Source organism: Kitasatospora sp. NPDC056184 (assembly GCF_042268405.1).
GTDB lineage: Bacteria > Actinomycetota > Actinomycetes > Streptomycetales > Streptomycetaceae > Kitasatospora.
Genome location: NZ_JBHJUI010000008.1, coordinates 188,748 through 245,404, shown reverse-complemented (window position 1 = coordinate 245,404; position 56,657 = coordinate 188,748). Strand labels below are relative to the sequence as shown.

Sequence of the window (56,657 nt, the reverse complement as noted above, 5' to 3'; positions counted from 1 at the left end):
CGCACGCTTGGAAAGCGTGTTGGGGGCAACCCCTCACGAGTTCGAATCTCGTATCCTCCGCCAGCAGAAGGCCCGGACCGTTCTCACGGTCCGGGCCTTCGTCGTTCCCTGCTCCGGGTGCCGTGTCAGAGGGACGCGGCAGAATGACGAGGACAACAGCCGTCCCGAGCCCGGACGAGGCAAGCGGGGAACGTCCGGGGGCAGCATGCCGAAGATTCCAAAGGGCCGGCGCGTGGGCCAGGCCGCTGTGAACGCGGTGCGCGCGCTCCTTGAGGAGCACGATCACATCGTCCAGGAGATCTCCGGGCAGAACGACTTCGGCGAGGACCTCTACGTCACCTTCGTCAAGGACGAGCACGTGACGAGCGACGTGATCAGGGTGCAGGTCAAGGGTGGGGAGAAGTGGCGTCGGGCCAACGGCTACGCGGTACCCGTCGGTCACCACGGCAGTACCTGGGCAGACGGGAACATCCCGGTCTACTGCGTGGTGTACGACCCGAGCAGCAAGCGGCTGTTCTGGGCGAACGCAACACAGCAGCTCCGGCGGTCCGGCCCGTTCAACCGTCCGAAGGTCATCGGGGTCAGTCCCAACGCGGTGCTGACCGACTCGACGATGGGGTCGTTCGTCGCTCAAGCCCGTCGCTACGTCGGGCGCTACCGGGGCAGGCAGGCCGTTCTCACTCACCTGGGAGAGATGTCCGGAGTCGAATTCAACTCGACGGACCACGTCCTGCACTTCGTCAATGGTGACGACGAAGACCTCATCTTCTGGAGGCGCCCCGGCGCCGATGCCGCCACTCTTCTGCACAGCGCGCTCGGCTGGGAGCCGTATCTCGTCAGTCTGGCTTCCCTGATGCGGTCCGAGATGCCGCCTCCGGACCTCGGGACCGACGACGAGACCGTGGATCGTCTCTGGCACGACCCCGACCTGTCGACCGCCGAGGACCTGGACCTGGGTCGGCCGGAGATCATGTGGGTGGCCTCCTGCTTCATGTCCACCCGGCAGGTAGACGACGCGTCGGAGGATCTCTACGACCCGGACGAATGCGACGGATGCCCGGAGTGCACGGGCGAGGAATCCGCCGAGCACGGCAAGATTGCAGCGGACGTACTCCACGAGTACGTCATCGACCGTGTCCTCACCCGGATCGAAGCCGAGCCGGACCTCCTTTCCCTCTCCATATCGGCTATGCGCGAGGACGGCCGGATCGACCCGAAGACCGTGGCGGAACTCGGTCCCCTCGAAGCCGATCCACACATCGTCCGGCAGGTGATGAAGCTGACCCGCACCACTGCGGGAAATCTCGCACCGGAGGCGTTCCGACTGGCGGTGCTCTACCTGATCCACCGCATCTACATCGGCGGCCCCTCGCTGCCCCTCGACCAGCAGGTCCGAATCGACTGGCGCATTCCCGAGCCCGGACCGGAAGCCTTCGCCGCAGGTTGACGGCCGGCTCCACGGAGAACACACCCGTCCCCGGGAAGGGCCCGTCACCTGAGCGAGGAGACGCCCGTTGTAAGAGCGTGAACCCTTACGCCGTGACGCACCCCTTCCCGGCTCACCAGGAGCCGACGAGCATGCCACTCCTGTGTTCCGGATTCCGAATCCAGACGACGCTCCTGCACCGACTGGGCACCGACCAGTGGGACGCCCGTGTACCAGCCGTCCAACTCGTCGGTCTCGCCGAAGCGCTCGACTCGGCAGAGCGGTTGGGCACCAGGCGCGAGTTCCTCGCGGATTCGGCCCAGAACCGGGAAATGGAGAAGGTCCTGCGCGAACGGCCGGAGGCCTTCGGTGTCACGGGCCGGATGGTTCTCGGCGCCGACAACGTCTTCTGGGTTCCGGACGGGACCCGGAGCAGCGGCACCCTCGACCTTCTCGGACCTGAGTGCATCGACGGGTACCAGCGGATGGCCCTGGTCTCCCGTCTCGCCGCAGAGCTGTCCGTCGAGCACCTGGACCGGGCGGTGGTGGACGTCCGTATCGTCACCGGGTCGACCCGTGAACTCGCCCGGAGCGAGTACGACCGTGCTCACCTCTACTGCAACCCGACCGAACCGCAGGACCTCCTCGTCCGTCACCCCGTCATGCTCAGGCTCATCAAGCAGTTCAGTGACGACCAGTGCAATTTCAGGCTCCGCCGCGGCTACCAGCGCGGCCCACGCCGGGAGGGGTACTCCATCGGCGAGGCAACGACGGCACTCGCGCTGTTCTCGCACGAAGCCGACCCCGACCTCGCCCATCGCACCCTTGAGAACGAGGGCCGGCAGGAGATCTGGCGGTACCCGTCCAGCCAGGCGTTCCGCACGCTGTTCAACGACCACACGCAAGCGACCGGCGTCCGCATCGCCATCACGTTCCGACGGGCGATCCTCGGCGTCCTGGAAGAGATGCTCCGGACCCGGTCGGCCCATCACTGGCACCTGTTGGAGGACGCCCCCGACCTGATGGTCTGGGCGGTTGCCCGCCAGTTGCCGTTCGATCGACTGCACTGCGACCAGCACGACCCCGCGGCACCGCCGTGGGAGAAGATCCTAGACACCGAGGTACCCGCGCTGACGCGGCGAACCGCCGAGCGGCTCGTCCGCGCGTACGAGAAGCTGCGGTCGAACGGCGTCCACAAGAGGGCCGAGGTGCGCGAACTCCCCTACTGGCACAAGCTGCTCAAAGCCGCAGGCATGAGTCCCCGGTGCGAAGGCTCCCCGTCGGCGCCACGGCACCTCTGATCTCCGTGGTGGATACGGCCTGGTTGCGGAGGGCACGTTGATCTGGCGCAAGCTCGTGCCCGCCACAATCTCCCGAATCCAGGTGACGCACTGCCAGTCCAAGTGCAGACTCCACGCGTTCAAGGATCCTCACTGGCCACAAGGTACGAAGCGCCCCAGGGAGGCAGGCGAGCAGCAGCCAGGGTTCACTCGATCGGGTTATATCTGAGCGACGAGAATCAAACGGGCAAGCGCCACCCTCATGATCTCCCTGAGACCTTGTCCGACTCAGGAGGGAGCGCCATGTCCGATGCCTTCACTGTCATTACTGATCAAATTCTTCTCAGGTGCGGAGAGGCGCCCATATGTGCACACGTGGGCGATGTTCGATTTTGCACACTGAAGAAACATCCGACCTACCAGGAACTGCGCAACAAGGTTCGCCTGGGACGCTCAAAATCAACAGCAAGTCTACGCCTATGGGAATCAGTGGTAACCCTGGCCCGAGAAGGGGAGCCGCAGCATCGGGAGAAATGGCTGATGATCGCATTGGATCTATTGACCCCATATTTCAAGGGTTGGTCAAAAGAGCTGGCCCGAAATTGGAATTATGAAGTTTCCGACATCAGGTCTGCGATGATAGAAGGCCTCCTGATGGCATGGTCATCCGCGAATGGCGGAATACCGCCCAAGAAACTGCAAGAAATCATGATGAGTAACGCCTTTGCAAGCGCACGAAACCTGGTAAACTCGGGCTCATCGGAAACATGCACGGACAGTGTGGATATTTTCATTCCAGAGGGCGACCGCGAGAGCATTTCCACGCTGCGACCATCCTCAATTATCGACGTCGGCACAGTGCGGGATCCGGACGCCAACGAGAGAATTCGCGGCGAGCGAATCGGGTCACTTTTGCAGCGCATGGGTGCGATGGACCACGCAACTTGCCTCCACCGCAGGCTTCGGGACGGGCGACGCGACGGAACACCCGCCCCACCTATTACCCCGTCACAGGTCGGGCGATCCTGGGTCGACGGGAAGAATCTTTACTATCGGATTTCCGATCTTCTACCGCAGCACATAGGCTTCACCATGGCAGCCAGCGTACTCGGCCTCTCGGAAGCGCAGGCGTCAAGGAAAGCCAGGGATGGGTCCCTCTCCTTTCGGATCCTCTGGGCCGGTAACACCAGGGTGGTTTCGGTAAACTCACTCATGCACGCGGCAGGGATCCAGGACTCAATTGTCCACCCGGACGACGTAGAGAATGGCGCTTCTCACATTCGCGACAAATAGAAATCCAACACACCCACCACCGCTTGATTGCGATGCCCGTTGAGATCACGATCCAGTTCCCCTACAGATGATCTATTCTAGCGCCCAGCCCTGCCGCGGCTCTTTCGCCCCACCCGTTCCGAGCAGTCAACTTGGAAAGAGACAGGCAGTCCGGAAGGTTCACGCCCGCGGACCGAGGGCAGGCTCTGCCACGGTCCACTCGGGAGGAGAGTGCGTGAACAGGAACCCAGATCTCATCCGTCACGAGGACGGCATTGTCTGGACTGAGGGCATCGGCAACCTCGACTACGTGCGCGAATATCTGGAGGTGGCGGCTGGCACCCGTCGCGGCCCTGTCCGTTGGAACGGGCATGGCCGGCGGGTGGGGTACTCGGTGCTCAAGCCGGACGCGCCGGCAGGCGAAGCGCCTTTTCGGTTCGCCCGTCGTGTCTTCTGGATCAAGGAGCATGACCGGTCAGAGCAGCCAGACGGCGTGTACAAGGACTGCGCCCCATCCGAAGGCGTAGACCCCCGCACCGTCGCTGCCGGAGTGTGGGGTGAACTAACCGAGCGCGCTTGGGGAGGACCGCTGCCAACCGCCAGCACGCGATCGGCCGCCACCTCCAAGTCCGGACCTCAACAGAACTTGATTAAGGTCGGCGAGTCACTGACGAGCGGCACTGCGTTCATCGGGGTGGCGCCCACCAAGCAAGGTCTCGTCGACATCTACATCGACTGCGCAAGCGGGAGCCAGCTCGGCGACGGCCGCCATGTGATCTCGGAGCTACTCCCGCCCGACCAGGCGTGCGAGCTCCTGACCACGATCATCAAAACGACCCCCTGGCTCCAGGAAGCCCTTGCACTCTCAGTAGTCGATGGGTGGCTCGCGGGCGACTTTCCGAAGTAGGCCCCCTCGGCCACCATGGGCTGCCCCAGCCGGGTCGGCTGGTCTCAGTTTTGGTCTCATTCACCCCAGTCCAGCCGGGTCCGGCCACCGTCCGGTGGTTCGTTCTGCGGCAGGTCAGGACAGGTGTGAACCCCGGCGGACGGGGTTCGAGAGAATTGGAAAGCGTGTTGGGGGCAACCCCTCACGAGTTCGAATCTCGTATCCTCCGCCAGCAGAAGGCCCGGACCGTTCTCACGGTCCGGGCCTTCGTCGTTCACAGTCTCAACGCCCCGGCTCGGGAGCCTTCGGGTTTCCGCCGTCCGCGCCCTTGGCCACCTGCCAGATGAGTCCGCCCACGCGCTTGGCCACATCCTTGAGGATGCCGCCTGCCGCGTGCTGGTAGCGCGCAGCCATCGCCGGGACGTCCCGGACCTTGGCATCGGCGCGCAACCGCTTCCGCGTGTCGTAGTCGGCGCTCAGCACAACGGCCACCCGAACGAAGTGGAGCTGCCCTTGCCCAGGGGTTGCGAGGGCAACGCGGACGATCCTCAGGCCAAGATCCTCAGCGACCAGCAACGCAGCCCGACCCAAGCCCGCCGGACAGTGCGGTGAACGCTGGCACGGTACTGAAAGCCCCAGACCGTGACCCCCGACCGCCGGTACGGTAGCAATCCGTAGCGACTTCAACACGGCATGGGGGCCAACGTGAGGGGCAGCGGCATCACGTTCGGCAAGTTCATCGCGCTCCGTCGCGCCGAGATGGAGTGGACCCAGCTCCGCCTCGCTTCTGAACTCGACCGCAGCGAGGTCTGGATGTCGCTGGTCGAACGGGACTTGCAGCAGGTGAAAGACCTGACCCTGCTCCGGCGCCTCGCGCAGGTACTGCGCTGCGAACTCAACGAGCTGATGGCCTTACCGCAACCGGCCTCCGGGCGGCCAAGGTCCCGCCCTCGCAAGTCCACCTCCGTTACGCTGACGAGCAGTTCCGCTGCCGAGGAGGACGATGTGCGACGCCGCCCGTTCCTGACCCTGGCGGCTGCCGCCCTGTTCACCCCGGTCGCAGGCCAGCAGGCCGCGCGCGCCGAGACGACCTCACCGCTGGCCGGTCTGGAGGACCTGCTGCTCTACGGGACGGGACGGGTTCCGGCGCCCCGCAGCGAGCCGACCCACGAGTCTGTCACCTCTTCTCTCCTGACGTCTCGTCGCGAGTTCAAGGCAGCACAGTACGACGCGCTCGCCGAGGCCCTGCCGAGCCGGATCGCCGCCGCCCAAATGGTCGGTAGCACCGAGGAGCGGGCCCTGAACGTCGCCCAGCTCTACAACCTCGCGGTCCGGCTGTGCATCAAGATCGGCGACAACAACCTGGTGGCCATCACCGCCGACCGCGCGCTCACCGCCGCCCGGGACGGCGGCGACCCGCTGGTGGTCGCCGAGGCACAGCGAATGGTGTCCAGCGCCTGGCGCCGGCAGGGCAGCCTGGCCCGAGCAACCGACATCGTGGTCGTCGCCGCCGAGGACCTCCTCGTCGACACCACGGTGCCCGAGTCCGCCCGACTGGCCGCCCGTGGTGATCTGTACGCCACCGCGGCCTACACCGCCGCGAAGACCGGAGACCGCGCCTACGCGCACTCGCTGATCCGGGAGGCCACCGACAGCGCCGTAGCCGCCAGCCGGGCCTCCGACCTGATGGACGGCGTCCAGGGCATCGCCCTGCACGAGTTGTCGGTGCACTACGAGCTCGGCGACGCCGGTCGGGCGATCGAACTGGCCTCCACGATCGATCCCAGCACGCTGCCAACCGCCGAACGTCAAGCGCGCTTCTTCACCGACGTGGCCCGCGCGTTCGACCAGTGGGGCAAGCCCGAACAGTGCTACCGGGCTCTGTTGGCCGCCGAGAAGGCGGCCCCGCAGGAAGTCCGCCGGGGCGCCGTCCGCGACCTCGCCAGCACCCTGCTGCGGCACGACCGCAAGCTACCCGGAGTCCGGGACTTCGCCACCCGAGCGGGCGTTCAGATCATCTGACCCGTAGCCGGACTACGGCCCGTAGTCCGGCTACGGATCCGGCCTTTCGCCCGGCAGTTCACTGGGGAGTGTCCGCCCCTCCCCGCTGCTGGAGGCCCTCTCATGCCAACGCCCAGCACGTCCCCGCCGACCACCAGCCGGCGCCACACCGCCCCGGCGGACCGCGACCGGCTCGGCACCTTCCTCACCGCCTCCTGGGCCGCCCTGCACCTGCCCGTGCTCACTCTCCTCGGCCTGGCTGTTCACAACCACCCGGCCGAGGCCAGCCCCCAGAGCGCGGCGACCGCGCCCGATGCATCTGCTTCCTGAGGCCCTCAGGAGCCGTCGCGACGACCCCGCCCTCCTTCTTCCACTCGCTCGCCCGAGAGGAGATCCAGCCATGCATCGGCTGACCGACGCGCCCGCGCTGCACACCGAGTTGGAGCGCATCGACTACCGCACCACCCCCGCGTACTACTTCGACATCGAGCACGTCACCGACCCGGTCGTGCTGGAACTGCTGAACTGCTGCCCCACCGTGTTCGGCCTCAAGAAGGCCATCACCAACCTGCTGGCCGGCACCCTGGACATCCCGCTGCCGGACGCGACCGGGACCATCGAGCCCGGCGCCACCGTTCGGGGCCACGTGATCGTGGCGCCCGGAGCCGTCATCGCAGAAGGCGCGTACGTCACCGGCCCGGTGCTGGTCTGCCCCGGCGCGGTGATCGAGGCCGGCGCCCGGGTGCGCGACAACACCGTCGTCGGCCCTGGCTGCCGCATCGGCTTCGGTGCCGAGGTCACCCGCTCCTTGCTGACCGGCGGGGTCTTCATGAAGCACACCAGTTTCGTCGGGGACTCCGTGCTCGGCCTCGGCGTCAACATCGGCGCTTTCGTGTCCACCACCGGCCTGCGGGTCACCTCCGGGCCGGTCACCGAACCGGCCACCGAAGAGGTCTGCGCCCACCTCGACGGCCGGCGAATCGCCACCGGCCAGACGAAGTTCGGCGCGGTGATCGGCGACGGCGTGATCGTTCCCGCCGGCACCGTGCTCCAGCCCGCCACCCTGATCGGCGCGCACACCCTGCTCTACCCCAAGACCCAGGTCGGGGGCTTCTTCCCGGCCGGAAGCCAGGGAAGGTGACCATGCCCACCACCGACACCACCACGACGGCCGACCAGCGGGCCGTACGGGTCACCGGAGGCTGCCGCCTGGCCGGCACCGCCACCGTCCAGGGCAGCAAGAACATCGCCCTGCACCTGTACGCCGCCGCGATCCTCGCCGACGACCCGCTCACCCTGACCGGTGCGCCCGAGATCCTGGACACCCTGGTCGTCGCCGACATCCTGCACCGCACCGGCACCCGTACCACCGTGACCGGAGACGAGTTCGCCACCCGGCCGGCCGACTCCTATTTCCCCGTCATCCCGGACGACCTCGGACGGCGCATCCGCACCACCGCAGTGATGGGCGGAGCCCTGCTGGCCCGCACCGGCAAGGTCACCTTCCCCACCCCCGGCGGCGACGCCTTCTGCGCCCGCTACATCGACCGGCACCTGGCCGCGATGGAAGCCGCCGGGGCCGAGGTCGAGGTGAACCGGGGCCGGGTGCGGGCCCGCCTCACTGGCAAGCGCTTGCCGTTCGTCACCGACGCCGAGACCCGCTCGTGGGGGCCGAGCCTCGGTGCGACGGTCACCGCGATACTGCTGGCCGCCCGCACCCCGGGCACCTCCGCGATCCTCAACCCCAGCGTGGAGCCCGAGGTCACCCACACCGCCGCCCTGCTCTCGCAGGCCGGTGTCGGCATCGAGTGGCGGGGCAGGACGGCGCTGAACGTCACCGGCACCGACCGCATCGGGGGCGGGGTGTTCACCGTGCCGCCGGACCGGCTGGAGGCCGCCACCCTCGCGCTGGCCGCCGCCATCACCGGCGGCACCGTCCACCTGGACGGCTTCCCGCCGGCCGCATTCCCGGACGGGCTGGTGTCGGTGTTCGCCGACGCCGGAATCCAGCTCGACCCGCTGGACGGCGGCACGGCTGTCAGCACCCCGGCCGGGCCTCGGCCGGTGCAGATGGCCACCGGCCCGCACCCGGGCTTTCCGACCGACGTGCAGCCGCAGCTGACCGCCTTCCTCACCCAGGCCGAGGGCACCTCCCGCATCGACGAGCGGATCTACACCCAGCGCGACACCCACTTGCCGGCCCTGGCCGCGTTCGGCGCCGCCGTCAACGCGACCGGCTCGGTGATCACCATCCGGGGCCGGTCCGCGCTCACCGGCGCCGACGTGGCCGGGGAGGACATCCGGGCGGTGACCGCTCTCGTGATCGCCGCCCTGGCCGCCGAGGGCACCTCTACGATCCGAGGGATGTATCACCTGCGGCGCGGATACGGCAGCCTGCTGCCGAAGTTGGCCGCGCTCGGTGCCGACCTGACGATCGACCAGGAGTAGCCGTGACCAACACCGTGCCGTGGAACCCGAACGCGCTCGCCGATCTGCGCGAGTGCCTGGACCTGATGACCGCTGACGGCACCGTGCCCGGCGGGATCATCGCCCACGGCACCTTCGACACCGAGCCCGGCTACCTGGCCTCCGGCGTCGTCGCCCCCGAGTGCGGCGACGCCCGGCCGGGGCCGGACACGGTGTACGACGTGGCCTCGCTGACCAAGGTCCTGGCCACCTGGCCGCTGGTCGGCACCTCCCTCATGGACGGCTTCACCCTGGACACCCCGATCCGCGAACTGCTGACCGGCATCCCGGCCGAGGCGCCCGGAGGCAAGGTGACGGTTCGCCAGGTGCTGGCCCACACCTCCGGCCTGCGGGCCGACACCCGCCTCGACCAGTACCGCAACCGCACCGAACCGCTGGCCGAACTGATCTGCGGCGAGGACCTGATCGCCGAACCCGGAGCCGGACACCGCTACATCAACCGCGGTTTCATCCTCCTCGGCCTGGCCCTGGCCCACTACCGCTGCCAGCGCCTGGACGAACTCGCGACCGAGCTCTGGCAGCACCTCGATATGACCAGCACGACCTACGGACCGGTACCCCGCTCCACCCAGGTCGCCCCGACCGAGCAGCGGCTGACCGGCGGGCCCCGACTGTGGGGGATGCCGCACGACGACAACGCCGCCCTCCTCGGCGGAGTCGCCGGCCACGCCGGGGTGTTCACCACCCCGGCCGACCTCTCCGCCTTCGCCACCCACCTGCTGGCCTCGCACGCCACCGATGGGCCCCTGGGCCGCTGGCTTGCCCACAGCATGCAGCCGCAGGCCGAGATCGAGCCGGGCCTCGACCGTGGCCTGGCCTGGATCCTCGCCGACGAGGGCCGGATCGCTTACCACCACGGCTTCACCGGCACGAGCCTGTACCTCGCCCCGGCCACCGGCCGCTACCTGGCCATCTGCACCAACGCCGTCTACCACCACCAGGACAACCGCACCCGCCTCGCCCCGCTGCGGGCCCTCGCCCTGAAGGCGATCACCGACGAACCCTAGGAGGGCCACCCGTGCCCAGCACCACGCTCGCGTCCCTCACCACCCTGCGCCTCGGCGGCCCGGCCGGCGACCTCTTGCAGGTCGCCGACCCCGACGACTGGTTCGAACTGGTCCGTACGATCGGCGACCGGCAGGAGGACGCGCCCCTCACCCTCGGCCACGGCAGCAATGTCATCGCCTCCGACACCGGCCACGAGGGCACCGTCGCCGTGATGAACACCCGGGGCATCACCGTGAAGCGGGTGGACGACGACACGGTGGCCGCGAACGTCCAGGCCGGCCACCCGCTCGCCGACCTCGTCCAGTGGGCCGCAGCCGAACACCTCGCCGGGATCGAGTGCCTGGCCGGCATACCCGGCACTGTCGGCGCCGCCCCCGTCCAGAACGCCGGAGCCTACGGCCAGCAGGTCTCCGACACCCTCGACCACCTCACCGCCTGGGACTGGGACATGGGCCGCCTACGGACCCTGCCCGCCCAGGCATGCCGCCTCCGCCACCGCGACAGCCGCTTCAAGAACGACCCCGGCCGCTGGACCATCCTCACCGCGACGTTCCACCTCACCCGCTCGCCGGCTGCCCCGATCACCTACCAGCCGCTCGCCGACGAACTCGGCGTCCACGTCGACGCCCGACCGCCCGTGGCCGAGGTGGCCACCGCCGTCCTCGCCAACCGTCACCGCCGCGGACTCCTCCTCGACCCCCACGGACCCGACGCCCGCCAGGCCGGATCGGTCTTCCTCAACCCACCCGTCACCGCCGCGCAGGCAGCCCGCTGGTCGGCTGCCAGCTGCCCGGTCCACACCGACAGCGACGGGCAACAGCGGGCCAGCGCCGGTTGGCTGCTGGAGCACACCGGCTTCCGCCCCGGCTACAAGATCGCAGACGGCATCCGCTGCTCGGAACGCCGTACCCTCACCCTCACCGCCCACGACGGAGCGACCGCAACGGGCTTTGCCCAGGCCCTCACCGAACTCTCGGCGCAGGTCGAGATCGCAACCGGGATCAAGCTCCGGCCCGAGCCGACGTTGGTCGGCGCCTGGGCATAAAGAGTCCCGCGGGAGCCAAGGCCTCCATGACCACCAAGACCGTACCCCTCCGCACCGCCAACAGCAGCCACGACGACGGGCGCCGGCACGTCGCCCGGGGCACCGACGACCCACCGTTGCATGCCCGCTTCCGCGCCACCGCCAACAACCCGCAACAGACCAAGGAGATCAGGTGATCGAGGTGCGGCCCAGCCAGCAGATGCAGTCCCTCGGCGTCGTCCAACAGGGCACCCCTATCCTCAACCGCCCCGCCGAGCCCTTCGACCTCCCTGCCGAACGCGCCGCCGCCCAGGCCGTGATCGACGAGCTGTTCACCGCCGTCGACCGCATCGGCCGCGTCCACTCCTTCGCCAAGGGCATGGGCCTCGCTGCCCCACAGATCGGCATCCCCCGCGCCGCCGCGCTCGTCCTCCCCCCGACCACCGGCGCCGAGCCGATCATCCTGCTCAACCCGCAGATCACCGCCGTCTCCAACGAGACCGACGAACAATACGAGGGCTGCCTCAGCTTCTTCGACGTCCGCGGCATGGTCCCCCGCCCCCGCCGCTTGGACGTCGCCGCCACCGCCCTCGACGGCACCATCACCACCGTGACCTACGAGTTCGGCCTTGCCCGCCTCATCGCCCACGAGATCGACCACCTCGATGGCATGCTCTACACCGACCGCATGACCGCCGGCGTCGCCCCCATCCCGGTCGAGCAGTACCGACAGACCGGGCGAGCATGGGCCTACGAGCGGTAGCGGACCACGGCAACCTTCACCGTCGGGATCGCGGCTACTGACCTCGGCGCTTCAAGGTGATGGCGGTGGGAGGTCGACCCCTGGAGCCCGACCGCACCAGCTCGCTGCCCCGGGATGCGAGCCAGCACTCGCCCTAGCCACTCGGTCAGCCGTGTCCCGCACGGACCAGTACGAGGCAAAGAAGGCCCGCGCAGCGGCAGTGCAGTGGAGAAGCCAGGAGCCCTCCGCCGAATCGTCCTGAGCAAAGCGCCGCAAAGCCAGCGGGCCACGGGTACCGGGTGGCAGGTAAGCCTCGTTGGGCAGCGCACTCATGCGACAAGCATCGTTCGAGCACCGCCCCTCGGCCTGCGGGGCGATAGCCCAGCATCAGCAGCCCCGGGTTCTCCACCACACAACGGTGAATAGTTTGCCGAATAATTGACAGGCGATAGTTAAGTCCGTCAGGATCATCTCGTGACCGAACCCCTCAGCGCCTTAGAGGCCGAACTGATCCTGTCGCCGCACCTAGAGAAGATCGGCGGCAGCATCGACCTCGGCTGGCAGCAGTGGCTCAGCCTGCTAAAGCAGGACAGCGAGCTCGGCGTCATGATCAGCAACCGCACGCGGGCCAATCTCGTGTACGACTTCATCCGCTACCAAGCGGTGAAGTCGTTCGACAACTGCGAAGACGTGCAGGTCAGCGACAATCGAGGCTTCCTGATCGTCACGTTCAACAACAAGATCATCCTGCGATTCAAGAAGTTCAAGGATCGCAAGCTCCGGACCAGCGGGATCCCTACCCAGCAGCGACGCGAGTACGCCAGCCAGGTGCTGCCGGGACTGGAAGCCCTCACCCACCTCGTTGCCGGCTACTTGGTCGATGAGGCAGGCCTGGACCTGGACCGGGTCGCCATCACCTGCAGCGTGGACGACGACCAGCTATGGGTTCTTGACCTCAATCTCGGGCTGGGTGATGTTGGCATGTCCACCCCCGTATCGCCGCTGCCCACTGGGCCACAGCAGGATACGATCGTGCGGCCCAAACGGCGCGAAGCCCCAGATCAGACCGGCACAGAAGAGAGGTAACTCCTCATGAACCCGCGCCTTCTGCAACTCGCGCGGGAGTCTCGTGGCTTGTCCCAGTCGAAGCTGGCAGGGCTCGCCGGCATCTCGCAGGCGGCCCTGTCCAAAGCGGAGAACGGCGTTGGAACGCTGACTCCCGAAAGGATGCAGGCGGTGGCCGACACCCTCGGCTATCCCACCGATCTTCTGAGCTGGCCTGACGAGCCAGTTGGACTGGGACCGTCCGGCTTCTACCACCGCAAGCAGTCTGGCCTCGGCAAGACAGCACTGCAACGCATCGAGGCCGAGGTCAACCTGCTGCTTATGCAACTGCGTCGACTCGAAGCAAGTGTGGACATCGAGCCGATCTATCGCCTACCTGTTTTGGACGCCGACGAGCACTCCCCCGAGGAGGCAGCAGCCAAGCTTCGTGCGAGTTGGCTCATCCCTGACGGCCCAGTCCACGACGTGATCCGGACCGTCGAACGGGCTGGGATCGTCGTCGTCCGCCGGGACCTGGAGTCACCCAAGATCTCCGGCCTGAGCGTCAGACCACCAAACAGCCTGCCAGTGATCATTCTGAACATTGGGATGCCCCCTGCTCGCGAGCGGTTCACCGTGCTTCACGAGCTGGGCCACCTGGTGATGCACCAGCTTCCGAGCAATGACGGCGAGCGGGAAGCCGACGTGTTCGCGTCCGAGTTCCTCATGCCCGGTCGTCTCGTCGGACCACACCTGTCCGGCCTCAACATCCAGAAAATGGTCCAGCTGAAGCAGCACTGGAAGGCTTCGATGGCAGCCGTGCTTCAGGCAGCCAAGCGCCTGGAACGCATCGATGAGAGTCGCTACAAAAGCCTCCAGGTTCAACTCTCCCAGCATGGCTACCGTAGGAACGAACCTGCAGAGCCCGAACGGGAGGAACCGGGCATCCTCGACAGCATCCTGGAGACACACCGTTCCGACCACGGGTACTCCGACAGGGAGCTTGCGAAGGTCGTCGGACTTCAGGTCCGCGAGTTCAGGTCTGAATACGGCAGCGCGCTCGCTCTGCATGCCGTCTGAACCCCGCCGTTGCGAGTGCGTTGAAGGGCCCCGACGGAAACTGGTCGGGGCCCCCTCGCTAGGGATCACCGTAAATTGCCCGACGCGGTCGAGACCGCACGAACCGCGAAGATCAGCTGGCTAACAACCCTCGCACATGGTTAGCCAGCCAGCCTGGGGACAATCACTGTTGCCAGGGTGAGTGTTGCGGCAAAAGCCGTAGCCGCACGGGCGATCGCGGCAGGATAGGTGGCGTCATCGCGGCGGGCCAGGTAACCAGCCGCGGCTCCAGCCAACGTGGCAACCACCAGGATCACGGCGCAGACGAGCAGAATCACAGCGGTGTGCATTGACACGCGTCCTCCTTCGAGGCAAAGGCGTTGTTGTGAGGACAATGCTTTCCAAGTTGGTGTTCGCCGTGGTACGCGTGGACGAAGATGAACACAGGCGAACACGCGCGCTGCGCAGGCGAGATGGTTGGTGAAGCGTGAGTACGGGGAAGTTCCAGGATCCAGGAGCAGCCCTTACCGAGCTGCGGGCCCGACTCGATGCGGCCCGGGTCGAATTAGGACTGAACAAGACTCAGGTCGCGCGTCGGGCACGTCTGGGCCGTACTGTCGTCAGTGGAGCCTTCAGCAGCTCGGCACCCGTTCCCACAGCGCAGACGGTGGGAACGCTGGCCAGGGCTCTGGGGCTCGATGTCCGCTCCCTGCTCGACCTGCGTGATGCGGCCGTCGAGCTGACCACGCTGCCTACCGCAGATACTGATGCTGCACAGACGGATACGGTCGGTCGCCCCATTGCCGACTGGGACCCCCACGATCTGGAGGTCCACCCTGCTGTTGATGCCCCACCCCTTCCCGGCCAACGTAATGGAGCCACCAGGTATTTGAGGCCAGGAGCATCAGCTCTCCCGGGCTACGTCCGCCGGCCGCATGACGTCGACCTGGCCCAGATTGTGTCGATGGCCGCTGGCGGAAGTAGCCAGATGGTTGTTCTGGTGAGTTCCTCGTCTACGGGCAAGACCCGTGCGTGCTGGGAAGCCGTCCAGCCGCTTGCCTCTCTGGGGTGGCGGCTGTGGCATCCGATCGACCCAACTCGTCCAGAAGCTGCCCTGGCTGACCTCGAACGAGTTCCACCACACACTGTGGTATGGCTGAATGAATCCCAGCACTACCTCGGTGCGGGCCAAGGGCTGGGAGAGCGCATCGCCGCTGCCTTGCGAACCTTGATCTCCGGCCCTGAGCGTTCGCCGGTACTGATTCTAGGAACCCTTTGGCCTGAATACGTCCGTGACTACATGGCCCTTCCCGAGCCCGGCCAGCGCGACGCGTATTCCCAGGTGAGGGCTCTTCTGGCGGACCGTCGACTTGAACTACCGGAGCACTTCGACACGGCCGCCATCGCCGCGACAGAACTGATGGCAGCATCCGGCGACCGACAACTCAGTCATGCCCTCGACCACGCCAGGGACGGTCGCCTTGCGCAGTTCCTGGCCGGCGCCCCCGAGTTGCTACATCGATACCGCGCCGCGTCGCCAGCGGTCCGGGCCATCCTGCAAGTAGCCATCGATGCTCGTCGCTTTGCGGCCGGACCTCACTTGCCCATGACCTTCCTGGCCCATGCGGCTGAGGACTACCTGACCGACGACGAGTACGACTCATTGGAAGATTCGTGGTTCGACCGTGCCATAGCGGAAGCTGGTTCAACCGTCCACGGAAACTTTGCCCCCCTGCGACGTGTCCGTCACCGCCCCGCCCGGCGTGCTTCTACCGTTCAGCCGGCAGTTGATTCTGCGCCGACGTCTTACCGGTTGGCCGACTACCTTGAGCAGCACGGGCGACACGAACGCCAGGCGTTGTGTCCTCCGGGCTCCTTCTGGGAAGCCGCCTACATCCACCTCACGCATCCCGACGATCTCGCCCGTCTCGCTGACGCGGCAGACCAACGCCTTCGTTGGTCGTGGGCAGACGCGCTCTACCGTCGGGCAGCAGACGCTGGGGACATCAGCGCGCTGGTCAAACTCTACGAGATGCGGACACTGACTGGAGATCACGATGAGGCTTTGGCCTGTCTGCTGAAGGCATCACAGGCCGGCAGCACCGACGCCATGTGCCGACTTGGGTCCATTCGGCAAGCCGAGGGAGATCACAAGGCGGCCGAGGTCTTCTACCAGCAGGCGGTTGACGCTGGCGAGACTCACGCGCTCCTCATGCTTGCGGAGCTGCGAGAAGCTGCCGGGGCCCTTCAGGAAGCCGAAGCCCTCTATCGCGTAGCCAACGATGCGGGTCACGGCCACGCCCTGGAGAAACTGGCCGTAATGATGGAGGCGGCAGGAGAACATGGCGCTGCCGAGCAACTTGCCATGGAGGCGGCAGCAGCAAGCAACACCAGGGTGCTCCGTCAGCTTGCCGTCGCACGAGAGGAGGCCGGGTACTGTGAGAGTGCCGAGGCGCTCGCACGCCGGGCAGCTGATATCGGTGACGATCTCGCCCTTCTGGCACTGGCAGACGCCCGACGAGAAAGCGGAGATCCTGACGGCGCCAAAGCGCTTGCCTACGAGGACGCTTTGGCCGGTAATAGCGTCGCCCTCTCCCATCTCGCGGCAACGCGGCTACATGAGGGGGACGACGAAGGAGCAGAGCGGCTGTATGAACAACTTCTACTCACCACGAGAGGCCACGTCACCGCTCTGACGGGACTTGCAAAGCTGCGCGAAAGGTCAGGCGACCGAGCGGAGGCCGAAGCCCTGGCGTGGGAGGCTGCGGAATACGGCGACACCTACACCCTCTTGGAACTCGCTCATATCCGAGAGGAAGCCGGTGACTTCAAGGGCTCCGAAGCGCTGCACCGACAGTGCGTTGACGCAGGACACGACTACGCAATAGTCCCTCTCATCGAGCTGCTTGAGAGGCTAGGGAGACACGAAGAAGCCGACAAACTGGCGGCCGAGGCCGCCGACGCAGGGGATTGGTATGCCTTGGTCCATCTGTCTGAGCTACGAGAAGAAGCCGCGCCCGACATTCCCGTGCCCGTCCTACGACACGGACTCGAACCTGATGGAACACTGAGCAGCGACGCTCCAGCAGCGGACTGACAGCGGGAATCCGCCTTACCCTCCAGCGGTCGCCGAATCGGATCCTTATCCTAATGGCTCGCGATCTTCGGCCCCAGTCCTGACAGCGTACCTACACTTCGCACAACTCGCCCCGAGCACAAGGCAGTGCATCCCGTCACAGGATGCAGCCCTGAGTGGTTGCAGTTCTGGTTGCATTCACCCCCGTTCAGCGCCGTTCAGAGTCGGGCCAACGAGTCACATTGCCGCAGTTCAGGAGCCATGCGGACCTCTCCGGACAGTCGGACGAACATTTGGAAAGCGTGTTGGGGGCAACCCCTCACGAGTTCGAATCTCGTATCCTCCGCCGGCAGAAGGCCCGGACCGTTCCGACGGTCCGGGCCTTCGTCATGCCCGTGGTCTCAGTTCTGCTCCCATTCGGTCCGACCGGTTCTCACCGCGCGGACATCGACGGCTTCACGGAGTCGGTGTGGCGGAGAGCAGGCCGGTGGCGCGGTCCGTGGTGAGGACGCCGAGGATGTAGCCGCCCTCGTCGACGACCGGCAGACCGCCAGATGCTTGATCCGCATCGCGAGCGCGGCCAGGGCCAGGGCCGTGGTCGGTCAGGCGAACGGGCCGCGCTGCGCGAGATGGCACGGATCGCGGTCCGCTCCGTGCACCAGGAGCGGGCCAGGAACGGGTGGATTCCGGTGCGGGTCGCCCACAACCCGACCCCGGGCGCGTGCCGGCACCGCCCGCGCGCCGTCCCCGCTCCGTGTCGACGCGACGGAGCGGCGGGACGTCCGTCGCTCGTCCGGACAGGCGGCCACACCGGAGTCGGCCGATGATGGGTCCGAGGGGCGGGGCGCGCGCGACGTTCGACCGAGGCTGCGTATGGCTGTATGGCATGTCCGGGACTTCACACCGGACGACCTCGAAGCGGTGGTCCGGCTCGACGCGGAGAGCGCCGCCACGGACCGCGCCGCCGTCTTCCGCCTCTCCGACGTGGTCGCCGCGTTGCAGGCGCGTGATCCGGGCGTCGTCGTGGTTGCCGACGGACGTCTCGTGGGCGCGGCGGTGGGCCGGGTCGACGGGGACCGGGCATGGGTGCTGCGCATCGCCCTGCACCCCGGCTGGCGGAACCTGGGCATCGGCAGCGCCCTGCTGTCCGCACTGGAGCGCCGTCTGCGGGACGCCGGTGCCAGGATGGTCGCAGCGCTGCTGCCCGAGGAGGAAACCGGCGCCACCGCGCTGGCCGACTCCGGATTCCGCGCCCACCACGGGCTCACGTACTTCGAGAAGTCGGAGGTCGTCAGCCCTCAGGGGCCGACGGTCCTGGCGGTGCTGGGCGCGGTCATGCCCGAAGCCGGCCTCTGGGAACGGCTCACGGGCATGACCGACGAGAAACGGCTCATCGAACGGCGGTTGGTGCTGCCCCTGGCGAACCCCGAGCTGGCGGACGCCCACGGGGTGGAACCGCCCCGCGCGGTCGTGCTGTTCGGTCCGCCGGGCACGGGCAAGAGCACGTTCGCCAAGGCCGTGGCGGGTCGGCTCGGCTGGCCGTTCATCGAGCTGTTCCCCTCCCGGCTCGCGTCCCAGGACGGGCTGGCCACCGAACTCGGCCGCCGCTTCGAGGAGGTGACACAGCTCGACCACGTGCTGCTCTTCATCGATGAGGTCGAGGAGGTCGCCGGTACGCGCAACCCCGCCGCCCCAGCGTCGGTCGGCGTGGTCAACGAACTCCTCAAGTCGATCGTGCGGTTCCGTGAGCGCGACGGCCGGCTCCTCGTCTGCGCCACCAACTCGGTGGCCGACCTGGACCCGGCGTTCCTGCGCCACGGCCGGTTCGACTACGTCCTGCCGGTCGGGCCGCCCGATGTCACGGCCCGTGACGCGCTGTGGGCCGGCTACACGGCGAAGACGGGCACCACGGCCGACACCGCCGTCCTCGCCGAAGCCAGCGAGGGCTTCACCCCCGCCGACATCCGGCAGGTCGCCATGGCGGTCGCCCAGAGCACCTTCGAACGCACCCTCGACACGGGGAAGCGGACCCAACCCGGTACCGAGGACTACCTGAACGCCATCCACCGCACGCGTCCGACCGTTTCCGAGGAGATGGCCCGGGAACTGGCCGACCAGGCGGTCCGCTACGGGCGCGTCTGAGCAGCCGGCCTCGCCCGTTCCACCGCGCCCGCCCGAAGGATCCAGGCGGAAGACCCAACCACCACGGCCGTACCGGGTCCGGGCCGGATCCGCAGTAGGCTGGACATCACCGAAGGCACTTCGCATGCCGGCACCGGGTACTGGCGTCGTCTCCGGCGAACGGCAATGCCGGGCCCGGCCTCGCGGGCCGGGTCCAGGGACAGGTCCCGGATCATGACCACGACCCTCGATCGTGCGACGACGCCCGCCGCCCCGGATTCCACGGCACGGCTCTCCCTCACGCCCGGTGGCGTGCGGCCCGGCCGCCTGGACGGAGCGTGGTGGCCCCGCTCGCGCGATCTTCTCCTCGAACTCCCCGCCCTGGCCGCCGAAATCGACGAGCGGTGGGGCCGGATGACCCGGATCACCCTGAACCCCGCGCAGTGGCCCGCCATCCCCCGTCGGATCCCGGTCGCCGGGCACACCGTCCACGCGGGCTGGTTCACGACCGAGCAGGACCAGCACACGATCGCGGTGTTCTCGTACGCTCCTCCTCGGCTGAACCTGCTGGTCGTCCCGCCGGAGACGGATGCCGTCGGTGCCGCCCGGCTGATGGCCGAAGCCGCCGACCCCGCGAACACCACGACCGCGAGCGGCCTGCTCGCCGTGGAGACGGGCGGCGACGTACACCGGCCGAGGTCCGGTTCCGACTTCCTGCCGTCGGCCGTCACCCCCTCCGACGGCGCCGGTGAGGCGGACAGACGGGCGGATGTCGCCCGCACCCGAGCCGCCTCATGGCCGGTGCCCGCGTAGTCGGAGGGACGGGCGACGCGCTCTCCGGCCGCGGGGCCGGGTGTGTCACTCGCGGGACCACTCGGCCTCGGCGTGCGGCCGGCCGGCGACATCGGCGCCCTCCCAGAGGCGGATCCTGATCGCCCGTGGGCCGGGCGCGGGCCGGGAGAGCGTGCGCACGAACACGTCCCGCAGGTGGTTGGCCGCCCGCTGGGGCGGCCCGTCGTACTCCAGCGGATCCCGCATCGGAGCGCCGTCCCGCCGGGACCAGCGGCCGTCGTCGTCCTGCGTCTCCAGAATCCATCGGTAGTGCCACATCCTGGCCTCCCGTGCCGACGTTCCCTCCCCCGGACAGCGACGGTACGGCCGGGACGGACCGCCGTCGGTGCCGTCAGTACTCGGCGCCGCTTCGCAGGTAGTTGCCCACGACCTGGAGCCACGCCCCGGGGCCGAAGCAGACCTCGATCCGGTACGGCGTGTCCTCGAAGACCCGCAGGACGCGCAGCGCACCGCTCGGGTGCAGGTCGTACTCGAAGGTGACGCCATCCGCACTGTCCTCGTACTGCAGGTCCAGCGGCCCCTTCGACGGCTCCGCCGGCGCCCGGGCGTCGGCCGAGAGTTTCACGTAGACGGACATCTCTCCGCCCCGCCTTTCCTGTCTGCCCAGGGAGCCCGGGGCCCCGACCGGGCCGAGTCCCGGGATCGCGGCACCGGTTCCGTCCGACATGGCTCGCCGGCTGTCCGGCTGTCCGCAGGTACGAGTACGGGCACGGGCCGCCGAGCGAGGGCCGGCCTCCGGGGAACGGCGGGATCGGGCCGGGCCGCTCCGACATCCCCACGGTACTCCGCCCCTCCCGGGCCGACCTGGTGAGTGACAAGAGCCCTGGTCGGGGCCGGTGCGTCAGCGCCACTCGATCAGGAAGAGGGTGGCGTCGTCGCTCGTGCGACCGCCCCGCTTCTCCTTCAGGACGTGGGAGAGCGCTCGCACCACGGCCCGCACCCCGGTCTGCGAGCGCTCGACGCGGTCGACCCAGTCGATGAGCTGCTCCTCCCCGAACTGCTCCCCACCGGGCGCGCGCTCCTCGACCAGGCCGTCGGTGAAGCACAGGACGCGGTCACCGTGCCGCAGCGCCCGCTCGCTGATCACCGGCTCCTCACCGCCGAACCCGACCGGCAGGGTCGTGGCGCTCTCCAGCCGCTCGACGACGACATGGTCGCGGATCAGCAGCGGCTGGGGATGGCCGGCGTTGACCCACTGCAGGTGGCCGGTCCCGGTGTCCAGGCGCATCATCTGCGCGGTGACGAAGTGGTCGGGGCCGAACTGCTCGGCGATGGCCCGGTCCATGAACGCGTAGATCTCGGCCAGTCCGGTGTCGGCACGCCGGGCATGCCGGTACGCGCCGATGGCCACGGTCGCCATGGTCGCGGCGTCCAGCCCGTGACCCATCGCGTCGATCGTGGCCACGTGCAGGAGGCCGTCGTTGAGCGCGTAGTCGAAGCTGTCGCCGGCCACCTGGTAGGCGGGTTCGAGGATGCCGGCCACGGCGACCTGCGGAACGGACATCGACAGTGGCGGCAGCAGCGACCACTGGATCTCAGCGGCCACGCTCATCGGTTCGAGGCGCCGGGCCTGGAAGATCCGGTCGGTGTAGCCGCTCTTGGTGATCAGCAGATCGGCGACCAGAGCGGCGAGGCGCCGCAAGAACCGCCGGTCCTCGTCGTCGACGGCATCCAGCGTGAGGGCCAGTACCCCCGCCTCGTCGCCACCGTCCAGCAACGGCAGGTGCACCCGCACCCCGCCGGTCTGCGGTTCCTCGACGGGAACACCTCGCAGGAAGGCCGCCCCCGCCGGGGAACCGTCGATCGGCACCGGCTCCCCCGCGGCCAACCCCCGCCCGGGCAGCGGCACCAACACCAGCTGGCCGTAGTCCTGCAGCAGGAGCACCGGGTCACGGCCGCCGAGCTCGCGCACGGCGTCGGCGACCAGCGGGGCGATCAGTTGGGGCGGGAGCTCGTGGGCCCGATCGAGCAGCGCCCCCAACAGGCGTTCGCCGCGCCCCTCCGACCGGTCCGGCCCCGCTGCGCCGGCCGGCTGCTCACCGCTCATCCTCGCTCACCGCCGTCCTCCTCCGGTCGCGGCACCCGGCACCGGCTCGATCGGTCCCGCCCCCCTTGCGGAGTCCACCGCGGGGCGGGTCCTTCCATTACGCCCGACGGCAGTGCATCGCGCCCCCGGTAGCCCGTCGGCACGACCACCGGGCCGGGCGGGGCCGGGCCCGCTCTGGTTGCAGTTCTGGTTGCGTTCACCTCCGTCCATTGCCGTTCAGGACCTCGGTGGCCGGACGCTCCGCCGCAGGCCAGGACACCTGCGGCCCCTTCCGGACAGTCGGACGAACAGTTGGAGAGCGTGTTGGGGGCAACCCCTCACGAGTTCGAGTCTCGTATCCTCCGCCGGCAGAAGGCCCGGACCGCATCATGCGGCCCGGGCCTTCGTCGTTCACCTGCGCCCATCCGGCGGCCGCAGTACGCGGCCGAGTTCACGCCAGGCGCGAACGACCTCGGCGGCCCGCTCCAGCAGCACCTGCGCTCGCCCGAGCAGGACACCCGCGAGCGTGACAGCCCAGACCGCGAGGACGCTCCACTCGACAACGGCTCTCCACACTTCCGGCCTCCGCACAGAGGCAACGGGACCCCGCACACCCATCCTCCGGGCGCGCACAGCCAAAGTCTGTACCACCAGAGGGACAACTCATCGAACAAATATTCGCCCGGCTCGGCGCGCATTCCGGTTGACTTCGGAACGTATTCCGAAGTAGCGTCGCCCCATGTCCACTCTCACTGTGTCGTTCTCCGATCTGTCGAAGAACTCCAAGCGCGTCGCGGACACCGTCGAGCAAGCCCAGCGCGTTCACGTCACGCGCCGCGACGGCGAGGACCTGTACCTCACCACCGAGCGGCACGACCGTCAGCGCGAAGAAACCGCAGATGTCACCGCGCGCCTGTTCGCCGCGCTGATCACCAGCGACGAGGGGGCCCGGGCCGTACTCCTGGCGCTCCCCGAGGTGTTCCCCTGGACTCGGCATCTGTCGGCCGACGAGGTCCGGGAGTTCGTCGTCGACCTCGTGGACGCCACTCGCGACGCGGTGGAGTTGGATGTCCACGCCAACCTGCACCGCGTGATCGTCGAGTGGCGCGCCACCGCCCGGATCCTGGCGGATCCCGGGCTCGCCTCGCAGCTCACCGAACCGCTTCCCGGCGAGGACCACGGCGAGGTGCTCACGCCATGAGCCCCAAGCGCGGCGACGATGTCCCGCCACCACCGATCGGCGACGAGTGGCGCCTGCGATTCGCCACCAGTGAAGCAGCCAAGGGATGGGGCGATCTCTGCACAGAGGCTCCGGGGAACACCCGCCGATGCTTCGAAGCGCTCCGTACCGACCCGCTGTCCCTGACCGACCCGGATCGGCAGCATCGCCTGCGGGGCCGCTTGGCAACCCGCAGCCTCGGAGGGCACGAGCTGCCCCAGTGGGAGTACGAGGTGACTGCCGGCGGACGCGTTCGATACCTCGTCGACGAACCGGACCGGACCGTCCATCTCGTCTACGCCTCCCCCCGACACCCCAAGGACACCGACAGCTGACGAAGACTCGGGACCAAGCGCTTCGGGCCGCCACTGAGACCGTCGAGGCGGGCCGACTCATCGGACTGCTGCCAGGCAGACACCTGGTTGCAGTTTTGGTTGCATTCACCTCCGTCCGGGGCCGTTCGGAGCCAGGCCGCGGAGCATCTCCGCCGCAGGCCAGGATGGCTACGGACCTCCCCGGACAGCTGGACGAACATGTGGAAAGCGTGATGGGGGCAACCCCTCACGAGTTCGAATCTCGTATCCTCCGCCGGCAGAAGGCCCGGACCGCATCATGCGGCCCGGGCCTTCCTCGTCTCCTGGTTGCGATTGCCGTGTCCTGCGGCCTTGGACGAAGCCGAGCACGGCAAGACCAGGCCGCCGCTCGTCGGCCCCGCGCTCGTACCGGCCGGGATCGAGGACCGATCCGGGTGGCGTCCGGATCGGCCGAAGCCTCGGCTCAGCCGGTCCGCCTGCTCGGCCGGACCTGGCGTGCCAGCCATTCCGTGATCACCCGGTTCGTTTCCTCGGGCTTCTCCTGCTGGATCCAGTGGCCGCAGTCCAGGCTGACCACTTCCGCGTTGGGGACGAACTCGGCCAGGTTCTCGGCCCTCGCGACCAGGTCACGGTCTCCGTAGATCATGAGGGTGGGCTGGTGGATGATCGGGTCCGCGTCCGCCAGCAGGTGCCAGTTGCGGTCGAGGTTCCTGTACCAGTTGATGGTGCCGGTGAACCCGGAGGTCTCGAAGGCGGAGACGAGGACGGCCAGTTCGCCGTCACTCATGACGGGCTCTCCGCGTGGTGCTTCCGCCCTGGCGAGATCGATCAGCGCCATGCCCGGCCGGGGCTCCGCGGGGGGCTCGTTCTTCCGGTACAGGTTGCGGAGGAACTGGAAGGCGTTGTCGTCGAAGACGGCGTCCGCGACGCCCGGCTGCCGGTTGAAGTGGACGAAGTAGAAGTCGCCGCCGAGCACGGCTTCCATGGACTCGATCCAGGGCTTCTCACCGCGCTCCTGGTACGGCAGGCTCAGGTTGATCACCTTGTTCACGCGGTCGGGGTGCAGGAGGGCCAGGCCCCAGACGACGAACGCGCCCCAGTCATGGCCGACGAAGACGGCGTCTTCGTAGCCGTAGTGGTCGAGGAGCGCGACGAGGTCGCCCGACAGGTGTGCGATGTCGTAGTCCGTCACTTCGACCGGGCGGGACGAGCGGCCGTAACCCCGCTGGTTCGGGGCGATGACGTGGTAGCCGGCTGCGGCGAGGGCGGGCATCTGGTGACGCCAGGAGAAGGCGTGCTCCGGCCACCCGTGGCAGAGCACGATGGGCTTTCCCGCGTTCTCTCGGCCCGTTTCGAAGACTTCGAGTTCCACACCGTTGACCGGAATGAGAGTGGGTTCGGGGAAATCGCTTGAGGTCATGCCGCCATCCTGTCGCCCGAAACCGGTCACCTCATGACCGGTTTGTGTGAGAGGTTTTTCGGCGTGCGAACCGACCGGCTGGTGGCCGTCCTCCTGTTGCTGCAACGGCGCGAGCAGGTGACGGCGGCGGAGGTCGCCCGGGAGCTGGAGGTCTCCGAGCGCACCGCCCGCCGCGACCTCGACGCCCTGGCCGTGGCCGGGGTGCCCGTGTACTCCACGCAAGGACGAGGCGGGGGCTGGCGCCTGGTGGGCGGCGCCCGCACCGACCTGTCGGGGTTGACCGCAGGTGAGGCCCGCGCCCTGTTCCTGGTCGCCGGCCCGGCCTCGGCCGCGACACCGGCGGTGAAAACGGCTCTGCGCAAACTCGTCCACGCCCTGCCGGAGCCGTTCCGCGTGCAGGCCGAAGCGGCAGCGGCGTCACTGGTGACGGACCCGCGGCCATGGGGGGCGAACCGGGCCGAGCACCCACCGCCCCGCTTCCTCGACGCACTCCAGGACGCGGTGATCCGCGGCGTCCAGGTGCGGCTCGGCTACGTCGACGGCAGAGGCACCGAAACGAGGAGGACCGTCCACCCGCTGGGCATCGTCGCCAAAGGCCCGGCCTGGTACCTCGTCGCCCAGACCGAGACCGGCCGACGGACCTTCCGGATCGACCGCGTGGCGTCCGCCGACCCGACCGACGATCCGGTGGACCGGCCCGAGGACTTCGACCTCGCCGGGAGCTGGCGCGAGATGGCCGACGAGGTCGAACGCAGGCGGACGCCCCTGGAGATCCAGGCCCTCTGCACGCCCCGCGGCATCGGCATACTCCGGATCGGACTCGGCGATCGACTCGACGTGGGAGGCACCGCGACCGACGGCCGCGTCGAGGTCGTCATCCGCGGCCGCGACGAGTACACCCTCGCCGGTGAGCTCGCCGGGCTCGTCGAATGGCTCGAGGTGACCGGCCCTCCGAACGTGCGGGCCCACCTGGCCTCGATCGGCAACGCGCTCGTCGAACGCTACCGCTGAGCCCGGATCCACCGAGCTGATTCGAGGGCTGATCACTTCTGGGGCTCGGCCGGGCCGATCGGCTGGAGGACGTGGGGTGTCCGCCGGCCTGCCCAGCTCTTCCGGATCTGCTCCGGTCGGTCCCTGACAGGCAGCGTGGTCTCAGTTCTGGTCTCCTTCACCACTGTCCGGCCTGGTTCAGACCTGCCCCGTGGTGTGCTTCGCCACAGGCCGGGACAAGGGCCGACCCCGGTGAACGGTACTGAGGAGAATGGGAAAGCGCGTTGGGGGCAACCACTCACGAGTTCGAATCCCGTATCCTCCGCCTCCGCCTGCCAGGGCAATCAAAGGCCGGGACCGCTCAGCGGCCCGGGAACTCGTCGCTCCCGCTCCGTTGACACGTCATCCTTGTGCTCCCGGCTGGTTCCGGCGGGCCACGGATGTCCTTCTGTGTAGTGAGGTGCCCCATCAGTACGAAGAGCGGATCGACGCTGGCCACATGGTTGCGTGGTCTGGACGCGGCTGAGTTGGAGCGGGTCCTGACGGCCCGCCCGGACGCCGTGTCGGCTCCGGAGCCGCGATCGGTCGGTGAACTGGCGGACCGGCTCCAGCGTCCGGCGTCGGTGGCGTTGGCCCTGCCCCGGCTCGCGCTGCCGTGTCTTCAGGTGGCGGAGGCCGTCGCCGCGCTGCCGGCCGCGTCACGGGAGGATCTGGAAGGTCTCCTCGACGCGACCCACGGTGACCGCGCCCACGGATTGGACGCCGTCCTGGAGGCGCTGGCCGATCGTGCCCTGGTGTGGCCGGCCGGCAACGGGCTGCTGCACATGGCGGCGCCGCTGCGGACAGCGTGGGGCTCGCCTTTGGGGCTCGACGCACCGCTCGTGCGACTGCTCGCAGGCTCGAACTCCGACGAACTGGGCCGCATGTTGGCGAAGATCGACGTCAAACCTGCCGCCAACAGGAAGGAGATGCGGCTGGCGGCGCTGGTCGACCATCACAGCGATCCGGCCCGGGTCGCCGCGCTGGTGGCCAAGGCGCCCGCAGCCACCCGGAGACTCCTTGAGCGGCGGGCACGTGAGACGCCGGAGCGACCGGACTTCATCGTGTTCGGGACTCCGGCCGACTCCGGGCCCGGCGAAAAATGGGCGCTGGAGCGGGGGCTGCTGATCCGGGACCGCCACCGGTACGGGCCGGCCCGCATGCCCGCGGAGGTGGCTCTCGCACTGCGCGGCTCCAGCTGGCACGCCCCTTTCACGCCCGCCCCGCCCGGTGTGCGGTCGGTGCCCACCACCGTCTCGGACATCGACCGGGAGGCCGCAGCCGCCTCGATGGCGTTCGCCGCCCATGCGGTGTCCGTCCTCGGAGTGTGCGACGTCGCTCCCCCGGCTCGGCTGAAGGCCGGCGGGGTCGGCGCCCGTGAGCTGTCCCGGATCGGCAAGGCGGCACGGTGCGACGAGATCGTGGTGCGTCTGGTGCTGGAGGCGGCGGGCGCGGCCGGGCTGCTGACCCGCAACGGCGACCGGGTCACGGCGACCGCCAGCTACGACACCTGGGCCGCGGAAGAACCGGCCGACCAGCTCGCCGTGCTCCTCCGGGCCTGGTGGACACTGCCGCTGACCCCCGGCGGGAGCCGCGACGAGGATGGGAAGGCTCTGCCGGCACTCACCGGGGCACCGGCCTGCGGAGGCTGCCTTCAGGCTCGGCACGGGCTGCTCACGGCTGCGGCGCGACTCCCGGCCGGCGAAGGCGCGGCGAACCCGGCGGAACTGGGGGCGCTCCTCGGCTGGCTCCGCCCGCTCGCCGACGAACTCCCCCAGGACACCACGCCGTTCGCCACCCTGATCCGCGAAGCGGAACTGCTCGGCGCACTCGCCCGCGGGGCCGTGTCCCCTATCGGGGCCGCCCTGCTGGCCGATGACGCCGAAGCCCTGACCGATGCCTGTCGACGGCTACTGCCCGCCGCCAGCGGGACCGCCCGGTTCGGCAGCGATCTCACCGCCGTGGTCGCCGGTGCACCGGCTGCGCACCTCCTCGCGCTGCTGGACTCCGTCGCGGACCGGGAGAGCGCCGGGACGGCGTCCGTCTGGCGGTTCAGCCCGGCCAGTGTCCGCCGCGCCCTCGATGCCGGCCGGACCCCCGACACCTTGACGGCCGATCTGGCTGACGTGGCCGTCGAACCACTCCCCCAGCCGCTCTCGTACCTGATCCACGACACCGCGCGCGGCCACGGCCGGGTGCGCGTCGTCCCCGCCGCCTGCGTGATCCACGGCGAGGAGCCCGCCCTCCTCGCCGAGCTGGCCGCCCACCGCAAGCTCACCCCGCTCGGCCTGCGGCTGCTGGCACCGACGGTGCTGATCAGCCGGACCCCGCTGGACAAGACGCTCTCGGCACTGCGGTCCGCGGGCTACGCCCCCGTCGCCGAGAAACCCGACGGGTCCATCCGGATCGAACGGGCCCAGCGGCACCGCGCGGCGAGCCCGGTCCCACCCCCGCGTCTGCCCGGCGGCAGGTCCCGCCCGCAGCGGACGGCCGACCGTGCCGCAGACGTTCGGACCGCTGTCGACCTGCGCGCCCTCGCCACCCGTCTGCTGGGTGCCCCGCAGGACGTTCCGGAGCCCGACCCGTACGACGGCCGCCCCTACGACAGCGACACCGAGGAGATCATCGCCGGGTACGCGCGCAACCTCTCCTTCACCGATGTCCGCCAGCTGGCCCACGCCGTCAACGACGGTCAGGCCATCACGATCGAGTACGTAGCCACCTCGGGCAACACCACGGTCCGCACGCTCAGCCAACTCGAACTGGACGCCCCCTACCTCCACGCCTGGTGCCACCTGCGGAACGACGACCGCGTGTTCACCATCTCCCGCATCCACGGGGTGATGCCCTCGTAGCCCGGAACGCAAGGAGTGAACACTCAGCGCCCCGGTCCCGGCCGTGGTCCCATCCATACCCGTCCGACCGAGTTCAGCCGCCGCTCGGAAGGCGCTCCGTCTCGGGTCAGAACGGGTGTGAACCGCGGCGGACCCCCTTCCGGGGAATCGGAGAGCGTGTTGGGGGCAACCCCTCACGAAATCGAATCTCGTGTCCTCCGCCGCTGCCGGCCATGGCAGCAGATCCCTTCTCTCCGCGTCCGCCACCGGACCGTTTCAGCCGCCGCCCCCGTCGCCGGGCGAAGCCCCGGTGATGGCCTGCGTCTCCCGTCCGACGATCTCCTGCAGCGGCAGGCCGTCGCAGTTGCCGAGGACCACGCCGACCCAGCCGGTGTACGGGTAGACGCTCCAGTGGGCACTGACACCGGGGTTGCCACCGCCGCGCCCGAACACCCACTGGCCGTCGGCGATGCGGACCGGCATGCCGTAGGCCCCGAACGACGAACCGCTGTGGGGAATCTTGGCCCCGGTGAGCAACTCCGCCCAGGGCCGGTGCAGCACCGTGCCGTCGCCCAGCGCGCACGCGAACCGGACCAGATCCGGCGCGGTGGCGAAGCCGCCGTCCCCGGGGGCGTCGATGAAGCTGCGGCCCGGGTTCTTGCCGAGTACGTCAGGGGACGGGCTGCCCTCGTCCAGGTTGCGGACCGCGTCCACCTGGCTTCCGTCGGCCAGCGTCATGTACGGGTGCGCGATGTGCTCGTCGGTGAGCCACCGCGGCCTGGTCCAGAACCCCGAGCCGGTCATGCCGCAGCGGCCGAAGACGTTCTCCTGCACGTAGTCCCAGTACGGCTTGCCGCTCACGGCCTCCACGATCAACGCGGGGATGACGACATCGGCGCCGGAGTGGCCGGTGCGAGTGCCGGGGGCCGCCACCGGCTCGGACTGCCGGATCCACTGCTCGTAGTACTCGTGCACCTCCTCCCGGCTCTGGAAGACGCGTCGAACGTCCTCGTCCGGGGTCTCCAGCCCGGAGGTGCCGGTGAGCAGGTGGTGGATGGTCACCTGCTCGGCGATGCCGTCGGCGTAGCCCTTCAGGTGGGTGCCCACCGTGTCCGACAGACTCAGCTTTCCCTGCTGTGCCAGTTGCAGGACGGCCACCGCGCCGAACGGCTTGCCCGCCGAGCCGAGGCTGAACGCGATGCCTTCGTGGTTGCGAATCCCCTTCTCCCTGTCGGCCATGCCGTAACTGCGGGACAGCACCGTCCGGCCCCGGTGCGACAACAGCACCACGCCGGAGAACCTCCCCTCGGCGGCCAGCTTCGCCACGTACTGGTCGTAGGCTCCGCCGGGACGGGTGGCCGGTGGGATGTCGGAGTCGGTCGGGGCCGGGTCTGTGTGGTCTGCGCGACCGGGTCGGGCGCCCGCCGGCGGCGCGCCGACCGCCACCGCGCCGGCGGCCGCCAACCCTCCCCACCCGAGCAACCGCCGCCGGTTGATACCACCTACGGAATTCAAGTCCATGATCACGGCCCTTTCCTGATCGGCGAGTCGACCGGTGCGGGTCCACCGGCGACCGCTGTCGGCAACCGATCACCCACCCATGTGGTCCTCGTGCCTCCACTGAAGACGGAAGGCTGTTGCGCTGGCGTATGCGGCTTTCCATACGCCGGCGATACGCCGCATCCGCGGCATCGAGGAACTGGCGCGGGTCGGCAGTGCGCCGGTCCTGCCGCCGGTGATCGCGACGCTCCGGTCGCGCGCATCCACCGGAAGGTCTAGGAGCTGCGCGGGGGCGATGCCTGCGGCGTACCGGGAAGTCGAATCGTCACGAGGAGACCGCCGGTGGGGCGGGGTGTGAGGTCGACGGTCCCGTCGTGTGCTCGGACGATGCTGTGCACGATGGCCAGCCCGAGGCCGACCCCGGCGTGTTCGTCGGTGCGCGTGCGTTCCGTTCCGCGCTGGAAGGGTTCGGTGAGGGTCGGTAGGAGTTCCGCCGGGACGACTCGATGACCGGTGTTCTCGACCCGCAGCACGCTCGCGTCGTGCTGCGATTCGATGTGGACCGTTACGGTGCCGCCGGAGGGGAGGTTGTGGACGATCGCGTTCTGGACGAGGTTGGTCACCATCCGCAGGATGAGCGCCGCGGAGCCGAGGGTCTGCGCCTTCTCGCCGGTGACATCGAGCGTGATCCGGCGCCTTTCGGCGAGGGGAAGCAGCGTTTCGGTGGCTTCTTCGGCGATGAGGGACAGATCGACGGGCTCGCGGGTGAAGCCCTTGCGGTCGGCGCGGCTGAGCAGCAGGAGGGCCTCGGTGAGGTCGATCGCCCGCGCGTTGACGGTGTGGAGGCGTTCGATGAGTTCGCCCTGGTCCCGCGTGGGGTCGTTGCGGGCGAGGTCGAGGAGTGTCTTCGAGATCGCCAGTGGGGTGCGCAGTTCGTGGGAGGCGTTCGCGGCGAACCGCCGCTGTTCGGCGACGTGGGATTCGAGTTGTTCGAGCATGGTGTCGAACGCGTCGGCGAGTTCCCGGAATTCGTCCCGGGGACCTTGCATACGGACCCGGTGGGACAGTGATCCGTTCGCGGCCGTCCGTGCCGCGTCGGCGATCCGTGTGAGTGGTGCGAGCATCCGGCCGGCGAGGATCCAGCCTCCCAGGAGGCCGAACGCCAGCAGGCAGGCCAGTGCTGTGGCCGCGGCGGGGGCGAACACGCGCACGAGGAGGTAGCGGTTGGGCGCGACCCCGAGAAGGCCCTGGGGGCTGTCGGGTACGTGGCGCAGCAGGAACACCCAGACCACGGCCAGCAGGAGAGTGCCGGCGACGAGCAGGAATCCGGCGTAGCTGATGGTGAGTTTCAGGCGGGCGCTGAGCCCCGGGCGCCTATCCATGGATGCTGCCGGGGTGTGCGGTGGCCGTGCCGGTGTCGATCCGGTAGCCGACACCGAGCACCGTGGCGATGAGCCATGGTTCGCCGAGCCGCTTGCGCAGGCCGGAGACGGTGATGCGGACGGCGTTGGTGAAGGGGTCGGCGTTGGCGTCCCAGGCGCGTTCCAGGAGTTCTTCGGCGCTGACGATGCCGCCTTCGGCGGCGACGAGGACTTCGAGCACGGCGAACTGCTTCCGCGTGAGCGCGACGTAGCACCCGTCGCGGAAGACCTGTCGGCGGAAGGGGTCCAGCCGCAGGCCCGCGATCTCGCTGACCGGGGGGCGGGCGGGCGCGCGTCTGCGGTCCAGCGCCCGCAGACGCAGGACGAGCTCCCGGAGCTCGAACGGCTTGGTGAGGTAGTCGTCGGCACCGAGCTCGAACCCGGACACCTTGTCGTCGATCCGGTCGGCAGCGGTGAGCATGAGGATCGGGATGCCGCTGCCGGAGGCGACGATTCGTCGGGCGATCTCGTCGCCGGAGGGGCCGGGGACGTCGCGGTCGAGGACCGCGACGTCGTAGGAGTTGACGCCGAGCAGTTCCAGAGCGGCATTGCCGTCGCCGGCGATGTCGGCGGCGATCGCTTCCAACCGGAGACCGTCCCGGACGGCTTCGGCCAGGTAGGGCTCGTCCTCCACGATCAACACGCGCATACCCGGAGCCTAAGCAGCACGGCATATCGCCGGCATATGCTTCTTCGCCCGGCTCGGCCTCGGCCCCGCCGTCGTCCGCCGGCCTGCCTCTCGGACAGCGTGTTGGGGGCAACTCCTCACGAGTCCGGATCTCGTATCCTCCGCCCCTGCCGGCCGTGGCAGCACGAAGGCCCCGACCGCCCAGCGGTCGAGGCCTTCGTCGTACCGTGCTCTCGGTTCCGGTCCCGGTCCGGCTTCCCGCCCGCAGGCGCCCTCGGCCGGGGAGGCGCTCCGCACACGACGAGAACGCGGCGGCCGGGTCGCCCAGCACGATGCCACGGGCCGGCGGCCCGGCGGGGCTCTCAGAATCCCGGCGGACGGCGGAACCCGCCGATCACCTCCGCGAGGCAGCGCACGAACTGGACCGCGGTGCGGTCGTGCAGATAGGGCGCGATCACCTGGATGCCGACAGGAAGCCCGTCCCGGGTCGCCCCGACCGGTGCCACCGCCGCGGGCAGATGGTTGACCGCCGACGGCGCCATCCACGTGAGCATCTCGCGGTACGGCCGGTCGGCGCCGTTGACCCGCAGGGTCCGGACCGACCAGCCGGGGTCGGGTCGGTGGTCGTGGGGGAAGGCGGCCGTAGGGCTCACCGGGCAGACGAGCACGTCGACGTCGCGGAAGAACTCGGCCCAGCGGCGGCGGGAGTGCTGCCGGCGTTCGTCGAGCGCGTGCCAGTCACGGAAGCGGATCGTCAGGTCCGACGCGAACCCGCCCGCCGCCCCTTCCGCCGCGGCGCGCTCCACGAACCCGGCATACGACTCGTCCGGCTCGACCAGCCCGCTCTGCGCCATCAGCAACGGCTGGTAGAGGGCCATCGTCTCTTCGAGCCCGACCGGTCCCCCGCCCTCGACCACGACGGCGCCCTCGGCCCGCACCGCCTCCAGCGCCGTCCTCATGATCGCGACCAGCTCGCTGTCGACGGGGCAGAAGGGGTCGTCGAGCCATGCGGCGACCCGGAACTCCCGCAGAGTGCCCGACCTGGCGGGGGGCAGCTCCAGCCGCCACCCCGGGGCGCGGTCGTGGTCCGCTCCCGCGAGGACGTCGAGGCCCAGGTCGAGGTCGTCGGCGTGCCTGCCGAGCGGGCCGAGGACCGCCATGTCGAAATCCGCCAGCGTCCCGGGGGCGTGTCCCGAGACGCTCCCGTACCTCGGCACGATCCCGAACGACGTACGCAGCCCGTAGACGCCGCAGAAGTGGGCGGGCACCCGTATCGAGCCTGCCGAGTCGCCGCCGAGCTCCAGGCCGGTCAGCCCCGCGGCGAGGGCCGCGGCGGACCCGCCGGACGAACCGCCGGGTCCGCGGGTCGGGTCCCACGGGTTGTTCGTGGTCCCGTAGACCTCGTTGTAGGTCTGCCAGTCCCGGGCGTCGGGCGGCATGTTGGACTTGCCGAACACGATCGCTCCCGCGTTCCTGAGCCGCGCGACCGACTCGGCGTCACTCGTCGAGACATGGTGTCCCCAGCGGGTCGACCCCCCGGTGGTCCGCAGGCCCGCAACCTCAAGGCTGTCCTTGATCGTCACGGGGACGCCGTGCAGGCGGCCGAGCGGCTCGCCGCGGGAGACCGCGCGGTCGGCCGCCAGTGCCGCGGCTCGCGCACCCTCCTCGTCCCGGGCGACGACGGCGTTCACCTTCGGATCGAGCCGCTCGATCCGGTCGAGGTAGTGGTCGAGAAGCTCGACGCTCGATACCTCCTTCGCCGCGACTGCGGCGGCGAGCTGACCTGCGGAGCGAAATGCCAGATCGGACATGCAATCTCCAGAAAAGGCCAGACCCGCGGCGGCCACATCGCGGTGGCCGACGCAAAATCCCTGTTCAGGGCGGATCTGAGTCGACCCTAACGGACGTGGGGGACCATGTCGGGGTGTGGCTTTCCTCACGTTCGGCGGCGGCTCCGCTCACACGACCGAGTGCCGCGCCCGCCCCGGGAAGGCGTGCCGCCGGCCGGCGAGGGTGGTGGCCAGGGCGGCGGCGAGGAGGACGAGGGCGGACCAGGGCAGGGCGGTCGGGCCGGAGTGGTCGAGGAGGAGGCCGCCGGCCAGGCCGCCGACGGCGATACCGAGGTTCCAGCAGGTGACGAGCAGCGACTGGGCGATGTCGCCGGCCGGTCCGGCCGCGTCGGCGACGGCGGTCTGGAGGAGGGTGGCGGCGCCGCCGAAGCCGAGGCCCCAGAGGGCGGCGGCGGCGTAGGCGGGCCAGCCGGTCGGGCCGAGCAGGGCGGCGGCGAGGAGCAGTGCCGCGACGGCGAGGAGGACGGAGGCGGCGACGGTCAGCGGGCGCAGGTGGCGGTCGATCAGGGCGCCGGTGCCGAGGATGCTCACCAGGGAGGACAGCCCGATGACGAGCAGGACGGTGTCCGTCCGGCCGTCGAGCCCCAGCGGGGCGAGCAGCGCGGCGATGTACGTGTAGAGGACGTTGTGGGCGAGCACGAAGGTCGCCGTGACGGCGAGGACGGCGGCCACGCCCGGCGTCCGCAGCACCTGGCGGACGGGGGTGCGGTCCCGGTCGCTCCGGCCGGGCAGTTCCGGGAGCGCGAGCAGCATCCAGCCGGTCAGTGCCACGGCGATCGCGCTCATCAGCCCGAAGGTGAACCGCCAGCCCACCAGCCCGGCCAGCAGGGTGCCGACGGGCACACCGACCGACAGGGCGACCGTCGAGCCGGCCATGGCGACGGCCATCGCCCGCCCGCGCTGCTCCGGTGCGACGACGCCCCGGGCGTACCCGGCCAGCAGCGCCCAGAGCAGCCCGGCGACCAGGCCGGCCGCGAACCGGGCGGCCATGGTGAGCGGGTAGTTCGACGAGACGGCGGTGACGGCGTTGGCCGCGGCGAAGCCGCCGACGGCGATCAGCAGCAGCCGCTTGCGCGGCAGGCGCCGGGTGGCGGCGGTCAGCGGGATGGCGGCCGCGATGGAGCCGACCGCGTAGAGCGTGACGGACTGCCCGGCGGCGGACTGGCCGACGCCGAGGTCGGCGCTCATCGCGGGCAGCACTCCGGCAGGCAGGGCCTCGGTCATGATCGTGACGAAGCCGCCGGTGCTCATGGCCAGCAGCGCGGGCCAGGGCAGCCTCGGGGCGGGGGCCGCCGGCGAGTCGGTGGTGCGGAGTTCAGGAGTGGGCATGGGCCCGATCGTCTATCGTTGACATCCGTGTCAAGGTCCAGCCGGGGAGGCCCCGGCCCGGAGTGAGGGTGGTCACACGTGCGCATCGGTGAACTCGCCCGGCGGGCGGAGACCACTCCGCGCCTGCTGCGCTACTACGAGAAGCAGGGGCTGATCACGCCGCGCCGCGAGGCGAACGGCTACCGCGCGTACGACGAGTACCTCGTGGACCGGGTGCTGCAGATCCGCGGACTGCTGGAAGCGGGGCTGCCGACCCGGATCATCAAGCAGGTCCTGCCCTGCCTGGGCACCCCGCGGACGATCCACTTCGCCGACGCCACGGCGGAGATGCTCGCCACCCTGGAGTCCGAGACGGACCGGATGAGCCGCCGGATCCTGTGCCTGACGCGCAACCGGGACGCCATCCGGGAGTACCTGGAGGTGGTCAGGAACCTCTCCTGACCACCGCGGATCCGCCGCCCGGACTCCGCCGCTTGACCTTGTCACGGGTGTCATGGTTGGACGCTGTCGTCATGACCGACACGAACGACACGACCGGCTCCGCGATCCACCACACCGCCTTCGGCGACGGCACTCCGATCGTCCTGATCCACGGCTACACCGTCGACCACCGCGTCCTGATCCCGCTGGAGGCCGCCTTCGCCGACCGCCCCGGCTGGCGGCGCCTCTACCTCGACCTCCCCGGCCACGGCGCCAGCCCCCGGCTGCCGGGCACCACCTCGGCGGCCGCCCTGACGGAGGCTGTCTGCGGGTGGATCGAGGACCAGGTCGGCCGGCAGCCCTTCGCCGTCGTCGGGCAGTCCTTCGGCGGCCAGCTGGCCCGGGCGGTGACCGCGCGGTTCGGCGAGCAGGTGCTGGGCTCGGCGCTGCTGGTGCCGGTGGTGCGCTGGGGCGCCGAGCGGGCCCTGCCCGACGAGTCGGTGGTCGAGCGTGACGACGACCTCCTCGCCCGCCTCCCGGCCGCCGACCGCGAGCTGTTCCGGTACGTCATGGCCCGCCACACCGAGCCGAGCTGGGAGCTCTTCGAGCGGTACGTCCGGCCCGGCTGGCAGGCGCACGACCGGGCGGCCGCCGCCGAACTCGAAACCGACTTCCTGCTGCCGCACTGGCCCGAGCACCGGACCCCGCAGCACCGCGGCCACCACCTGCTGGTCACCACCCGGCAGGACGCCCTGGTCGGCTGGCGCGACCAGCTGGCCCTGCTCGACCACTACCCCCGGATGGCCGCCACGGTCCTCGACGGCGCCGGCCACAACCCCCAGATCGAGGCCGCCGAGGCCGTCCGTGCCTCGTTCGGCCCCTGGCTCGACCGGCTCGCGAACGGACTCGGGAACGCCAACGCGTAGGAGGGGGGACGCCTGCGGACGCGCCGAGGAGAGGTGGAGAGCGTGTTGGGGGCAACCCCTCACGCGTTCGGATCTCGCTTCCTCCGCCGCTGCCCGCCAGGGCAGTCGAAGACCCCGACCGGGTTCCCGGTCGGGGCCTTCGTCATGACGCGGTCCCCGTTGCACGTCAGGGCCGGCGGCCGCCTCCTCGCACGGCGGCGAGCCTGCGGCCGTGATCAGGTCGGATGCCGCCCTCCCGCCACCTCGGTGAGGCGGCACGAGGAAACCTTTCCTCCTCTCCCGTGCCGGAGCCGGGTTCCTGCCGCTGCCGGATCTGCCGGGGAGGGGGCACGGGGAGGGGTCACGGGGTGCGGGCCGGCTGTCGGCCGGTGGCGGCCTCGGCGGGGGACGGGGCGGGTGCGGGGCGGGTGGCGGGCGGGGCCGGGCGCAGGAGGAGGGCGCAGGCGAGGGCGGCCAGCAGGGTGAGCGAGGCGGACACGAGGAGGCAGAGCCGCAGGCCGTCGAGGAAGGAGTCGCCGAGGGCGGTGAGGGCCTGGTCGGTGGCGGCGCCGAGGTCGAGTCCGGCGACGGCGGCCAGCCCCTGGTCGCGGGCGGTGTCGAGGACGCGGCCGCCGGTTTCCGCCGGTACGCCGGCGTCCGCCAGGCGGCCGGGCAGCGCGTCGAGGGCGCGGGTGGTGAGCAGGGCGCCGAGGACGGCGGGGCCGAGGGCGCCGCCGACCTGGCGGAAGGCGTTGTTGCCGGCCGCGGCCATGCCGGCCAGGTGGTGCGGGACGGACGAGACGGCGGAGGCGGTCATCGGGGTGAGGACGGCGCCCATGCCCAGGCCGAGCAGGACGAGTCGCCAGGCGAGCGAGCCGTAGGAGGTGTGGGCGTCGATGCCGGTGAGCGACAGCAGCGCACCGGCCGTCAGCGCCAGTCCGGCGGTGATCATGACGCGGGCGGGCACCCGGTGCATCAGCCGCCCGACGGGGACGCTGGCGACGAGGGACGTCCCGGCCATCAGGACCATCCGCAGGCCGGCCTGGAGCGTGGTCAGGTGCTGCACCATGCCGAAGTACAGGCTCAGCACGAAGAAGAAGCCGATCAGCCCCAGGAAGCTGATCATCGCGACCAGTGCGGTGGCCGTGAACGCCGGGCTGCGGAACAGGGCGGGGTCGAGCATCGGGCTCGCGCTGCGGTGCTCCACGACGACGAACGCGATCGCGCTGAGCACGCCGAGCGCCAGGGCCAGGACCACGGCGGGCTCGCCGAAGCCGTTCGCGCCGCCCTCGATGACGCCGTAGACGACCGCGGTGACGGCGACGGCCGCGCTGATCTGGCCCGGCCAGTCGAGCCGGCGGCCGTGCGGTGCGCGGGAATCGGGCAGCAGGAACGCCGCGACGACCAGCACGATCAGGGACACCGGGAGGGGCGGGAGGAAGATCCAGCGCCATTCGACGTGTTCCAGCAGCCCGCCGGCGATCAGCGGTCCCACGGCGAGCGAGGCCAGCAGGGACATCGCCCACAGTCCGATGAACCTGCCGCGCTCCCGGTGGTCGGGGACGGCGTGGCTGATCAGGGCCAGCGTGGTGGGCAGCAGAGCCGCCGCGCCGAGTCCGGAGGCCGCCTGCCCGGCCCACAGCATCTGCACCGAGTCGGAGGTCAGGGAGATCACGGCCCCCAGCGCGCAGAAGGCCATGCCCGTCCGGAACACCCGCTTGCGGCCGTGGACGTCGCCCCACACCCCGGTGGTCAGGATCAGCGCGGCCATCGGGAGCACGAACGCGTCCGGCACCCAGGAGAGTTGGGACGTCGAGGCGCCCAGTGCCCGCTGGATCGCCGGCAGGCTCACCGACACGGTGGTCACGGGCAGGTAGGCGACGAAGACGCCCAGGCAGGCCATGACGAGCGTGGCGGCCCGTCCGGCCCTGGGGCCCTGTGTCGTGGCGATCGTTGCGGAGTTCACGAGCACTGTCCTTCGACTGCGGGGGTGCCTCGCCGGCACCGGCTGCTGGACGGGCGCCGCCGTCCGGCACGCGCCCCGCTCCGGGGCCGGACGCACCGGCGGAGCCGCCGACCAGCTTCGGGCCCCGGGGCGCCGATCCCCCAGGCGATCCCGTCCGATGTCGTACAACCCTCGGATCGGCCGGTCTCCGTGTGATGATTCCGCCATGCCGGACGAGCTGGATCACAGAATCATCCACGGGCTCCACTGCGCCCCGCGCGTCTCCTTCCGCCGCCTCAGCGAGGTCGTCGGGGCGTCCGAGCAGACCGTGGCGCGCCGCTACAACGCGCTGCGCCGCGACGGGGTCCTCCGCGTCGTCGGGCTGAGCAACGCGGCGGCCGACGGCCGGGCCGAGTGGGTCGCGCGACTGCGCTGCCGCCCGGACTCCGTGGGCCCCCTCGCCGACTCGCTCGCCCGCCGGCCCGAGGTCGCCTACGCGGGCATCGCCTCGGGCGGGTCGGAGATCATCTGCATGATCCGCTCACCCGCCGGCACGGCCCGCGACGACGTCCTCCTGCGACGGCTCCCCAAAGCCGCCGCCGTCCTCGACTTCAGCCTCGACCTCCTCGTCCACACCTTCGGCTCCCACGGCCCCGCCGGCTGGACCGGCCGGGAGAGCTCCCTCACCGACGACCAGGTACGGCGGCTGACCGAGGACCGCCCCACCCCCACCGGCCGCCCGCTCCCCCCGCCCGATGAGGACCGCCCCCTCCTCGAAGCCCTGGCGGAGGACGGCCGCGCCTCCCACACCCGCCTGGCGGAGGCCACCGGCTGGTCGAAGCCCCGCGTCGCCCGCCGGCTGGAGGCCCTCGAAGCCGCCGGCTCCCTCGTCTACGACGTCGACACCCTGCCCGAACGCCTCGGCTACGAACTCAACGCCACCCTCTGGCTCCAGGTCGCCCTGCCCCGGCTCCACGAGGTCGGCGAAGAGCTCGGCCGGCACGAGGAGTGCGCCTTCGCCGCGGCCACCAGCGGCAAGCACAACATCATGGCCATCGTCATCTGCAAGGACACCCCGGACTTCTACCGCTACCTCAGCAGCCGCGTCGCCCGCATCGAGGGCATCAACGGCTACGAGATCAGCGTCCGCGTCCGCCGCCTCAAACAGGCCGCCTCCCTCATCCACCGCGGCCGGCTCATCCACCCCTCGCTCGCCTGACCGTCCCGTACGGGCCCGGGCCTTCGGCGTGCTCCCCCCTCATTAGGGTGATCCCCATGATGTCGACCTTCACCGATGCCTTCCTTCGCACCGCCGAGCACCACGCCGCCTGGGGAGCCGAGCAACTCGAGGCACTGGAGAAGGTGCTGCCGGCCGGGCCGTGGACGGCCGACCTGGACCAGTGCGTGTACCGGTCCGGCGGCCGCACCGTGCGGGTCGGGCTGCTCGGCACGTACGACGAGTCCGAGCGGTCATGGCTCTGGGCGTGGGCCAACCCCGGCCTGCGGGGCAGCGCGGTGGTCGCCGCCAGCGAGCGGATCGCCGAGTTCGGGCGCTCCAACGGTGTCCCCGAACTGCGGGACGCAGGCGTGGACCTGGCCGGCTTCGCCGACCCGCGCCGGGCCGCCGAAGCGCTCGCCTTCGTCGGCATGGGCGTGCTGGGCGCGGCGGGCTACATCAGCCAGGAGGCCGGGCCCGGCACCCGGGTCTACTTCGCGCCCGACGACCCGCAGATCCCGCACGCGGAACTGGATCCGGTCACGATGCCCCGCTTCCTGCTGACCGGCGCCGGGCTGTTCGGGCACTCCCCGTACGCGGTGGTGACCGGCTACTTCGCCCACCACGGCGTACCCGCCGACCTGGCCGCCGATCGGATCAGCGTCCGCCTGCCCGGCGGCGGCACCGCCGAGGTGACCTTCGACGCACTCGGCCGGATCGCGGCGGTCAACGGCACCGTGAGCGGCGCCTGACCCGCCCGTTCGGGGGAGAGCGGTCCGGTGACGGAGCGATCACGAATCGGCGGACGTCCGTCCCGTCCTGCCTCCCGTCCTCCCGTCCTCCCGGAAAGGGCGAACGCGTCCTCGCCCTCTCCCGCATCCACGGTGTGATGCCCGCGTAGCCGCGCCCGGCGGCCGGGGGTTCGGCCTGCTCGCAGTCGGCCGCTACGCCTCAAGGGGGCCGCCCAGGGAGCGTTCCGCGTTGTCGATGAGTTCCTTGTAGGTGAGGACCTCCACCCGGTTCACGTGGGTGTTGAAGGTCCGGAGCGCTTCGTTGATCTCCTGCTCCGGCACGTCCGGTTGAAGGGCCGGATGCCCGATCAGGACGATGGCGCCGGCGCGGCGGGTCTCGATGCCGAAGTCCTCGAAGATGCGTCGGCGGTCCTCGTCCAGCCCGACGAGGTAGTTGACCGCCTGGCCCACGGCGTCGTGCACCTCGGCGGTGGGTACCCAGGCTCCGCGGTGGCGCTTCACCAGGGAGCCCTTCAGGCTCATGGCCCGCTTCAGCTCGACGAGGTGAAGACTCCCGTCACCGCGGATCAGCGGGATGTCGAGCTCGTCACCGGGCACCAGCCTGCGGTGGGCGGCTTCCCCGACGAAGCGTCCGCCGAAGATCCAGTGCTGTCCCTCCAGAGCGCGCTGCAGATCCCGCTCGGTGGCCGTCCGGTCCTCCACCGCCCTGCGCAGGGCGGCCAGGCCTGCCGCCCGCTGCCGGAGTCGGGCCGCCCGGAGGATCAGCTGTCCTTCGGGGTCGGTGGCGAGCAGGGCCCACGCCTCGGGTGACGCGGTGATCCGCTGCGCGGCCTCCTCCGGGTCCTCGACGTCGATGCGTTCTTCGAGCACACGCTTCAGCCACAGCTGCCTCTCGGCCCGGCCGCGGAAGAGCGAGTAGCGCCCCGGCCGGTCGTCCGGTGCCGCCAGGTACCGCGCGTCGTGGCCGAGCGAACCGATGTGGGCGAGGAGGTCCTCCGTCCCCGCGTCCGGGTGCCGGTCCAGGAACTCGCGCCCCGCTTCGGCGGCGTACGTGAACTCGATCGACAACATGCCGCCGGCGAACCGCCGCAGGGTCTCGTTGCGGACGCCGTCCTGGAACAGGCGGTACCGTTCGGCGAACTCCGGCTGCAGGATGCGCTCTTCGGCGTAGTCGATGGAGTCCTGCAGCAGCCGCACGACGTCCCACTCGTCCGCCGCGGCCGCACGGCCGCGGGCCGCGGTCAGCAGCTCGACGAGGGCCTTGCCGCCCCTGCGGTGGCCGCGGCCGCTGCTCATGTGCCGGAGCGCGGCGGTGACCGCGCCTTCGACCTCGCCGTTCACCGTCCGCTCGCGGACGTACTTGAGCTGCAACTCCAGCGAGAAATCCGATCTGACGCCCATGCGGAAGAAGTATGAGCGGAAGGTCCGACACTCGGCCCGGCGCCGGCAGGCCGGAGGCCCGGCCCTCGGGGCGGGGGCCGGGCCTCCGTGGGCGTCCGGGGCAGGCGGACGCCCGGTCAGGGGGCGGAGCGGTCAAGGGGGCGGAGCGGTCAGGGGATGAGGACGCGGGCCGGGGCCGGCGCGCTGGTCGGGGCCGGGGTGGGGGTGGGGCGGAGGGGCCACCAGAGGGCGCGGCCGAGGAGGGCGGCCAGCGCCGGGACCAGGCCGAGGGAGAGGACGACGGCGGAGAGGAGGATGCCGAGCGTCAGCGCGAAGGCGATCTGCGCGCTGCCCGGGGTGGTGGCGAGGGTGGCGAAGGAGCCGGCCAGGACCAGGCCGGCGGTGGCGATGGCGGGCGTGGTGTGGCGGACGGCGCGGGCCACGGCGGCGCGGGCCGGGCCGGGGTGGTGCATCTCCTCGCGGATCCGGTCGGTGATGAGGATGTTGTAGTCGGTGCCCAGCGCGACGACGAACAGGAACAGCACCAGGGGGAGGGTGAAGTTGACGCCGGGTTCGTCCAGCACGTGCTGGAACAGCAGGGTGGCGGCGCCGAGGGTGGCGGCGAAGCCGAGCCCGACGGCGAGCATCAGCACCACCGGGGCGAGCAGGCTGCGCAGCAGGAGCAGCAGGATCAGGGCGATGAGGACGGCGGCGACCGGGAAGACGATCGTCAGGTCGTGGTCGACGGCGACGGAGATGTCGGCGAAGATCGCCGCCGTGCCGCCGACGTGGGCGCTCGTCCCGGCCGGCGTGTGGGCGGCGACGGCGGCGCGGACCGGGCCGGAGGCCAGCTCGCGGGCCCGTGCGCTCTGCGGGTCGGCGGTGAGGAAGAGGTCGATCCGGGCGGCGCGGCGGTCCTCGTTCAGGACGGTGCCGCCCACCTGGCCGACGCCCTCGGTCGTGGCGAGGGCGCGGGAGAGGCCGTCGAGCCGGGCGGGGTCGAGGGTGCCGCCGTCGTCGGCGGTGACGTAGACGGTGGTCGGGTCGGAGACGCCGGCCGGCAGGGCGCGGGAGATCTCCGCGGCGGTGGCCGCGGCCGCCGTCCCGGAGCCGCCGCCCTGGCCGTAGTCCATCCGGATCCCGGTCATCCCGGCGGCGAGGGCGCCGAGCAGCGCGACGGAGCCGAGCAGCAGGACCACCGGACGGCGGGCGACGAAGGCGCCGTAGCGGGCGGCCGCGCCCGCGCGCGGCTCACGGTCCAGGCTGCGGGAGGGCCAGAACATCTTGCGGCCGCAGGCGGCGAGCAGCGCCGGCATCAGGGTGAGGCTGCCCAGCAGCATGACCAGGACGGCGACGGCGATCGCCGGGCCGAGCGAGCGGAACTGCCCGAAGCTCGCCACGCCCAGGGTGGCGAAGGCGGCCACGATGGTCAGCGCGGCCGAGGTGATCGCGGTGCCGACCCGGCCGGACACCTCGGCGGCCGCCTCGCGGGCGGGCTGGTCGGGCCGGGCGCGCAGGTGCTCGCGGAACCGGAAGAGCAGGAACAGCAGGTAGTCGACGCCGATGCCGAGCAGCACCACGGAGATCAGGCTCGGGGTCGAGGCGTCCAGCTTGAGGCCGGTGAGCGTCGCGGCGCCGGCCACCGCTCCGGCGGCCACGCCGCCGATCAGGGCGACCGCGAGCAGCGGCAGCACGGCCGCGAGCACGCTGCGGAACACCAGCACGTTGAGCAGGACGATCAGCACGGTGACCAGGCTGCTGCCGATGAGCGCGGCGGTCCGGTTGTCGTCCGCGGTGTCGACGGCCTCGGCCAGGCCGCCGGTGAACCCGGTGCGCATCCCGGCGGCGGCGAACTGCGCGCGGGCGGAGTCCCGGAAGGTCCGGTAGACCTCCCGGACGCCCTCGTCCACGGCGCTGCCGGTCAGTTCGACGGAGAGCAGCTCGAAGCTCCGGTCGGGCGCCGTCATCGCCGGGGCCACCCGGGGGGTCTGCGAGCGGTCGGGCGTGAGGAAGGACGGCTCGTCCTCCTTCCTCGGCATGACGACCCGGCGCTTGCCGAGCTCCGCCGCCCCGGCCTCGATCCGCCGCTGGTCGCCGTCGGTGAGCGCCTTGCCGTCGCTCCGGGCGACCAGCACCGTGACCGTGGTGGCGTCGGGCCTCACCCCGAACCGCTCCTCGGCGATCCGCAGGGCGGCGGCCGAGTCGTAGCTCTTCGGCAGGAAGTCACCGGTCTGGGACTGGGTGACCCGGCCGAGCAGCATCGGGCTCAGCCCGGCCAGTGCCAGTCCCAGCACCGCCCAGAGGGCGATGACCTTCCACGCGTGTCTGGTGGAGAATCCGGTCAGTGCGCGGATCACGGTGCCCTCCGGCTGATGGACGCGAACGTCGGCCTGGTCGCCGGGGGTTCCCGGCAGGCTTCCAGACCATCAGGCGGAGGGGGTGCCGGGCGTCCGGGCAGCGGACGATCCGGGCCGGGGCCCCCGGTCCCCCCGGCGGTCCGGAACCGGGACCGTGCTCCTGGTACGCCCGCCCGCCCTCGGCCGGAGGGAGCATCCGGGGCCGGGCGGGCCGGTGCCAGAATGAGGCGTCAACGCTGGTCGGCCGGGAGGACGAGGATGGACGGGCGCCAACACCCCGGCGCGGCGGTGGACGAGGTGCCGCCGAACCGGATGGGCGGCCTGCCGTGGACCCAGGCCGACGCGCTGGTGGCCGTCGGCACCGGCACGCTGGACCTGCTCGCCCACCTGCTCGTCAGCGAGGTGTCGGGCACCCGGGGCGTCGGCGTGCCGGGCTTCGTCCTGCTCGTCCTGTCCGGCGTGCCGCTGCTCGCCCGGCGCCGCCACCCGGTGCGGGCGCTCGCCGTCGCCCTGGTGCTCCAGTCCGCGATCGACCTGTCGACCCCGATGGGCATCCACTTCGGCGCCGTCCTGACGGTGGCGGTGTACTCGGTCGCCCGGAACCGCACCTGGCAGGTCACCGCGGGCGCCGCCGCGGCGACGGCGCTGGTGACGATGCTGAGCCAGAGCAGCTTCCCGGTGCCCTCCGCGGAGGCGGGCATCGCGGCCGTCGCCTCCACCGCGCTGGTGGCCGGCGCAGGCCTGGCGGTCGCCCGCTGGCAGCGCGAGGTGGACGCCAACCGCCGACTGCTGGCCGACCGCGCGGTGGCCGAGGAGCGCCGCCGCATCGCCCGGGAGCTGCACGACATCGTGGCCCACCACATCACCACCATGCAGCTGATGGCCGGCGGCGCCCGTGCCAACCTCGCGAACCCCGAGGTGGTCCGGGAGGCGCTGGTCACCCTGGAGTCCTCCGGGCGGCTGGCCCTGCGCGAGATGCGCCAGCTGCTGAACGTCCTGCGGGCCGGTGACGAGCCGGACGCCTCCCCGGCCTCGCCCCAGCCCGGGGCGGACGACCTCGGCCGGCTGGTGGAGGAGTCCCGCCGCGCCGGGCTGCCGACCGGGTTCGGCGTGCACGGGCCCCGCCGGCCGCTGCCGCCGACCGTCGGCCTGACGGTGTTCCGGATCGTCCAGGAGGGCCTGACCAACGCCCGGAAGTACGCGGGGCCGGCCACCGCGTCGGTCCGGCTGACCTACCGCCCGGACGGGGTCACCGTCGAGGTGAGCGACGACGGCAGGGGCGTGCCGTCCCAGGACGCCGAGCACGAGCCCGGCCGGGGCGGGTACGGCCTGATCGGGATGCGCGAGCGGGTCGCCCTGCACGGCGGCACCCTGGAGGCCGGGCCGCGGCCGGAGGGCGGTTTCGCCGTGGTGGCCGAGCTGCCGCTGGCGGCGGACGAGACGGCCGAGGCGGCCGTCCAGCGCGGGGAGCGAGCGGAGCGCGCCGGCGGGCCGCGCGGGGAGGCGGTGTACCGGTGACGGCCGTGACGCCCGGGATCCGGGTCCTCATCGTGGACGACCAGCCGCTGGTCCGGCGCGGTCTGTCGCTGATCCTCTCGCCGGACCCGGCCTTCGAGGTGGTGGGCGAGGCGGAGGACGGGGAGCAGGCCGTCGCGCTCGCCCACCGGCTGAGCCCCGACGTCGTGGTGATGGACATCCGGATGCCCGTCCTGGACGGGGTCGCCGCGACCGAGGAGCTGGCCCGCACCCTGCCCGGGTGCCGGGTCCTGGCGCTCAGCACCTTCGACATGGACGAGTACGTGGTGGCCGCGCTGCGCGCCGGCGCGTACGGGTTCCTGCCCAAGGACGTCTCGCCGGAGGACCTCGCCGCCGCGATCCGCACCGTCCACACCGGGGAGGCGGTGGTCGCCCCGCGCCTGCTGACCCGACTGATCTCCGCCTACGTCCGGACGCCGGCCGGCGCCCCGCCGCCGCCCGACGTCGCGGCAGGGGAGCTCACGCCCCGCGAGGTGGAGGTGTGGCGGCTGATGGCCGCCGGCCTCGACAACGCCGCGATCGCCCGGGCGATGGACATCAGCCACTCCACGGTGAAGAACCACATCACCAGCCTCTTCGGCAAGCTCGACGTGCGCGACCGCGCCCAGGCGGTCATCGCGGCGTACGAGTCCGGCCTGGTCACCGCCCGTTCGGGCGGCGGCGACCAGGCCGGCGGGAGGGGTTAGGGCCCGGTCACCGCTGCGCGCAGAGGGCCTCGTCGAACAGGGCCCGGGCGTGCTCGAACCCCTGCGGGGAGGGCGCCAGGTTCGCGGTGACGGCGACCGTCGCGGCGCGGCCGTCCTCGGTCACCCCCGGGAGGGTGTGGAACCCCGGTATCGCGCCGCCGTGCCCCCAGGCGACCTTGCCGCAGCTCAGCGACCGGCGGATGAGCCCGAGCCCGTACTCCTCGCCCTTCGGCACCCCGGGACCCTCCGGGACCTTCACCGTGGTGCGCATCTCGGCGAGCTGGGCGGGCTTGAGCAGCCGGCCGCCCATCAGGGCGGCGAAGAACCGGCTCAGGTCGCTCGGCGTGGAGACCAGCTGGCCGGCCGCCCACCCCCAGGAGGGGTCCAGCTCGGTGACGTCGTCGAGCGAGCCGTCCGGCCGGGCCGCGTACCCCCGGGGGTGCGGCTCCCGGATGCTCTCGTCGCCGACCCCCGGGAAGTAGGTGTGCCGCAGCCCGAGGCGGTCGATCACCCGCTTGGTCAGCTGTTCGGCGAGCGGGCGGCCGGTGGCCTTCTCGACCAGCAGGCCGGCGAGGATGTAGTTGGTGTTGCTGTACGACCAGCCGGTCCCGGGGGCGAAGAGCGCCTTGCGGGAGAGCCCCAGGTCGAGCAACTCGCGGGGCTGGTAGTAGCGGTGGCGCCCCGTGCCGAAGACGTCCTCGAAGATGTCGTCGGTGAAGTTCGGCAGTCCGCTGGTGTGCTGGAGCAGCTGGCGCACCGTGATCGCGCGGCCGTCGATGCCCTCGCCGCGGACCAGACCGGGCAGGTAGCGCTCGATCGGGGCGTCGAGTTCGACCTTCCCCTCCCCGACCAGCTGCAGGACGACCACGGCGACGAAGGTCTTGGTGTTGCTGCCCGCCCGCACCTGCCCGTCCACCGGCACCTTCGCCCCGGTCCGCAGATCGGCGACGCCGGCGGCGTAGTCGCGGGCCTGCCCGTCGCGCGAGAGCACCGAGGCCAGCGCGGCGGGGTAGCGGTCCTCCTTGACCAGGTGCTCCAGCCCGGCCCTCACCGAGTCCTTCGGGCCGGAGGACGGCGCCGCCGAGGCGGGGACGGTGCCGGCCGCGCCGAGCGCGGCGACCGTCGCGAGCAGCAGGGCGAGGGCGTGCCGGGGTGACGTGCCCGTGGCGGTGGTACGGCCGGCCCGGGGTCGGCGGGAACGGTGATCGGCCATGCGGAGGCTCCTTGGGTACGGCGCGACGAGGGCGCGGAGAGGGAGGGGAGTGCGCGGTGACGGCGGTGTCCGCCGCGCGGGCGGACCGCGCCGACCACGGACCCGACCCTAGGAAGCGGACCCGCTGCCGGGCATCGCCCGACGGCAGGAGGACCCGGCTCCCGCCGTGCCGCCGATCCGGTACCCCGCTCCCGCCCCGCCTCCTCCCCTCGCTCCTCCCCTCGCTCCTCCCCTCGCTCCTCCCACCGTTCCTCCCACCGCACCGGGGACGGCACGGGGCGCCCGGGATCGTGAAGTCCCCGGCGCCCCGGCCGGGTTACAGGTCGAGCAGGGTGCGACGGGCGAAGTCCGCGCCCTGCAGCGGCCTGACGGCGAGCCGCAGCAACGGCAGCGGATTGTCGTCGCCGGCGATCCGGTTGGTGCTCAACTCGCCGCAGGACAGGCACTGGTGCACGATCAGCCACTCCCCGTCGGCGCGGACGGACATGCCCAGGGCCTCCATCCGCCCGCCGCAGTCGGCTGCGCGGTCGCCGGGGACGCGGCGGTCGACGTGGAGGCTGGCCAGGCAGTTCGGGCAGTGGTTGCGGTGCGCGGTGCCGGGGGCGTCCAGCGGGACGTCCAACCGGCAGCCGACGCACCGGAAGTCGTTCGCCCGGTGTCCGCCCCGGGCGTGCAGGACGTCCTTGGGCCGCTGCCGGCGGCGGCCGCCGGTGTTCTTCTGTCGTGGCACGGTCGGGCCTCCCTCTCGTCCGGGCGGTTCAGAGCGAACCGAACGCTTCGAGCGGGAACGGCGGCTGGGCCAGCGGCCGGACGGCGATGCGCATGAGGATGAGCTGGTTGTCGTCCGGAAGGACCGGATTGGACGTCAACTCGTCGCAGCGCACGCAGCGGTGGACGACCATCCAGTCCCCGGTGCGCAGCACGGCGATGGCGATCGGCGACATCCGCCCGTGGCACGCGCTCGGACCGCCCTCGACCTGGTCGAGGACGTGCTGCGAGTGCAGGCAGGACGGGCAGTGGTTCCGCCGCGCGCCGTCGGTGGCGAACGTGGACACGGTCAGACCGCACCAGGCACAGGCGAAGGTGGCGGTCTTCTGGGTGTTGCTGATGGTGGTGTTGGTGCTGGACACCCGGGGTGCTCCTTGCTGGAGGTCAACGATGACAGCAAGAGCAGGCCGAGCGGCCTCGACGACGATCCGTCAGGCAGTGTGGCGAGGCGCACTCGGCGCGGTCCGGGACATCAAGACACCCTCTCGGAGGTACGGGCCCATAACGGGAGCGAACGGACGGAGCGGCGAGCGTAACAACCGGGCCGCCGACCGGGCCAGCGATTTTCTCCGCCCCGAACCCGCGCGCCCGGGCGCCGGGACGGGCCGGGGCCGACGCCCGACTGTCGGTGCCGGCCGGTAGCCTCTGCCACCGTGGGTGATCCGACAATCGACCTGATGAGCCGTCTGGCCACGCTGGACGACAGCGACGTGCTCAACCGCTACGTCGCGGAGGCCGGAATGATCGCCAGGCACAGCGAGTTCCTGCCGCTGGTGCTGGCCTTCCTCCATCGCGCCACCGAGGGCGGTTCGGGCGTCCGCCCGTCACGGCAGTACCGCGAGCGGATCCGGGCCGCGTCGGCGTCGATAGAGCTGCTCCTCCAGATCATCGACGACACGAAGAGCCACCTCGATCTCGTGCGCAAGGACGCGACCCCCGTGATGAGCGCCTGCGCGGACCGCATCGTCGACCGCGTCGTGGACCCACTGGAGGACTGCCGGGGGCGGCTCACCTTCTGGCTCACCGAGGAGGAGGGGAAGCTCGTCGGCCTCCGGACCAGGCTGGCCGAAGTCGAGTTGGCGTACTGGGACTCACGTCTCGGTCAGTTCCAGGACGCGGCGGACCCCCGCGTGCCGCCGCGGAACGCACCGCTGGTCGAGCATCCGGAGATGCTGCACCGGATAGGCGCCGAGATCACGCGCAGCTCCGCGCGGATCGTCTACGAGATGAAGAAGCAGCCCGCCGTCCTGTTCGAACCGAGGAGCACCGTACCGATCGCCGTGGTCGACGAGCTCACCGCGCCCGCCTTCGAGCGGCTCGTCGCCGCGCTGATGGAACGCGACGGCTTCGACATCCGGCGGCGGGGCGGCTACAGCGGCGACGACGCCGTCGACGTCATCGCCGTCTGGCCGATCAAGCAGCTGTTCGCGGTCCAGGTGAAACACACCAGGCGCGGCCGCAAGGTGGAGCCCAGTGTGGTCCGGGAGGTCGAGTCCGCCGCCTACCGGCTCCACGAGGCGGACGTCGCCGTCATCGTCACCAACGGCGATTTCACCCAGGGCGCGCTCTCCAATGCCGAGCGCTTGAAGGTGCTCCTGGTGAATCGCATCGACCTGGTCCGCTGGGTCGAGCTGGGCGAGTCGCTGATCGACATCCTGACGAGTGACCGATCCTGAACGGGGCCCGGGCCGGCCCGGCCTGCTCGGCCGCTCGGCGCCGCTCGGCGCCGCTCGGCGCCGGTCGGCCGCTCGGCCGGTCAGGCGGTCAGGCGGGGGTGGTGCGGATGACCGGGTCGTGGGCGAGGTCGGCCAGGAGGGCGTCCAGCTTGGCGCGGTCCACCGAGGGCATCAGGAAGACGTGGGCGTAGCCGCGCAGGCTCGCCGGGTCGCCGGGGGCGGTCAGGACGTTCTCGCAGGACAGCGACCACTTGGCGACCAGGTCGGCGCTGGGCTTGCGGAACCGGACGGTGATCGCGCCGGGCGTCCGGGCCGGCCAGAGTTCGGCGCCGGTCTCCCGCTCCAGCTCGCGGAGCCGGCGTTCCAGGTAGCCGGCCAGCTCCTGGGAGCGGCGGATCCGGTCGACCTGGTCGCGGTAGGAGTGCCGGGAGAGGTGGTCCCAGAGCACCAGGGGCGAGAATCCGTTGCGGGATCCGGCGAAGGTGCTGTCCGGTGCGCCGATGTACTCGGGCTGGGTCGGCGGTTCGAGCTGGTACTTGGCCTTCGTCATGAAGACGCCGCACGGCCACGGCACGCCGGCCCACTTGTGGCCGCTCATCGCGATCGACGCGACCATGTCGACGTCCCCCGACGCCCGGCTCGGGAGGCTGAGGCCGAAGTCGAACTCCGGCGCGCCGGCGGCGGGTTCGGGCGACCATCCGTACGCCGCCGGGTCGTCGGCGGCCATCCGGAGGAACGGCGCGTAACCGGCGCCGAGCGCGCCGTCGACGTGGATCCAGAAGCCCCGGCGCTCGTCGCCGCCGGCCGGCAGCAGGCCGTGGCGTTCGAGGACCGGCAGCAGCCGCTCGCACGCGCCGCGGACGTCGTCGTGGGCGCCCTTGAAGGTGCTTCCGAGGTTGAAGTTGACGAAGACCGGGTGGCCCTTGGCCGCGAAGAAATCCACCAGGACCGCCAGCGCGTCCGCGTCGACGGCGCCGGGCCCGTCCCAGGAGTGGCCGGACGGTCCGGGCAGCGAGGGCACCTCGGCGGGCCAGTCGCCGCCTAGCGGGCACTCGCCCGGGTAGTCCGCCGTGCCCACCGCGTGGAAGGTGTCGACGCCCAGCACCCGGACGGCCTTGGCGAAGGAGTAGTGGGTGTCCTCCGAGTAGAACGCCACCGGGCGGGGCGCGCCGGGGCGGGTCAGGTAGTCGCGGGCGTTCCAGAGGGCGTACATGTTGCCCTCGGTCGAGCCCATGGAGAGCATGTAGCCCCAGTAGGACTCGGGGTCGGCCGGGTCGTACGGGCGCCCGGCGTGCCAGAGGCGCGCGTAGTAGTCGAGCACGGCGCGCTCGACGACCTTGGTGTTCGGCTTGTAGCCGCCGCTCTGGAACGGGTCGCCGAGGTTGTTGATGTTGCTCAGCATGAAGCGGGCGAGGTCGAGGGCGCTGCCCGCGAGCTCCTGGGTGGCCTGGTAGCCGACCAGGTGGCGGCGCTTGCGCGTCAGGTACCCGTCCATCCGGTCGAGGGCGCGCAGCCGCTCGCCATCGGTGAGCCCCTCGGCGGGTATCGCGAAGTCCTCGCCCTCCGGCGCGGCGTCGACGTGGACCGGGGCGGCGTGGACGGTGGTGGGGCTCATGGGGGCGGCGCTCCGGGTTCACTGGGGTAGGTCGGCCCAGGGCCGCTTCGCCCGCCAGGATGGAACTTTCCGTCGCGGGAGGGAAGGACCTCCGAAGAAGATTCGGATCAGGGGTGATCCGCCTTGCGAATCTGCGAGCTGGTCGGGGAGGCTGAACGGCGTGCCGAATTTTCCGCAGGCCCACCGGGCGCCCATCGACGACACCGACCGCGCGATCCTGCGCGTCCTCGCCGAGAACGCCCGCACGCCGAACAACGCGCTCGCCGAGGCCGTGGGCATCGCCCCCTCGACCTGTCTGGCCCGGGTGCGGGCGCTGCGCGACCGCGGCATCATCCGCGCCTTCCGCACGGAGATAGACCCCGCCGCCATCGGACTGCCGCTGCAGGCGATGATCTCGGTCCGGCTCCGCGCGCACACCCGCGAGCAGAACGAGAGCTTCCGGAGCACCGCCCCCGACCTGCCGGGCGTCCTCGCCGTGTTCCACATGGCCGGTTCCGACGACTACCTGCTGCACGTCGGCGTGGCCGGCCCGGAGGAACTGCGCGACTTCGTCGTGGACCACCTCACCACCCACCCCGCGGTGGCGCAGACCCGGACCAACCTGATCTTCGAGCAGATCCCGGGCCGCCGCTACCTGACCAGCGGCTGACGCCGTACGTCGGACGCCGGACGCCGCGGCCGGGCGTCGGCGCCCGAGCGCGTCCTGCGAGGTGGTCTGTAGACCGGTCTACAGATTTCTGGCTCGAACTATGCAGACCGGTCTACTGAAATCAGTAGACCGGTCTGCATAGTCTTCCGCCGCCCGCCCGCCCTACCGCCCGTCGGCGTACAGGGCCTGGACGGTGGCGTAGGCGGGGGTGTCGGCGGCCGCACCGCCCGCAGGGGCGCCGGCGCGGATGGCGAGGGCCGTGGAAACGGCGGCGGCGAGGGCGGTGCGGTAGAGGTAGGAGCCGAGGCTGACCCGGGCGACGCCGAGGGCCGCGAGCTCGGGGAGGGTGGGGCCGGTCGGGGTGTAGAGGATGTTCAGCGGGAGGGCGAGGCTGCCGCAGAGCCGCTCGATCGCGCCCGGGTCGGTGAGGCCGGGGACGAACAGGCCGTCGGCCCCGGCCAGTCGGTACGCGGCGAGACGGCGGTCGGTCTCCTCCGCCGGGTCGGGCAGGGCCAGCCAGTAGGTGTCCGTGCGGGCGTTGACGAACAGGGCCGGGGCCGCCGCCTTGATCGCGGTGATCTTGGCCGAGTGCACGGCGACCGGGGTGAGCGCCCCGTCCGGGCGGCCGTCCTCCAGGTTGATCCCGACGACCCCGGCCTCCGCCAACTCGACGGCGAAAGCGGCGACTTCGTCCGGGTCGTCGCTGAAGCCGTTCTCCACGTCGACGGAGAGCAGGTAGCGCCCGGAGCGGCCGAGGCGGCGGGCGAGCCGGAGCGTCTCGTCGCGGGTCGCGGCGGCGCCGTCGGGCAGCCCGGCCGCCGCCGCGACACCGAGGCTGGTGGTGCCGACGGCGGCGAAGCCCTGCTCGGCGAGGACGGCGGCGGAGGCGTGGTCCCAGGCGTTGGGGAGCAGCAGCGGCTCGCCGGGGCGGCGGTGCAACGCGGCGAACGGCGTGTCGAGCGGGGTGTCGAGCGGGGTGTCGAGCGGGGTGTGGCTCATCGTGCGGTGGACCTCTCGTGCGGACGGAGGTCGCCGACGGCGTCCGCGTAGTACGCGGACTCGGCGACGTGGAAGGCGAGCTGACGGAACGACCACCCGGTCCCGGGCGAGCGGTCGAGCTGGTCGGGGGTGAGCGCGGCGAGCCGGGCGGACCAGATCCGGGCGAGCCGGGTGAGCCGGCTGCGGGCCTCGTCCAGGTCCACCGGGGTGAACGGCGCGAGGTCGGCGGGGGTGGTGGCGGCGGAGGCGTGCCAGTGGTCGGGTTGGGTCGGTTCACCGGCCAGGCGGGCCTCCAACTCGGCCAGATGGTCGAGGAGATGGTCGGTGACCCGGCGGATCGCCTTGTGCGGGGTGTACGTGCGGCCGTCGGTGGTGGCCGGGCGACCGTCCCACGCGGTCCACGTCCCGGCGAGGCCGAGGACGTGCTCGACCATGGCCGGCACCAGCCCGGCCGGATCCCGGTCGTCGGTGGCCGGGACCGACTCGGACGCGACAGCCTCAGCCGCGACCGCACCCGCCTCCCCTCCGACCGGCGGCACGGCGGAGGCCCCGTGCAGGATGCCCGCCGCGACGGCGAGTGCGTGCGTCCGGCCGGGGCAGGGCCTCGGCGGAGCGCCGAAGGTCAGCGGCGGCTGGTCGGGACGCTCCGCCTGGGCCGCGGCGACGTCGAGCAGCACGTCCGCCCCGGCCGGGACGGACACCCCGCCCACCTCGGTCGGCCGCACGGCCCGGCGGCGCATCGTCCGCACGGGCGGGTCGTGCCGCAGCGCGGCGGCGAGCGGGTCCCCGCGCTCCGCCCCGGCCGCCCGCGCGTGCTCCACCAGGGTGGCGGTGGCGTCGCAGGCCTGGACGAGCAGCCCGATCCGGTTGGCGGCCCGCTCCGCACCGCCCGCATCCGGCCCCTCCAGTCCCTCCGATCCCTCCGACCCCTCCGACCCCTCCGACAGCATCCGCGGCAGCAGCCAGGCCACCTCCGCATCGGCCTCCGGATCCTCCGGCCGTTCCACGAAGTACGACCGCGCGACCACCCCGACCGCCCGCGCCACCGCCTCCGGCTCCGCGAGCCCGAGCGCCTGCGCCAGCACCCGCACCGTCCGCACCCGCACGTCCGCCTCGAACCCGGCCGCCGCCGCAAGCCGCAGCGCGTCCGGATCGAGCCCGGCGAGGTCCGCCTCGACGAACGCCCGCCGGGCGGCGTGCCGCTCGCCCGCGCTGAACCGGGCGACGGTGGCGCGCAGCCAGGCCATGCCGCCGACCGGCCCGGACTCGGCGGGCGGCGGCACCAGCGCCGGATCGGCGAGCGCGGCGGTCACGTCCCCGTACCGCGCGAAGGAGAACACCGGAACAGCGGCGGGAACGGCAACGGAAGCGGTGGAATCAGCCATGGCCCTCACGCTAGGACCGGAACGTTTCGGCCCCCGCCGAACCGTGTCCGCGGCACCATGGACGCATGGCACTCGCCCAGCTCGCCGGTCTGCTCGCCGACCCGACCCGCGCCGCGTTCTGCATGGCCCTGCTCGACGGCCGTGCCTGGACCGCCGGTGAGCTGGCCCGGCACGCGCGGGTGGCGCCGTCCACGGCGAGCGAGCACCTGTCCCGGCTGATCGCCGGCGGCCTGCTGGCCGAGGAGCGCCAGGGGCGCCACCGGTACGTCCGGCTGGCCGGCCCGGAGGTCGCCACGCTGATCGAGGACCTGGCCTCCTTCCCGCTCCCGGCCGAACCCGCCGACCCACCCGCGAACCGACCGCCCCCGACCACCCCCGGTTCACTGCGCGAGGCCACCCGGACGAGCGCCGAGGCCCGTGCCCGCACCTGCTACGACCACCTCGCCGGCCGCCTCGGCGTGGCCGTCCGCGACGCCGTCCTCGCCCGCGGCCTGGTGTCGGACGAGGACGGCCCGGCCCTCACCGACCGCGGCCGGTCCTGGCTGGCCGAGCTGGGCGCGGAACTGCCGCCCCGCGCCGGACGCGCCGGCGGCCGCCCGGTGGTCCGCACCTGCCTGGACTGGACCGAGCGGCGCAGCCACCTGGGCGGCGCGTTCGGCGCGGTGCTCTGCCGGACGGCGCTGGACCGGTCCTGGGTCGAGCGGATCGGCTCCGGCCGCGCCCTGCGGGTGACGCCGGACGGCGAGCGCGCCCTGCGCGACCTGCTCGGTCTCGCGCTCTGACCCCGATCCCCGCGGCCCCGACCCCAGCGACCCCGATCCCGACCCCGGCGGCCCCGACCCCAGCGACCCCGATCCCGACCCCGGCGGCCCCGACCCCAGCGACCCCGATCCCGACCCCGGCAGCCCCGACCCCGGCCCCGATCCCGCCGGCCCCGCTCAGCCCATCGTCTTCGCCCCGTCCAGCGACTCCCGGATGATGTCGGCGTGCCCGGCGTGCTGCGCCGTCTCGGCGATGACGTGCAGCAGCACCCGCCGGACCGACCAGGCGGCACCGGGCTGGAACCAGGGCGCGGCCGGCAGCGCGTGCGCCCGGTCGAGGTCCGGCAGGCTCACCACCAGGGCGTCCGTCTCGGCGGCCACCCGTTCGTAGGCGGCGAGCAGCCCGGCCAGGGTCTCGCCCTCCGCCATCCGGAACCGCGCCTCCCACGCGACCGATCCGCCCGGCTCGGCGGCCTCCATCGCTGGCGCACCGCCGACGGCGAACCGCATCCAGCGCGCCTCCACCCCGCTGACGTGCTTGATCAG

The 56,657-nt window shown here is 71.2% G+C and carries 52 protein-coding genes and 1 tRNA gene (2 of these 53 cut by a window edge); 31 read left to right on the top strand and 22 right to left on the bottom strand.

All coding sequences use genetic code 11. The features are described from left to right. From ACFC0B_RS18610 to ACFC0B_RS18590, 5 genes are all read left to right on the top strand, one after another. A tRNA-Ser gene (locus ACFC0B_RS18610) sits at positions 1-63 on the top strand (it extends 25 nt beyond the left edge of the window). A 142-nt stretch (positions 64-205) separates the two neighbouring features. Next, on the top strand, positions 206-1,447 hold the full coding sequence (locus tag ACFC0B_RS18605; RefSeq protein WP_376086889.1) for a DUF4365 domain-containing protein: 1,242 nt from the start codon (positions 206-208) through the stop codon (positions 1,445-1,447). Between the two features lie 131 nt (positions 1,448-1,578). Beyond that, positions 1,579-2,727 carry a hypothetical protein gene (locus ACFC0B_RS18600; protein ID WP_376086888.1) on the top strand — a complete coding sequence of 383 codons (1,149 nt, stop codon included), beginning with the start codon at positions 1,579-1,581 and terminating at the stop codon, positions 2,725-2,727. Between the two features lie 282 nt (positions 2,728-3,009). Beyond that, entirely contained in the window at positions 3,010-3,999 is a 990-nt protein-coding gene (locus ACFC0B_RS18595) for a hypothetical protein (protein WP_376086887.1), read from the top strand. Positions 4,000-4,213: 214 nt separating this feature from the next. Then, positions 4,214-4,885, top strand: a complete 672-nt coding sequence (locus tag ACFC0B_RS18590) for a DUF6009 family protein (protein ID WP_376086886.1) — start codon at positions 4,214-4,216, stop codon at positions 4,883-4,885. 261 nt (positions 4,886-5,146) lie between these two features. Here the strand turns inward: ACFC0B_RS18590 and ACFC0B_RS18585 are convergent, their stop codons facing one another. Further along, entirely contained in the window at positions 5,147-5,356 is a 210-nt protein-coding gene (locus tag ACFC0B_RS18585; RefSeq protein WP_376086885.1) for a hypothetical protein, read from the bottom strand. A gap of 201 nt (positions 5,357-5,557) precedes the next feature. Between ACFC0B_RS18585 and ACFC0B_RS18580 the strand changes: the two genes are divergently transcribed. The 10 genes from ACFC0B_RS18580 to ACFC0B_RS18535 all read left to right on the top strand — a co-directional run bounded on the left by ACFC0B_RS18580 (position 5,558) and on the right by ACFC0B_RS18535 (position 14,250). Further along, entirely contained in the window at positions 5,558-6,886 is a 1,329-nt protein-coding gene (locus tag ACFC0B_RS18580; RefSeq protein WP_376086884.1) for a helix-turn-helix domain-containing protein, read from the top strand. Between the two features lie 102 nt (positions 6,887-6,988). Next, the gene (locus tag ACFC0B_RS18575) at positions 6,989-7,195 is read left to right on the top strand and encodes a hypothetical protein (protein WP_376086883.1); all 207 of its coding nucleotides are present in this window, start codon (positions 6,989-6,991) and stop codon (positions 7,193-7,195) included. Between the two features lie 70 nt (positions 7,196-7,265). Further along, positions 7,266-8,006 (top strand): hypothetical protein, encoded by a 741-nt coding sequence (locus ACFC0B_RS18570; RefSeq protein WP_376086882.1) that lies wholly within the window; start codon positions 7,266-7,268, stop codon positions 8,004-8,006. Between the two features lie 2 nt (positions 8,007-8,008). Continuing rightward, positions 8,009-9,313, top strand: coding sequence for a UDP-N-acetylglucosamine 1-carboxyvinyltransferase (locus tag ACFC0B_RS18565; RefSeq protein WP_376086881.1), 1,305 nt, complete (start codon positions 8,009-8,011; stop codon positions 9,311-9,313). Positions 9,314-9,315: 2 nt separating this feature from the next. Continuing rightward, entirely contained in the window at positions 9,316-10,359 is a 1,044-nt protein-coding gene (locus ACFC0B_RS18560; RefSeq protein WP_376086880.1) for a serine hydrolase domain-containing protein, read from the top strand. An 11-nt stretch (positions 10,360-10,370) separates the two neighbouring features. After that, positions 10,371-11,405, top strand: coding sequence for a UDP-N-acetylmuramate dehydrogenase (locus ACFC0B_RS18555; RefSeq protein ID WP_376086879.1), 1,035 nt, complete (start codon positions 10,371-10,373; stop codon positions 11,403-11,405). A 26-nt stretch (positions 11,406-11,431) separates the two neighbouring features. Further along, positions 11,432-11,581 carry a hypothetical protein gene (locus tag ACFC0B_RS18550; protein WP_376086878.1) on the top strand — a complete coding sequence of 50 codons (150 nt, stop codon included), beginning with the start codon at positions 11,432-11,434 and terminating at the stop codon, positions 11,579-11,581. Then, positions 11,578-12,147 (top strand): peptide deformylase, encoded by a 570-nt coding sequence (locus ACFC0B_RS18545; RefSeq protein ID WP_376086877.1) that lies wholly within the window; start codon positions 11,578-11,580, stop codon positions 12,145-12,147. Before ACFC0B_RS18550 ends, ACFC0B_RS18545 begins: the two co-directional genes overlap by 4 nt. Before the next feature lie 453 nt (positions 12,148-12,600). After that, a complete protein-coding gene (locus ACFC0B_RS18540) occupies positions 12,601-13,212 on the top strand; it encodes a hypothetical protein (RefSeq protein ID WP_376086876.1) in 612 nt (203 codons plus the stop codon). 6 nt (positions 13,213-13,218) lie between these two features. Then, the gene (locus ACFC0B_RS18535; protein ID WP_376086875.1) at positions 13,219-14,250 is read left to right on the top strand and encodes a helix-turn-helix domain-containing protein; all 1,032 of its coding nucleotides are present in this window, start codon (positions 13,219-13,221) and stop codon (positions 14,248-14,250) included. 140 nt (positions 14,251-14,390) lie between these two features. Here ACFC0B_RS18535 and ACFC0B_RS18530 read toward each other — a convergent pair whose 3' ends face one another. Further along, positions 14,391-14,579, bottom strand: coding sequence for a hypothetical protein (locus ACFC0B_RS18530; RefSeq protein WP_376086970.1), 189 nt, complete (start codon positions 14,577-14,579; stop codon positions 14,391-14,393). Positions 14,580-14,896: 317 nt separating this feature from the next. Between ACFC0B_RS18530 and ACFC0B_RS18525 the strand changes: the two genes are divergently transcribed. The 3 genes from ACFC0B_RS18525 (at position 14,897) to ACFC0B_RS18515 (ending at position 20,239) form a co-directional block, all read left to right on the top strand. Further along, positions 14,897-17,326 (top strand): transcriptional regulator, encoded by a 2,430-nt coding sequence (locus ACFC0B_RS18525; protein ID WP_376086874.1) that lies wholly within the window; start codon positions 14,897-14,899, stop codon positions 17,324-17,326. Positions 17,327-18,178: 852 nt separating this feature from the next. Continuing rightward, the gene (locus ACFC0B_RS18520) at positions 18,179-19,447 is read left to right on the top strand and encodes an ATP-binding protein (RefSeq protein WP_376086873.1); all 1,269 of its coding nucleotides are present in this window, start codon (positions 18,179-18,181) and stop codon (positions 19,445-19,447) included. A gap of 213 nt (positions 19,448-19,660) precedes the next feature. After that, positions 19,661-20,239, top strand: a complete 579-nt coding sequence (locus ACFC0B_RS18515) for a DUF5994 family protein (RefSeq protein ID WP_376086872.1) — start codon at positions 19,661-19,663, stop codon at positions 20,237-20,239. Between the two features lie 45 nt (positions 20,240-20,284). On the opposite strand, the gene ACFC0B_RS18510 is transcribed toward ACFC0B_RS18515, so the two are convergent. The 4 genes from ACFC0B_RS18510 to ACFC0B_RS18495 all read right to left on the bottom strand — a co-directional run bounded on the left by ACFC0B_RS18510 (position 20,285) and on the right by ACFC0B_RS18495 (position 22,880). Continuing rightward, positions 20,285-20,536, bottom strand: coding sequence for a hypothetical protein (locus ACFC0B_RS18510; protein ID WP_376086871.1), 252 nt, complete (start codon positions 20,534-20,536; stop codon positions 20,285-20,287). Between the two features lie 73 nt (positions 20,537-20,609). Continuing rightward, on the bottom strand, positions 20,610-20,855 hold the full coding sequence (locus tag ACFC0B_RS18505; protein ID WP_376086870.1) for a hypothetical protein: 246 nt from the start codon (positions 20,853-20,855) through the stop codon (positions 20,610-20,612). Positions 20,856-21,119: 264 nt separating this feature from the next. Further along, entirely contained in the window at positions 21,120-22,325 is a 1,206-nt protein-coding gene (locus ACFC0B_RS18500) for a PP2C family protein-serine/threonine phosphatase (RefSeq protein ID WP_376086869.1), read from the bottom strand. Positions 22,326-22,715: 390 nt separating this feature from the next. After that, on the bottom strand, positions 22,716-22,880 hold the full coding sequence (locus tag ACFC0B_RS18495) for a hypothetical protein (protein WP_376086868.1): 165 nt from the start codon (positions 22,878-22,880) through the stop codon (positions 22,716-22,718). A 163-nt stretch (positions 22,881-23,043) separates the two neighbouring features. On the opposite strand from ACFC0B_RS18495, the gene ACFC0B_RS18490 reads away from it, so the two are divergent. Together ACFC0B_RS18490 and ACFC0B_RS18485 are read left to right on the top strand one after the other, a co-directional pair. Further along, positions 23,044-23,505, top strand: a complete 462-nt coding sequence (locus tag ACFC0B_RS18490) for a prevent-host-death family protein (protein ID WP_376086867.1) — start codon at positions 23,044-23,046, stop codon at positions 23,503-23,505. Next, a complete protein-coding gene (locus ACFC0B_RS18485; protein WP_376086866.1) occupies positions 23,502-23,858 on the top strand; it encodes a hypothetical protein in 357 nt (118 codons plus the stop codon). Before ACFC0B_RS18490 ends, ACFC0B_RS18485 begins: the two co-directional genes overlap by 4 nt. A 442-nt stretch (positions 23,859-24,300) precedes the next feature. Here ACFC0B_RS18485 and ACFC0B_RS18480 read toward each other — a convergent pair whose 3' ends face one another. Continuing rightward, positions 24,301-25,257: an alpha/beta fold hydrolase gene (locus ACFC0B_RS18480; protein ID WP_376086865.1), complete on the bottom strand. Its 957-nt coding sequence runs from the start codon at positions 25,255-25,257 to the stop codon at positions 24,301-24,303. A 63-nt stretch (positions 25,258-25,320) separates the two neighbouring features. Here ACFC0B_RS18480 and ACFC0B_RS18475 point away from each other — a divergent pair, with 63 nt between their 5' ends. Both ACFC0B_RS18475 and ACFC0B_RS18470 read left to right on the top strand, forming a co-directional pair. Next, positions 25,321-26,268: a helix-turn-helix transcriptional regulator gene (locus tag ACFC0B_RS18475; protein ID WP_376086864.1), complete on the top strand. Its 948-nt coding sequence runs from the start codon at positions 25,321-25,323 to the stop codon at positions 26,266-26,268. Positions 26,269-26,750: 482 nt separating this feature from the next. Continuing rightward, positions 26,751-29,141 carry a helicase C-terminal domain-containing protein gene (locus tag ACFC0B_RS18470; protein WP_376086863.1) on the top strand — a complete coding sequence of 797 codons (2,391 nt, stop codon included), beginning with the start codon at positions 26,751-26,753 and terminating at the stop codon, positions 29,139-29,141. A gap of 255 nt (positions 29,142-29,396) precedes the next feature. Here ACFC0B_RS18470 and ACFC0B_RS18465 read toward each other — a convergent pair whose 3' ends face one another. The 5 genes from ACFC0B_RS18465 to ACFC0B_RS18445 all read right to left on the bottom strand — a co-directional run bounded on the left by ACFC0B_RS18465 (position 29,397) and on the right by ACFC0B_RS18445 (position 35,848). Next, positions 29,397-30,446 carry a serine hydrolase domain-containing protein gene (locus ACFC0B_RS18465; RefSeq protein WP_376086862.1) on the bottom strand — a complete coding sequence of 350 codons (1,050 nt, stop codon included), beginning with the start codon at positions 30,444-30,446 and terminating at the stop codon, positions 29,397-29,399. A gap of 449 nt (positions 30,447-30,895) precedes the next feature. After that, on the bottom strand, positions 30,896-32,002 hold the full coding sequence (locus tag ACFC0B_RS18460; protein WP_376086969.1) for a sensor histidine kinase: 1,107 nt from the start codon (positions 32,000-32,002) through the stop codon (positions 30,896-30,898). Next, the gene (locus ACFC0B_RS18455) at positions 31,995-32,690 is read right to left on the bottom strand and encodes a response regulator transcription factor (RefSeq protein ID WP_376086861.1); all 696 of its coding nucleotides are present in this window, start codon (positions 32,688-32,690) and stop codon (positions 31,995-31,997) included. Before ACFC0B_RS18455 ends, ACFC0B_RS18460 begins: the two co-directional genes overlap by 8 nt. Positions 32,691-33,031: 341 nt before the next feature. Continuing rightward, a complete protein-coding gene (locus tag ACFC0B_RS18450) occupies positions 33,032-34,480 on the bottom strand; it encodes an amidase (protein WP_376086860.1) in 1,449 nt (482 codons plus the stop codon). A gap of 147 nt (positions 34,481-34,627) precedes the next feature. After that, a complete protein-coding gene (locus ACFC0B_RS18445; RefSeq protein WP_376086859.1) occupies positions 34,628-35,848 on the bottom strand; it encodes an MFS transporter in 1,221 nt (406 codons plus the stop codon). Between the two features lie 78 nt (positions 35,849-35,926). On the opposite strand from ACFC0B_RS18445, the gene ACFC0B_RS18440 reads away from it, so the two are divergent. Together ACFC0B_RS18440 and ACFC0B_RS18435 are read left to right on the top strand one after the other, a co-directional pair. Continuing rightward, positions 35,927-36,289 carry a MerR family transcriptional regulator gene (locus tag ACFC0B_RS18440; RefSeq protein WP_376086858.1) on the top strand — a complete coding sequence of 121 codons (363 nt, stop codon included), beginning with the start codon at positions 35,927-35,929 and terminating at the stop codon, positions 36,287-36,289. A gap of 71 nt (positions 36,290-36,360) precedes the next feature. After that, positions 36,361-37,194, top strand: a complete 834-nt coding sequence (locus ACFC0B_RS18435; protein WP_376086857.1) for an alpha/beta fold hydrolase — start codon at positions 36,361-36,363, stop codon at positions 37,192-37,194. Positions 37,195-37,534: 340 nt separating this feature from the next. Here the strand turns inward: ACFC0B_RS18435 and ACFC0B_RS18430 are convergent, their stop codons facing one another. Then, on the bottom strand, positions 37,535-39,076 hold the full coding sequence (locus ACFC0B_RS18430) for an MFS transporter (protein WP_376086968.1): 1,542 nt from the start codon (positions 39,074-39,076) through the stop codon (positions 37,535-37,537). A 268-nt stretch (positions 39,077-39,344) separates the two neighbouring features. Between ACFC0B_RS18430 and ACFC0B_RS18425 the strand changes: the two genes are divergently transcribed. Together ACFC0B_RS18425 and ACFC0B_RS18420 are read left to right on the top strand one after the other, a co-directional pair. Then, complete coding sequence (locus tag ACFC0B_RS18425; protein WP_376086856.1) at positions 39,345-40,337, top strand: Lrp/AsnC family transcriptional regulator; 993 nt, start codon at positions 39,345-39,347, stop codon at positions 40,335-40,337. Between the two features lie 56 nt (positions 40,338-40,393). Further along, positions 40,394-41,086, top strand: a complete 693-nt coding sequence (locus tag ACFC0B_RS18420) for a DUF6882 domain-containing protein (RefSeq protein WP_376086855.1) — start codon at positions 40,394-40,396, stop codon at positions 41,084-41,086. A gap of 192 nt (positions 41,087-41,278) precedes the next feature. Here the strand turns inward: ACFC0B_RS18420 and ACFC0B_RS18415 are convergent, their stop codons facing one another. Beyond that, complete coding sequence (locus ACFC0B_RS18415; RefSeq protein ID WP_376086854.1) at positions 41,279-42,487, bottom strand: Shedu anti-phage system protein SduA domain-containing protein; 1,209 nt, start codon at positions 42,485-42,487, stop codon at positions 41,279-41,281. 149 nt (positions 42,488-42,636) lie between these two features. Continuing rightward, a complete protein-coding gene (locus ACFC0B_RS18410; protein ID WP_376086853.1) occupies positions 42,637-44,823 on the bottom strand; it encodes an MMPL family transporter in 2,187 nt (728 codons plus the stop codon). Positions 44,824-45,081: 258 nt separating this feature from the next. Between ACFC0B_RS18410 and ACFC0B_RS18405 the strand changes: the two genes are divergently transcribed. Together ACFC0B_RS18405 and ACFC0B_RS18400 are read left to right on the top strand one after the other, a co-directional pair. After that, positions 45,082-46,341 (top strand): sensor histidine kinase, encoded by a 1,260-nt coding sequence (locus ACFC0B_RS18405; RefSeq protein WP_376086852.1) that lies wholly within the window; start codon positions 45,082-45,084, stop codon positions 46,339-46,341. Continuing rightward, complete coding sequence (locus ACFC0B_RS18400; protein ID WP_376086851.1) at positions 46,338-47,045, top strand: response regulator; 708 nt, start codon at positions 46,338-46,340, stop codon at positions 47,043-47,045. The genes ACFC0B_RS18405 and ACFC0B_RS18400 overlap by 4 nt, the downstream gene beginning before the upstream one ends. A 7-nt stretch (positions 47,046-47,052) precedes the next feature. Here the strand turns inward: ACFC0B_RS18400 and ACFC0B_RS18395 are convergent, their stop codons facing one another. The 3 genes from ACFC0B_RS18395 to ACFC0B_RS18385 form a co-directional block, all read right to left on the bottom strand. Then, complete coding sequence (locus ACFC0B_RS18395; protein ID WP_376086850.1) at positions 47,053-48,258, bottom strand: serine hydrolase domain-containing protein; 1,206 nt, start codon at positions 48,256-48,258, stop codon at positions 47,053-47,055. A 316-nt stretch (positions 48,259-48,574) separates the two neighbouring features. Further along, a complete protein-coding gene (locus ACFC0B_RS18390) occupies positions 48,575-48,988 on the bottom strand; it encodes an RNHCP domain-containing protein (RefSeq protein WP_376086849.1) in 414 nt (137 codons plus the stop codon). Between the two features lie 28 nt (positions 48,989-49,016). Then, entirely contained in the window at positions 49,017-49,388 is a 372-nt protein-coding gene (locus ACFC0B_RS18385; RefSeq protein ID WP_376086848.1) for an RNHCP domain-containing protein, read from the bottom strand. Positions 49,389-49,703: 315 nt separating this feature from the next. Between ACFC0B_RS18385 and ACFC0B_RS18380 the strand changes: the two genes are divergently transcribed. Further along, a complete protein-coding gene (locus ACFC0B_RS18380; RefSeq protein ID WP_376086847.1) occupies positions 49,704-50,702 on the top strand; it encodes a restriction endonuclease in 999 nt (332 codons plus the stop codon). A gap of 88 nt (positions 50,703-50,790) precedes the next feature. On the opposite strand, the gene ACFC0B_RS18375 is transcribed toward ACFC0B_RS18380, so the two are convergent. Continuing rightward, positions 50,791-52,317, bottom strand: a complete 1,527-nt coding sequence (locus ACFC0B_RS18375) for a histidine decarboxylase (protein WP_376086846.1) — start codon at positions 52,315-52,317, stop codon at positions 50,791-50,793. A gap of 160 nt (positions 52,318-52,477) precedes the next feature. Between ACFC0B_RS18375 and ACFC0B_RS18370 the strand changes: the two genes are divergently transcribed. Beyond that, positions 52,478-52,966, top strand: coding sequence for an Lrp/AsnC family transcriptional regulator (locus ACFC0B_RS18370; protein WP_376086845.1), 489 nt, complete (start codon positions 52,478-52,480; stop codon positions 52,964-52,966). Positions 52,967-53,128: 162 nt separating this feature from the next. Here ACFC0B_RS18370 and ACFC0B_RS18365 read toward each other — a convergent pair whose 3' ends face one another. Together ACFC0B_RS18365 and ACFC0B_RS18360 are read right to left on the bottom strand one after the other, a co-directional pair. Continuing rightward, a complete protein-coding gene (locus tag ACFC0B_RS18365; protein ID WP_376086844.1) occupies positions 53,129-53,965 on the bottom strand; it encodes an isocitrate lyase/phosphoenolpyruvate mutase family protein in 837 nt (278 codons plus the stop codon). Further along, the gene (locus ACFC0B_RS18360) at positions 53,962-55,350 is read right to left on the bottom strand and encodes a hypothetical protein (protein ID WP_376086843.1); all 1,389 of its coding nucleotides are present in this window, start codon (positions 55,348-55,350) and stop codon (positions 53,962-53,964) included. The genes ACFC0B_RS18365 and ACFC0B_RS18360 overlap by 4 nt, the downstream gene beginning before the upstream one ends. 65 nt (positions 55,351-55,415) lie before the next feature. Here ACFC0B_RS18360 and ACFC0B_RS18355 point away from each other — a divergent pair, with 65 nt between their 5' ends. Continuing rightward, complete coding sequence (locus ACFC0B_RS18355; protein WP_376086842.1) at positions 55,416-56,132, top strand: ArsR/SmtB family transcription factor; 717 nt, start codon at positions 55,416-55,418, stop codon at positions 56,130-56,132. Between the two features lie 156 nt (positions 56,133-56,288). On the opposite strand, the gene ACFC0B_RS18350 is transcribed toward ACFC0B_RS18355, so the two are convergent. After that, positions 56,289-56,657, bottom strand: the 3' portion of a protein-coding gene (locus ACFC0B_RS18350; RefSeq protein ID WP_376086841.1) for a DinB family protein. It continues 153 nt past the right edge of the window; only the last 369 of its 522 coding nucleotides appear in the window; the start codon falls outside the window, past its right edge; it ends in the stop codon at positions 56,289-56,291.

Excerpts from the sequence above, each read along its gene's own strand:
- ACFC0B_RS18605 (WP_376086889.1), top strand. The coding sequence starts at position 206 with ATGCCGAAGATTCCAAAGGGCCGGCGCGTGGGCCAGGCCGCTGTGAAC.
- ACFC0B_RS18600 (WP_376086888.1), top strand. The coding sequence starts at position 1,579 with ATGCCACTCCTGTGTTCCGGATTCCGAATCCAGACGACGCTCCTGCAC.
- ACFC0B_RS18595 (WP_376086887.1), top strand. The coding sequence starts at position 3,010 with ATGTCCGATGCCTTCACTGTCATTACTGATCAAATTCTTCTCAGGTGC.
- ACFC0B_RS18580 (WP_376086884.1), top strand. The coding sequence starts at position 5,558 with ATGGGGGCCAACGTGAGGGGCAGCGGCATCACGTTCGGCAAGTTCATC.
- ACFC0B_RS18575 (WP_376086883.1), top strand. The coding sequence starts at position 6,989 with ATGCCAACGCCCAGCACGTCCCCGCCGACCACCAGCCGGCGCCACACC.
- ACFC0B_RS18570 (WP_376086882.1), top strand. The coding sequence starts at position 7,266 with ATGCATCGGCTGACCGACGCGCCCGCGCTGCACACCGAGTTGGAGCGC.
- ACFC0B_RS18565 (WP_376086881.1), top strand. The coding sequence starts at position 8,009 with ATGCCCACCACCGACACCACCACGACGGCCGACCAGCGGGCCGTACGG.
- ACFC0B_RS18550 (WP_376086878.1), top strand. The coding sequence starts at position 11,432 with ATGACCACCAAGACCGTACCCCTCCGCACCGCCAACAGCAGCCACGAC.
- ACFC0B_RS18535 (WP_376086875.1), top strand. The coding sequence starts at position 13,219 with ATGAACCCGCGCCTTCTGCAACTCGCGCGGGAGTCTCGTGGCTTGTCC.
- ACFC0B_RS18530 (WP_376086970.1), bottom strand. The coding sequence starts at position 14,579 with ATGCACACCGCTGTGATTCTGCTCGTCTGCGCCGTGATCCTGGTGGTT.
- ACFC0B_RS18520 (WP_376086873.1), top strand. The coding sequence starts at position 18,179 with ATGGCTGTATGGCATGTCCGGGACTTCACACCGGACGACCTCGAAGCG.
- ACFC0B_RS18515 (WP_376086872.1), top strand. The coding sequence starts at position 19,661 with ATGACCACGACCCTCGATCGTGCGACGACGCCCGCCGCCCCGGATTCC.
- ACFC0B_RS18510 (WP_376086871.1), bottom strand. The coding sequence starts at position 20,536 with ATGTGGCACTACCGATGGATTCTGGAGACGCAGGACGACGACGGCCGC.
- ACFC0B_RS18505 (WP_376086870.1), bottom strand. The coding sequence starts at position 20,855 with ATGTCCGTCTACGTGAAACTCTCGGCCGACGCCCGGGCGCCGGCGGAG.
- ACFC0B_RS18500 (WP_376086869.1), bottom strand. The coding sequence starts at position 22,325 with ATGAGCGGTGAGCAGCCGGCCGGCGCAGCGGGGCCGGACCGGTCGGAG.
- ACFC0B_RS18490 (WP_376086867.1), top strand. The coding sequence starts at position 23,044 with ATGTCCACTCTCACTGTGTCGTTCTCCGATCTGTCGAAGAACTCCAAG.
- ACFC0B_RS18485 (WP_376086866.1), top strand. The coding sequence starts at position 23,502 with ATGAGCCCCAAGCGCGGCGACGATGTCCCGCCACCACCGATCGGCGAC.
- ACFC0B_RS18480 (WP_376086865.1), bottom strand. The coding sequence starts at position 25,257 with ATGACCTCAAGCGATTTCCCCGAACCCACTCTCATTCCGGTCAACGGT.
- ACFC0B_RS18460 (WP_376086969.1), bottom strand. The coding sequence starts at position 32,002 with ATGGATAGGCGCCCGGGGCTCAGCGCCCGCCTGAAACTCACCATCAGC.
- ACFC0B_RS18455 (WP_376086861.1), bottom strand. The coding sequence starts at position 32,690 with ATGCGCGTGTTGATCGTGGAGGACGAGCCCTACCTGGCCGAAGCCGTC.
- ACFC0B_RS18450 (WP_376086860.1), bottom strand. The coding sequence starts at position 34,480 with ATGTCCGATCTGGCATTTCGCTCCGCAGGTCAGCTCGCCGCCGCAGTC.
- ACFC0B_RS18445 (WP_376086859.1), bottom strand. The coding sequence starts at position 35,848 with ATGCCCACTCCTGAACTCCGCACCACCGACTCGCCGGCGGCCCCCGCC.
- ACFC0B_RS18435 (WP_376086857.1), top strand. The coding sequence starts at position 36,361 with ATGACCGACACGAACGACACGACCGGCTCCGCGATCCACCACACCGCC.
- ACFC0B_RS18430 (WP_376086968.1), bottom strand. The coding sequence starts at position 39,076 with ATGGCCTGCCTGGGCGTCTTCGTCGCCTACCTGCCCGTGACCACCGTG.
- ACFC0B_RS18425 (WP_376086856.1), top strand. The coding sequence starts at position 39,345 with ATGCCGGACGAGCTGGATCACAGAATCATCCACGGGCTCCACTGCGCC.
- ACFC0B_RS18420 (WP_376086855.1), top strand. The coding sequence starts at position 40,394 with ATGATGTCGACCTTCACCGATGCCTTCCTTCGCACCGCCGAGCACCAC.
- ACFC0B_RS18415 (WP_376086854.1), bottom strand. The coding sequence starts at position 42,487 with ATGGGCGTCAGATCGGATTTCTCGCTGGAGTTGCAGCTCAAGTACGTC.
- ACFC0B_RS18405 (WP_376086852.1), top strand. The coding sequence starts at position 45,082 with ATGGACGGGCGCCAACACCCCGGCGCGGCGGTGGACGAGGTGCCGCCG.
- ACFC0B_RS18395 (WP_376086850.1), bottom strand. The coding sequence starts at position 48,258 with ATGGCCGATCACCGTTCCCGCCGACCCCGGGCCGGCCGTACCACCGCC.
- ACFC0B_RS18380 (WP_376086847.1), top strand. The coding sequence starts at position 49,704 with ATGAGCCGTCTGGCCACGCTGGACGACAGCGACGTGCTCAACCGCTAC.
- ACFC0B_RS18375 (WP_376086846.1), bottom strand. The coding sequence starts at position 52,317 with ATGAGCCCCACCACCGTCCACGCCGCCCCGGTCCACGTCGACGCCGCG.
- ACFC0B_RS18365 (WP_376086844.1), bottom strand. The coding sequence starts at position 53,965 with ATGAGCCACACCCCGCTCGACACCCCGCTCGACACCCCGCTCGACACG.
- ACFC0B_RS18360 (WP_376086843.1), bottom strand. The coding sequence starts at position 55,350 with ATGGCTGATTCCACCGCTTCCGTTGCCGTTCCCGCCGCTGTTCCGGTG.
- ACFC0B_RS18355 (WP_376086842.1), top strand. The coding sequence starts at position 55,416 with ATGGCACTCGCCCAGCTCGCCGGTCTGCTCGCCGACCCGACCCGCGCC.